Raw genomic sequence first — 40376 nt, forward strand, 5'->3', positions numbered from 1 at the left:
CCCCCCCCCCCCCCCCCCCCCCCCCCCCCCCCCCCCCCCCCCCCCCCCCCCCTTTTTGAGTCTCGTGGGCTCGGAGATGTGTATAAGAGACAGGCTCTGCCTTGGGCGCCGGGGCGGGCGCCGGAGGGGCGGCATGCTGCGGCGCTGCGGCAGCCGGCGCGGCCGCTGGGGCCACCGCCTGATACAGCTGATTCCAGTCCGGCCCGCTGCCCGCGGACGCCGCTGCAGGCTCGGGCGCTGGCGCGGCGGCTGCCGGCGGAGCCTCCGCCACCAGCGGTTCGCCGGCAAGCGCGGCGTCCAGTGCCGCCAAAGTGTGCGGGTCGGCGTCGCCCGGCATCAGGCCCTGTCCCAGGGTGCCGAACATGTCGCGAACAATGCCGGTGGCGTCCAGAATGACGTCCATCACCTCGGGGGTGATGTGCATCTCGCCATTGCGCAGCTTGTCGAACAGGTTTTCCGTGCGATGGCACAGATTGACCATGGGAATGACGTTGAGGAAGCCGGCGCCGCCCTTGATGGTATGGAAACCGCGGAAGATGTCATTCAGCAGAGCCTTGTCTTCCGGGCGCTTTTCCAGTTCGACCAGTTTATTGTCCACATCGGACAGGAGGTCGGTGGACTCCATCAGAAAGTCCTGAAGCAACTCTTCCATGCCGCCAAATTCGCTCATTTTTCCACCCCACGCGTCATCGTGCGTTGTCTTGCTTGCGTATCTTCAGTTAGAAGCCCAGACTTTCCAGTAGATCGTCGACCTGCTGCTGGCTGGTGACCACATCGGTTTTGCCTTCCGGATTGATGACCGGACCGTTGAGCAGGCTGGTGTTCAGCTCGCCCTTCTTCTCGTCCGGGGAGAATTCAATCAGGAAGTTGACCAGTTCGGTTTCCAGGATCTTGACCATGCCCATCATCTTTTTGATGACCTGGCCGGTCAAATCCTGAAAGTCCTGCGCCATCACAATTTCGAGCAACTGGGTATTGGTTGCCTGGGTCTGATTCGGCACATCCTTCAGATAGCGGTGCGTTTCCTCGGCCAGGGCCTTGAACTCTTCCACGCTGAGCAGATTGGCGTACAGTTTTTCCCAGCGCGCGCTGAGCGCCAATGCCTGGCTTTCCAGGTTGTCCTGGAAGGGCTTGGCGATGTCGGTGGCATTCAGCACCCGTTCCGCCGAGTTTTCCGTCAACGTGGCGATGTAAGCCAATCTGTCTTTGGCGTCCGGAATGGTTTCCGCCACTTTTTCCAGCGATTTGTCGTAGCCCAGATCGCGCAAGGCATCGTGCATTTTGCGGGTCATCTGCCCAATGTGTTCGTACATTGTCGAAGGATTGGTTTCACTTGAGAATAGCTTGGGGCTGCTCTCTTGGTTGGCCGGTGCGGCGGCCGGCGCTTCTTCCTGTGCGTGCTGCTGTTGTGCAACGCTGTCAAACAGGGCTTCGAGCTCTGGCGAGTCTCCATTCTCCAAAATATGGTCCGGCACTTTCAATCCTCCTCAATGCAGATGCGGGCAGTCTTGTGCAATGCTCAGGCTGGCTTGTTCATGTTCTGGAAGATCTTGTTCATTTTTTCTTCCATGGTCGCAGCGGTGAAGGGTTTCACAATGTAGCCGCTGGCGCCGGCCATTGCTGCCTCGATGATGTTTTCCCGTTTAGCCTCGGCGGTGATCATCATGAATGGGAGGTGCTTCAGCTGGGGATCCGCCCTGACTGCCTTGAGCAGCTCAATGCCCGTCATATTGGGCATGTTCCAGTCGGAGACGACGAAGTCGAAGCTCTGGGTTTTCAGCTTGTGCAACGCCACCTGGCCGTCTTCAGCCTCGTCGACGTTGGTGAAACCCAACTCTTTCAGCAGGTTGCGAACGATCCTTCGCATGGTGGAGAAGTCGTCCACGACCAGAAATCGCATATTCTTGTCTGACATCGAGGTATATCCTGAATTATCTATGTTCCATCAAGGCGCACATTGTAGCGACTACCTTTGCAGGAATGGAATCAAAGTTTCTGCCAGCACGCCCGGGTCAAACTTGGCAACGTAAGAATCCACGCCGACGCTGGAGCCCATCGCCCGGTTGGCGTTGGACGACAGCGAGGAGTGCATGATCACCGGAATGCCTTTGAAACGCTGGTCGGATTTGATCAGCTTGGTCAACACGTAGCCGTCCATTTCCGGCATTTCGGCATCGACCAGAATGATTTTCAGATAATCGTGCAGGCATTCGCCTTCGGCCCAGTTGCGGCCTGCCAGCACCTGCAGCCGGTCCCAGGCTTCCCGACCGTTGGTGGCTTGCTGGAATTTGATTCCCATTTTCTCCAGCACGCCGGTGATCTCCTTGCGGGCCACCACCGAGTCGTCGACGAAGAAAATGTATTGATCGACTTCCAGCTGCGCGGAAGGGACATCCGGCAAGCGGGGTTCGCCCACGACGCTGGCCAGAATCTGCTCGACGTCAAGAATCGAGACCAGTTTGCCGTTTTCCAGCTCGGTGACCGCCGTGATCAGGTTTTGATTGGTGCCCGCCGCCGCCATGATGTTTTCCGGCGCGCGCACCTTGTCCCAGTCGACGCGGATGATGCGGTCGACCGAGTCCACCAGGAAGGCCTGAGTACTCTTGTTGAACTCGGTGACGATCATGGTGTCGAACTTGCTCTCGGTGTTGTGGCCAATGAATTTGGCCAGTGATATCACCGGAATGATGTTGCCGCGCAAGGACAGCACGCCTTCGACGCCAAACGGCATATTGGGCGTCTTGGTGATGGCAGGCGTCTGCGAGACTTCGCGCACCTTGAACACGTTGATGCCGAATGTTTCCCGCGTTCCCAAAGAGAACAGCAAGATCTCCATCTTGTTGGAGCCGGCCAGTTTGGTCCTGGCGTCCACACTGGCAAGCAAGGAGGCGTCGGTGCTAGGCATGTCTTAATCCCTATCCCTTGAAAATCTTGAAGAAGACCGCGGTCTAGTCCATCGGTTCCAGTTTGAGCATCTGGCGCAACTTGCTCGCCAGTTTTTGCGGCTCGAACTTGGATACGTAGGAATCGACACCGACGGATTCGCCGAGCTTCTGGTTCGATGAACCGGACAGCGACGAGTGCATCAGTACCGGAATGCCAGCAAAGCGCGGGTCGCTTTTGATCATCTTCGTCAGCATATAGCCGTCCATCTCCGGCATCTCCACATCGGTGAGGACGAGATGCAGCTCATCGGACAGCTTGCGGCCGGCCGCTTCGGCCTGTTGGGCCATTTTCTGCAGATCTTCCCAACCGCGCATGCCGTTGATGGCGTAGGTATAGCGGATATTCATCGCTTCCAGCGTGCGTTCGATCTGCTTGCGCGCCACCGCGCTGTCGTCGGCGAAGAAAATCCGGCGGTCTTCCTTGACCGGCTCGATATTGATGAAGCTGTGGCCGTCATCGATCACGCTGGTTTCAGCCAGAACTTTTTCCACATCCATCATCATCACCAGCGCGCCGTTTTCCAGCTCCGTGACAGCGGTCACCAAGCCGGCCATGCGGTTGGTGATCATGTCGGGCGGCACGCGCATGGCGGACCAGTCCAAGCGCAGAATGGTGTCGACCGCCTCGACCAGGAAGCCCTGAGTGTGGCCGTTGTACTCGGTCACGATCATGATCTCGGGGCGGTTGCTGGTGACGATGCCTGCGTACTTGGCCAGATCGATCACCGGAACCAGCGAGCCGCGCAGGCTGACCATGCCTTCCACCGAGGACGGCATTTCCGGCGCGGAGGTGATTTCCGGGGTGCGCATCACTTCGCGCACCTTGAATACATTAATACCGAACACTTCCTTGCGTCCGGTACGCTGATCATGCCCCAAGGAGAAAAGCAGGATTTCCAGCTTGTTGGTGCCTGCCAGTTTGGTTCTGGCGTCGATTTTTTTGAGAAGCTCTGACACAGAAACCTCCGCAGCATCTTTTGGAATGGCGCACTACTTCCCTTTATACGCCCAGATATGAGTTTTTCCCGGTTTTTTTTGCTTGCGGCCGCTTCTGCCGCGAGTTGGCTCACCGTAGACTGGCCATTATCATACCGTTTAAGTGTTTTTTACAAATGACAGTGAGGCGATGCCTACCATGGTTTCAAGCTTGAAGGATCAACAGCAGTTGGAGGCGGCATTTGAGCAGTTCAACGCCGTGTCGGGTCAACTCATTGATGCATATAAACAACTTGAGGCCCAGGTCAATGTTTTGAATGCCCAACTGGACGAGGCCAACAACCAGTTGCGAAAACAACGAGACGAGAATGCCGCGCTGGCGGAACGCTTGGGTTTGCTGTTGAAAGTCTTGCCGGCGGGGGTGGTGGAGTTGTCTCCTGCTGGCGAGGTGATCGCTCAGAATCTGGCGGCGGAGTCCTTGCTAAGCGGTTGTTATATCGGCGAATGCTGGGATACGGTGTTCGAAAAACTGCAGCGCAGCGAATTGGATGATACCTACGCCTTGTCGTCGGATGGCCAGGGCAGCCGTCTGACCTTGCAATATCAGGATTTACCGGCATCGGGTGGCCGAATTGTGCTTATTCACGATGTCTCGCGCCTGCATCAGCTGACCAGCGAACTGGCGCGGCAGCAAAAGTTGGCGTCGATGGGCAGCATGGCGGCTTCTCTGGCCCATCAGCTGCGCACTCCCTTGGCCAGCGCCATGCTGTATACCGCGAACCTGAAGCAGGATTTGCCGAGACCGGAGGATAGGGCGCGTTTCGTGGACAAGAGCCTGGCCAGAATGCGGGCTCTGGAAGGTTTGATACAGAATATGCTGAGCTTTGTAAGGGGACAGGTTTCGTCGCTGGAGCCGTTGGATGTCGCGGCATTGCTGGATGACGTTTGCGCAATCATGCTGCCGCAGTGTCATGACAAAAGTGTGCATTTCGATTGCCATCCGCCTGCGGTTTCTGCCATAACTGTCTTGGTGGATCGCAAGGCCTTGCAGGGCGCATTGATCAACTTGCTGGAAAACGCCTTGCAATACACGCCGGCGGGCGGGCAGGTGGGGCTGCGGGTAGAGGCCGGGGCGTCGGAAGTGGTTTTCCGGGTGGAGGACAGCGGGCCCGGTGTCGATCCCGCCGTGCAGGACAGGATTTTCGAGCCTTTTTTCACGTCGCGCCCTGGCGGTACCGGCCTTGGCTTGGCTATCGTGAAGAAAGTGGCGGAAGAGCTGGGCGGCGATGTCAGGTGTTGCAACAAGGAGGCGCATGGCGCCTGCTTTGAATTGAAATTACCGCGGGCCGGATAAACGGTTTAAGTTTGTCAGCGAATCAATCAGGGATAGAACAGGGGCAGCGATGAGACCGATTGTTAGAGTCGAGGGGAATGTCGGCACGATGATGCTGATTGGTCAGTTTGACTTCAATCTTCACAAGGATTTCCGCCAGGCCAGCCAGGAGCTGCTGGATAACGCCGCGGTGCAGGAAATACGTGTCGACTTTGACCAGGTGCCGTTTCTGGACAGTTCTGCGTTGGGCATGCTGTTGTTGCTCAAGGAGCGCGCCGCATCGCAGAAGAAGACCATGGTGCTGGTGAACTGCCACGAGGCGGTGCTGCAGGTCTTCGAGATCGCCTGTTTCAACAAGATGTTTACGATTCGCCCAGCCGGTTGAGGGCGGCTCCGCCCTGGTTGGCTTTGACTGGGGCGGTCCCGCGCCTGATTGGGTGCCGCCAGCCCTTTGGAGGAGGCGGGTGGGAGACGCTTAGCGTTCCAGATATTGCAGCTTATCCTTCACCTCCGCCCAGTCTGCGTGGTCCGGCAGCGGGTCGATGCGGTTGACGATGCTGGGCCAGTTCTTGGCCAGTTCCGCATTCAGCTGGATGAAGGCCATTTGGTCCTTGGGTAAATCGTCCTCCGCATAGATCGCGCCGACCGGGCATTCCGCCACGCACAGCGAGCAGTCTATGCACTCGTCCGGGTCTATCGCCAGGAAATTGGGGCCCTCGCGGAAGCAGTCAACCGGGCAGACTTCCACGCAGTCGGTGTATTTGCATTTGATACAGGCTTCGGTTACAACGTAGGCCATTCTTGTATCCTTCTTAAGGCTGGCTCGTGATTTAGGGATAATCGTATTTTAGCGAGAAATTCCCCGCCAAGCGCTCCAGCCGTTCGTTTCAGATGTCCATAGCCACTTACCGGGGCCGTTTCGCGCCCAGTCCAACCGGCCTGCTGCATGCGGGCTCGCTCAGCACCGCCGTTGGCAGTTATCTGGAGGCGCGCCGGCGCGGCGGCCAGTGGCTGCTGCGCATGGAGGACTTGGATCCGCCGCGCGAGGTGCCCGGCGCCGCCGCGGATATTTTGCGCACGCTGGAGGCTTTTGGCTTCGAGTGGGATGGCGAGGTGGTCTATCAGAGCCGGCGCCATGATCTATACAGAGATGCCTTGCGGCAATTGATCGCCTCCGGCCATGCCTATGCCTGCTGTTGCACGCGCAAGGAGATCGCAGCCGCGGCGCAGCGCGGGCTGGATGGCTATATCTACCCCGGCACCTGCCGCAATGGCTGTCCGGATGGCCGCGCAGGCCGCGCCTGGCGGCTGCGGGTGGCGCCGGGCGAGAGCGTTGTCTGCGATAGGCTGCAGGGCGAGTACCGGCAGAATCTGGCGCGCGACATCGGCGACTTCGTGCTGCTGCGCGCCGACGGCTTCTGGGCCTATCAACTGGCGGTGGTGGTGGACGATGCCGAGCAGGGCATCAATGATATCGTCCGCGGCGCCGATCTATTGGTGTCCACGCCGCGTCAACTGGCGGTATACGCCGCGCTGGGCTTGCCCGCGCCCACCTACTGCCACTTGCCGGTATTGACCAACGAGGCCGGCGAGAAATTGTCCAAACAGACGCTGGCGCCGGCGATTTCCGGCGTCGATGCCGCGCAGCAGCTGCGTGCCGCATTGACGCTGCTGGGGCATGCGCCACCGGACGAGTGCGGCGATCTGGCGGAGCTGTGGCGCTGGGCCTTGGCCAGTTGGTCGCTGGCTAGCGTGCCGCGCGGCCCCTTGCGCTTGCGTGCCGGCTGACTGGCTCGCATCGGCTTGGCATGACTTGCGCCGCATGCCGGTTTTTGTGAAAAAAATCGGTAATGCGACATGTTTTTGCATCAAATCTGTGTTCTAATGCGCCCTTTTTTTCGGCGCGACGCCACTTCCCCCACCGCCTGAGACGCTGACTTCGTCTATGTTGAAGCCATGACGCGTGGCGGTCGGCCGTGAGTCCGCCTGTTTCACGCATGCACGACGCCCGTTGCGGACCGGCGGCGCGCCATGCTTTCGTTCGCGATGGAGAATCAGGTTTGAGCGAAAACAGTTCTTCCCCCAAAAAAGGCTCGCTCGGAGTCTGGATGTGCACCGCCCTGGTGGTGGGCAATATGATAGGTTCCGGCGTGTTCCTGCTGCCCGCCTCGCTGGCGCCGTTTGGCGGCATTTCCTTGCTTGGCTGGCTGATCACGGCTGCTGGCGCCATCTGTCTGGCGCTGGTGTTCGCCCGCCTGTCGGCCATCCTGCCGCGCGAAGGCGGGCCATATGCTTATATTCATGCCGGCTTTGGCGATTTTGCCGGGTTTTGGATCGCCTGGGGATACTGGATCGCCTTATGGGCAGGCAATGCCGCGCTGGCGGTGGCGGCCACCAGCTATATGCAAGTGTTCTTTCCTGTTCTCGGCCATAACGAACTGCTGGCTGGCGTTTTCGCCATCAGTCTGATCTGGATCGTTACCTGGATCAACAGTCGCGGCGCGCACAGCTCGGGCGTGGTGGCGGTGGTGACGACCCTGCTCAAACTGCTGCCGCTGGCGGCGGTCACCTTCATCGGTTTTTTCCACCTGAATACCGACAATCTGGCGTTCAATCCTCACCATAAGCCCTTGTTGTCCTCGCTGTCCGCGACCATGGCGCTGACGCTTTGGGCTTTCCTCGGCCTGGAGTCGGCCTCAGTGCCGGCCGGCGATGTCGATCAGCCAGAGAAGACCATTCCGCGGGCCACCGTCATCGGCACCTTGCTGGCCACCGTGCTGTACATCCTGTCCACGATATCGCTGATGGGCTTGATGCCTTCCGATGTGCTGGCAGCGTCGCAGGCACCGTTTGCCGATGCGGCCCGGTTGATGTGGGGGGATTGGGGTTATTGGCTGGTCGGTTTCGGCGCGGTCGTGTCCTGCTTCGGCGCCCTCAACGGCTGGAGCTTGATGCAGGCGCATGTGCCGGCAGCTGCGGCCAAGGACAAGCTGTTTCCCAGCCGCTTCAATCAGCGCAATGCGGCGGGCGTGCCGATCTTCGGCCTAGTACTGTCCAGCACCTTGGTCACCATCCTGATGGCGATGAAATACGCCGGCGGCGACAGCGGAGTGAAGATTTTCGAGTTCATCATCCTGCTGGCCACCGCCACCACCTTGTTGCCATACGCGTTCTGCTCGATGGCGCTGATCGCCATCATGTTGATGCGCGGCAAGGCGTTTGCGCCGCGCGATTACGTGGCGCCGGGCTTCTTCGCCGGCATCGGTTTTGTGTATTCCTTGTGGGCGCTTTACGGCTCCGGCGCAGAGATCGTGATGTGGGGCATGCTGTTGTTGATGCTCGGCCTGCCGATTTATGTCTGGCAGTTGAAAGAGCGCCACGCCGATGATTGAGCGGCGGAAGCGGGATGAATGCCAAAGCGCAGCGCGAAAGCCTGCGCTTTTTTCGTTTCCGAATAGTTTTTATTGATAAAAATGTGCGCTTATTTTCTTTGAGAAACATTTATTCAGACTGTTTGACATCGAAATAAACTCGGCTTGCCAAGGCGGGGAGATGCCCACCATAATCGGCGAGTCATACAGGAGAGAGCGGCACCCGCGGCCGCCGCCGAAGGCGCAAGCGCACCCGCTAATCGCTCAGGCAAAAGGACTGTATCATCGAGCCGGCGGCCGCCGGCTTGCGCAATCTGGAGAGCGGCGCCCGCGCGGCGTCCACCGAAGGGGCTAACGGCTTATCCGGCCGGAAAATCTCAGGTGCAGGGACAGAGGGGTGTGGTTGATAGAGGCTATCCACACTTTTCTCGAAGGAACCGCGCCATGACGGCCCCGAAACGTACTCCGCTGTTTGAAGCCCACATTGCCGCCGGCGCCAAGATGGTCGATTTCGCCGGTTGGGAAATGCCCATCCATTACGGTTCCCAGCTGAAAGAGCACGAAATCGTCCGCACCGACGCCGGCATGTTCGACGTCTCCCACATGACGGTGATCGACATCACCGGTTCCGACGCCAAGGCCTGGCTGCAAAAACTGATCGCCAACGATGTGGCCAAGCTCGGCTTCGAGGGCAAGGCCTTGTATTCCGGCATGCTGACGCCTCAGGGCACCGTCGTCGACGATCTGATCGTCTATCTCACTGCCTATGGCTACCGCATGGTGGTCAATGCCGGCACCACCGAGAAAGACCTGGCCTGGATGGAAGCCCAGAAGGCTGGCTTCGACGTGGCGCTCAAGGTGCGCCGCGACCTGGCGATGCTGGCGGTGCAAGGCCCCAAGGCCATTGAAAAAGTCTGTTCCATCAAGCCGGAATTGGCTGATGCCATCCGCGCGCTGAAAGTGTTCCAGGGCCTGCCGCAGGGCGAATGGTTCTACGCCCGCACCGGCTATACCGGTGAAGATGGCCTGGAAATCATGATTCCCGCCGCCGAAGCCGTTTCCTTCTTCGAACAATTGCAAGCCGTCGGCGTCGCGCCCATCGGCCTGGGCGCGCGCGATACGCTGCGCCTGGAAGCCGGCATGAATTTGTACGGCCACGACATGGACGAAACCGTGTCGCCGCTGGAAGCTGGCATGGGGTGGACCATCGCCTGGGAGCCGGCCGAGCGCCAATTCAATGGCCGTGAGGCGCTGGAAGCGCAAAAAGCCGCCGGCGTCAAAATGAAGCAGGTGGGTCTGGTGCTGGAAGGCCGCGGCGTGCTGCGCGAAGGCCAGAAGGTCCTGGTGGAAGGCGTCGGCGAAGGCGTGATCACCAGCGGCACTTTCTCGCCGACGCTGAAGCACTCCATCGCCATCGCCCGCGTGCCGGCCGCCACCGGCGCTGCCGCCCAAGTGGACCTGCGCGGCACGCTGACCGATGTGCGCGTAGTGAAGATGCCCTTCGTGCGTAACGGCAAGAAAGTATTCGAATAATCGGGCAGCGTCCTTGCGACGACTGCCGTCACCATTGATCCGATCTTAAGCTGGAGAACTTCAAGATGAGCAATATCCCCGCCGAACTGAAATACGTCGAGAGCCACGAATGGCTGCGCCTGGAAGCTGATGGCTCCGTGACCGTGGGCATCACCGCCCACGCACAGGAACTGTTGGGCGACATCGTCTTCGTCGAGCTGCCCAAGATCGGCAGCGTACTGGCCAAGGAAGAACAGGCTGGCGCGGTGGAATCGGTTAAGGCGGCTTCCGACGTCTACTGTCCGATCGCCGGCGAAGTGCTGGAAGTGAATGGCGAGCTGGAAGGCGCGCCGGATCTGGCCAATAACGATCCGTACGGCGCGGGCTGGTTCTTCAAGATCAAGCCGGCCAATGCGTCCGACCTGGACGGCCTGATGGATGCCGCCGCCTACGCCAAGGAAATCGGCGCTTGATGTGATACGCCCCTTAGTCGCAAGACACAGGGGCGTTTGTTTTTTAGCCACGAAAACCACGAAAAGACACGAAAGATAACAGAAAGCCTATTCCGGCTTCTCTCAGTGTGAGCGGCTTTTCGGCTTCGCGTCATGCCGTTCGTGTCCTTTCATGGTTTCCGTGGCAAAAGAAAGGTCTTGTATGTCTCTTGCCGAACTCTTCAATCGTCACGAATTCCTCTCCCGCCACATCGGCCCCAATGACGCCGAGCGCGCCGAGATGCTGGCCGCCATCGGCGCGCCGTCCATCGATGCCTTGGTCGACCAGACTCTGCCGGCCGACATCCGCCTGAACCGCCGTCTGGACCTGCCAGCGCCGCAGCCGGAAGCGGAGGCGCTGGCCGCGCTGAAGGCTGTCGCAGCCAAGAACGTGGTCAACAAGTCCTTCATCGGCCTGGGTTACTACCCGGTGCTGACGCCCACCGTCATCCTGCGTAATGTCCTGGAAAATCCGGGCTGGTACACCGCTTACACCCCGTACCAGGCCGAGATCGCCCAGGGCCGGCTGGAGGCGCTGCTGAACTTCCAGCAGATGGTGATCGACCTGACCGGCCTGGAAATGGCCAATGCCTCGCTGCTGGACGAGGCCACCGCTGCCGCCGAGGCGATGGCCATGGCCAAGCGCGTGTCCAAATCCAAGTCCGTCAGTTTCTTTGTCGACAGCCGCGTGCTGCCGCAGACGCTGGACGTGATGAAGACCCGCGCCAAGTACTTCGGCTTCGAGCTGGTGCAGGGCCATCCGGAAGAGGCCGGCAACGGCGACTACTTCGGCGCCTTGTTCCAGTATCCGGGCGAAGCCGGCGATCTGATCGATCTGACCCCGCATATCGCCGCAGTCAAGGCCAAGGGCGGCATCGTCGCCGTCGCCGCCGACGTGATGGCGCTGGTGGCCTTGAAGTCTCCGGGCGAAATGGGCGCTGACATCGCGCTGGGCAATACCCAGCGCTTCGGCGTGCCGATGGGCTTCGGCGGCCCGCACGCGGCTTACTTCGCGTTCAAGGACGAGATGAAGCGCTCGGCGCCGGGGCGCATCATCGGCGTGTCCATAGACGCCAAGGGCAAGACCGCGCTGCGCATGGCGCTGCAGACCCGCGAGCAGCACATCCGCCGCGAGAAGGCCAACTCCAACATCTGCACCAGCCAGGTGCTGCTGGCCAATATCGCCGGCCTGTACGCCGTCTATCACGGCCCGCAAGGCGTCAAGCGCATCGCCGCCCGCATCCATCGCCTGGCCGCCATCTTCGCCCACGCGGTGCAAGCCGCCGGCGGCAAGCTGGTGTTCGACCGCTTCTACGACTCGGTGCAAGTGGACGCTCCTAAAGCCGACGCCATCTACGCCGCCGCGCTGGCCGCCGGCTACAACCTGCGCCGTGTCGGCAAGACTGTGCTCGGCGTGGCTTTCCACGAAGCCGCCACCGAGGCGGACCTCGCTAAGCTGATCGAGCTGTTCACCGGCAAGCCGGCAGACATCGCTGCCCTGGACGCCGTGGCCAAAGAGGCCATCCCGGCCGCGCTGAAGCGCGAGTCGGCCATCCTGACCCACCCGGTGTTCAACACCCACCATAGCGAGCACGAGATGCTGCGCTACATGAAGAAGCTGGAAAACCGCGACCTGGCGATGAATCACTCGATGATCTCGCTGGGCAGCTGCACCATGAAGCTGAACGCCACCAGCGAGATGATCCCGATCACCTGGCCGGAATTCGCCAATATGCATCCGTTCGCGCCGCGCGAGCAGACTGTGGGCTATCTGGAGCTGATCGAGGGCTTGCAGCGGCAGCTGAAGGCGATCACCGGCTTTGACGCCATCTCCATGCAGCCTAACTCCGGCGCCCAGGGCGAATACGCCGGCCTGTTGGCCATCAGCCGTTACCATGAGTCGCGCGGCGAAGGCCATCGCAATATCTGCCTGATTCCGCAATCGGCGCACGGCACCAACCCGGCCACCGCGCAGATGATGAATATGCAGGTGGTGGTGGTGAAGTGCGACGAGGCCGGCAACGTCGACGTGGCCGATCTGAAGGCCAAGGCCGAGCAGCATGCTGCCAACCTGGCCGCGCTGATGATCACCTATCCGTCCACCCACGGCGTGTTCGAGCAAAGCATCAAAGAGATCTGCGAGATCGTCCACGCCCACGGCGGCCAGGTGTATATGGACGGAGCCAACCTGAACGCGCAGGTGGGGCTGACCCGTCCGGCGGACATCGGCGCCGACGTGTCGCACATGAACCTGCACAAGACCTTCTGCATCCCGCATGGCGGCGGCGGGCCGGGCATGGGCCCGATCGGCCTGAAGGCGCACCTGGCGCCGTTCATGGCCAACCACGTGGTGGCTTCGGTGCCGGGCGCGGAAGAGGGGCAGACCGCAGTCTCTGCCGCGCCGTTCGGCTCGGCTTCCATCCTGCCGATCTCGTATATGTACATCGCCATGATGGGCGCGGAAGGCATGAAGCAAGCCACGGAAAACGCCTTGCTGTCCGCCAACTATCTGGCTACTCGCCTGGCCGAGTACTTCCCGGTGCTGTACACCGGTGTCAATGGCCGGGTGGCGCACGAGTGCATCATCGATCTTCGTCCGCTGAAGGCCGCCTCCGGCGTTACCGAAGTGGATGTGGCCAAGCGTCTGATGGACTACGGCTTCCACGCGCCGACCATGAGCTTCCCGGTGCCGGGCACGCTGATGATAGAGCCGACCGAGTCCGAGCCCAAGGCCGAGCTGGACCGCTTCATCGCCGCGATGGCCGCCATCCGCGCCGAGATCGACCAGGTGCAGAACGGCGTATGGCCGGCGGACAACAATCCGCTGGTCAACGCGCCGCACAGCAAGGCCGACATCGCCGGCGAGTGGGACCGTCCTTACAGCCGTGAGCAGGGCCTGTTCCCGCTGCCCTACGTGTTGGAGAACAAGTTCTGGCCGAGCGTGAACCGCATCGACGACGTGTATGGCGATCGCAACGTGCAGTGCAGCTGCCCGAGCATCGACAACTATCAGTAAAACTCGTCTCCTAACTGTAAACGACCCCGTCCGGCGTTGCTTGACGGGGTTTTTCTTTATCTTGCAGGCCATCATTTAGGTGTAAATACTTAGTATGTGTATCTAAGTAGTAACAATTTCCCATAAGAACTATTACTAGTAAGTAGTTTCCACCTGCCGATGATTTGCCTTGTCGGCGCTTGTTTTTGGGAGTGCGTGAGCAGGGGAATAAATATGGGTGCCGCGGATTTCGATGGTTTTTATCGCAGCAATGCGTCGTTCTATGGGGACCGGCCAGCGCTGTCCCTGATTTATTATCTGGATAAGTACAATGTGAAAGGAGAGGGCGTCGGACTGGATCTGGGATGCGGCCAAGGGCGTAATGCCCTGTATCTGGCGCGCCGCGGTTTTTCCATGCGTGGCCTGGATCAGTCTGCGGAGGCGGTGGCTCGTTTGAGCGGGCTGGCCGACGAGTTGCAACTCGATGTCAACGGAGGCGTGGCCGATTTGGCCAATATGGCGGAGGCGGATATCGAGCCGCAGCATTATCAGATCATCGTGGCCTATACCCTGCTGGATCATTTGAACGAAGAGGCGGGTGCCAGATTGGCGCAAGCCATGGTATCGGGCCTTGCGCCAGGCGGCTTTTTGTTCGCCTCGGTCTTCCTAGTGGATGATCCGGGTTGTTGCGGCCGCGGAGGGCGCGCCAGCGAAACCGCCGCTTATATCCGGCATTACTACCGTTCCGGCGAACTGAGAGCGCAGTTTTCTCAACTGGAGGCCTTGGCCTATCAGGAGGAGTATGCGCTCGATCTCAGCCATGGCTGGCCTCATCACCACAGCATGGCCAGATTGTTTGCGCGCAAACCGATCAATTAAAGATATTCGCATCATTCAAGCAGGGCGAGCGCCCTGCTTTTTCATTCTGCAACTGAAACGCCTGTTTGCCGAAATTGCGGCGGTGAAAATGCCGGCTGCGCAAAATAACAGCAGCGTCGGCGATCTCGTTTGCTACAATGGCAAGCCTTGCCGATAGACGGCGAGCCGAATTTTTGATGAATAAATAAAAGGTTAACGGCAATCATGCCGAAGAAGAACGTCATCTCCTGGCAGGGAGACAATTTGCCGATGCTGGAGGCTTTGAGCCTGCCGGTTTGGGTGTTCGATATCGATAACAAACGCGTATTCTGGGCCAATCCGGCCGCTCTGGAAGTGTGGGGCGCCGATAGCCTGCAGGAATTATGCGCGCGCGACATGTCGCGCGATATGTCGGTATCCGTGGCGCAGCGGCTCAGCCAGTATCAACAGGATTTCGAACGCGACAATGCCGTGTTCACCGAGAGCTGGACGCTTTACCCCAAAGGCATGCCGCGGCAGTTGAAAGTCGTATTTCGCGGCATTCAGGTGGAAGGCCGGATGATGATGTTCTGCGAGGCGCAGAATACGCTGTCCACCGATCCCGCCACGTTGCGCAGCGCCGAGGCGCTGATGCATACCTCCATGCTGGTCACGCTGTACGACTCCGCCGGCATGGTGTTGTACCGCAATCCATCGGCCCGCGCCAAGGTGGCCTATACCAGCGAAACCTGGCGCCAGCATTTCATTCATGATGGCGACTGGCAAACCCTGCAGCAGGGGGTGGCGGCCGCCGGCGAGGCCAGGCAGCTGGCCCAGGTGCATACCCGGCAGGGTATGCGCTGGCATGAAATCGCCGTGCGCGCGTGCCGCGACGGGGTATCGGGGCAGGACGCGCTGCTGGTCACGGAAGTGGACATCACTGATCTGAAGCACGCCGAGGCGCGCGCCAGCTTCCTCGCCAATCACGACGTATTGACCGGCCTGCCCAACCGCAACGGCATTCGCAGCGAGTTGCTGCCGTATTTGCAACAGGCCCTGCGCGACGGCCGCCAGGTGGCCTTGATGTTCATCGACCTGGACCGCTTCAAGAACGTCAACGACTCCCTGGGCCACGCCAGCGGCGACGAAATGCTGATCCGCATGAGCGGGCGCCTGTCGCAATTGTTGGGGCACGATGAGAAAGTGGCCCGCCTGGGCGGCGACGAATTCCTGGTGATGCTGGCGGCGCCGGATGTGGCGCAGCGGGCGGAGGCCTTGGGGCTTCGAATTTTACAAAGCCTGGCGATGCCGATGCGGCTGGGCGGCATGGACATCAGCGTTTCGGCCTCCATCGGCATCAGCGTGTGCGGCGAGGGGCGGCTGGACATTGAACAGATGATGCGCCACGCCGACTTGGCCATGTACGCCGCCAAGGACGCCGGCCGCAACAATCTGATGTTCTTCGCGCCGGCGCTGGAAGAGCGCAGCCAGGCGCAGCTGGCGATGGAGCGCGATATTCGGCGCGGCCTGGACGGCGGCGAATTCGTCGCCTACTTCCAGCCGCGCGTCGATGTGGCCAGCGGCCGCATCGTCGGCGCCGAGGCCTTGGCGCGCTGGCAACACCCGATGCGCGGCATGCTGATGCCGGATGCCTTCATCCCCTTGTGCGAAGACTGTGGCATGGTGCGAGAACTGGGCCGGCAGATCCTGTCCCAGGCGGCCCGCCAGCAGCGCCAATGGCGCGAGCGCGGCCTGGATCTGATGGTGTCGGTCAATCTCTCGCCCAGCCAGTTCGTCGATCCAGCGCTGGCCGAGATGGTGGCGCAGGCCTTGCGCGACAGCGGCTGCCAGCCGGAAAAGCTGGAACTGGAAATCACCGAATCGGTGCTGCTGGGCGATGACGAGCAAACCATGCGCACGCTGCAGTCGCTGCGCGCGCTGGGCGTGCGCATCGCGGTGGACGACTTCGGCACCGGCTACTCCAATCTGGCCTATCTGCAGCGCTACCCGTTGACCTCGCTGAAGATAGACCGTTCTTTTGTCGCCGATCTGGAACGGCGGCCGGCCATTGCCGAGATGATCACCACGCTATGCCGCATGATGGGACTGAACATGGTGGCGGAAGGCGTGGAGACGTCGCAGCAACTGCGCTGGTTGGCGGAGCGTGGCTGTCAGGAGTACCAGGGCTTCTTGTGCAGCCCGGCCTTGCCGGCCAATCTGTTCGCGCAATTGGTGATGTAGACGAGCCGGCGAATCGAACATGGGCTTATTTTCTTAGCCTGATTAATTCGTTGGTTTTCATGCCGGATTGGCTTAACCTATTGCGAATCATGCGCCCGGCATGTTGACGGGCGCCGCAAGGAGAATGCCATGAAGGTTCTGTCCGCCGCCCTGCTGGCGGCCTGGTTGCCGCTAGGCGCCATGGCCGCCAAGCCGCTCACCATTTGTACCGACGCCAACCCCGAAGGCTTCGATGTGGTGCAATACAACTCCCTGGTCACCACCAATGCCTCCGCCGATGTGCTGATGAGCCGGCTGGTGGAATACGATGCCGCCGCAGGCAAGCTGCGCCCCGGCTTGGCGCGCAGCTGGGAGGCCAGTCCGGATGGCCTGTCCTACACTTTTCATCTGCGTACCGACGCGGCCTTCCATAGCACCGACTACTTCAAGCCCACGCGCAAGCTGAACGCGGACGATGTAGCGTTCACCTTCGACCGCATGCTGAATCCGGACAATCCCTGGTACAAGACCGCGCCGGCCGGTTATCCGCACGCCCAGGCCATGCAGTTTCCCAAGCTGATCAAGGCCGTGCGCAAGCTGGATGCACAAACCGTGCGCTTCGAGCTGAACTACCCCGAAGCGACTTTCCTCTCCAGTCTGACCATGGGCTTCGCCTCCATCTATTCTGCCGAATACGCGGCGCAGCTGCTGGCGGCAGGCAAGACCGCCGAACTGAACAGCAAGCCCATCGGCACCGGGCCGTTCATCCTCAAGAGCTTCGTCAAGGACGCGCTGGTGCGCTATCAGCCCAACCCGGCGTATTTTGGTGGCAAGCCCAAGGTATCGGCGCTGATCTACGCCATCACGCCGGATTCCAGCGTGCGCTTGCAGAAGCTGCGCGCAGGCGAATGCCAGATCGCGCTGTCGCCGAAGCCGCAGGACGTGCAGTCGGCGCAGACCGACGCCCGCTTGCGGGTGTGGCAGACGCCGGCCTTCATGACGGCCTTCATTGCCTTCAACAGCCAGAAGAAGCCGCTGGACAATCCGCAGGTGCGGCAGGCGATCAATCTGGCCTTCGATAAAGCCAGCTATCTGAAAGCGGTGTTCGGCAATGGCGCGATTGCCGCCAATCTGGTGTATCCGCCCAATACCTGGAGCTACGACAAAGCCATCAAGCCTTATCCGTACGATCCGGCGCGGGCCAAGAAGCTGCTGGCGCAAGCCGGCTATCCGGACGGCTTCGATGTCGATGTCTGGGTCCGGCCCAGCGGCAGCACGCTGAACCCCAGCCCCAAGGCCGGCGCGGAAATGCTGCAGGCGGATCTGGCCAAGGTCGGCATCCGCCTGCGGATACAGGTGCTGGAGTGGGGCGAACTGATCAAGCGCGGCAAGGCCGGCGAGCACCAGATGCTGTTCATGGGCTGGGCCGGCGACAACGGCGATCCAGACAACTTCCTGACCCCGCAGTTTTCCTGCTCGGCCGTGCAGTCCGGCACCAATTTCGCCCGCTATTGCGATGCGCGTTTGGACAAGCTGATCAGCGACGGCAAGAAGACAGCTGACTTCAAGGCGCGCGGCAAGCTGTATCAGTCGGCGCAGCGCCTCATCCACGATCAGGCGCTATGGCTGCCGCTGGCGCATCCCACGGCCTATGTCTTGGCGCGCAAGGAGGTCAGCGGCTTTGCGGTCAATCCGTACGGCCGGGTCGACTTCTCCGCGGCGGCGGTAAAATAGTTTTCGCGGCATTGGTCGGAAAGCGATTTTTTGAAATAGAGCAGTCGCTTTTTTGATGACTCCTTGCCGGCGCGCAAGGCGGGCAGGCCGAAGCGGGCGCATCCTCTGCGCCACGGCCGTCCGATCTTGCGCGCCGCTCGCCTGATCTCCCCTGCTGGCAGCGCATTGCGCTGCAAAATCCGCTTGCATGCAGCGCCATTGATTTTGGTAGTATTGTGTTGGCGGCTGCCGCTTTCAGCGGCAGCCGGGGGAGAGAGGAGCGCCGGGCTATTGGCGTGTCTAGCTTGTTCTTAGAATGTGCCCGCCCTCGCTTGGGCGCGCGGTTTCGCGTATCATGCGGCGGACATGGGACGATAAATGATAAAACAATAGATGCAAACCAGACGAACACAGCAAAGCCGCAGGGAGTCCACCATCGGAAAACTGGTGGAGGCGGCGATAGAATGCCTGATGGAGTGCGGCTATCACGGCACCAGCGTACAACTGATCTGCAACCGCGCCGGCGTGTCTCAAGGCGCGCTGTTCCGTCATTTCGCCACCAAGAACGAGCTGATGTTGCCGGTGGGGCGCAAGGTGGTGGACGATATCTTCGACGCCGCGCTGACGCTGGCTAGCCAGCAGCCGCCGGGCATGGCGGAGGAGGAGCGCATCGTCGGGCTGATGCGGGCGCTGGTGATGTCGCCGCGCCACATCGTGCTGCTGGAATTGCTGATGGCGGCCCGGACGACGCCGGACTTGCGCGATATTTTCCTCGGCAGCGCCAGCACCTATTTCCGCGACCGCTTCGTCGCCTTGATGGCCTCGCTGTTCCCGCGCTACGCCATTTCCACCGGCTTTTTCGCTACCTTGCTGACCATGATGACCACCATGCATGGCATGGCGCTGTACCGCACGCTGGCCGAGCATCCGGAAGGCGACAAGATGCGCGAGCAGTGGCTGCAGGCCGCGCTGCGCATGGAACTGGAGCGGATACGGGAAGAGGGCGCGGATACGCGAAACCCGGTGTACCAGCTGCCGTTCTGATGCCGGTTTGATTGCAAAAAAACCGCTGCCTCGCGCAGCGGTTTTTCTTTGGCCGGAGAATCTTGTTTCCGTTTGGCCATAGAAAAAGACCCGCCAAGGCGGGTCTTTTCTGCTTCTGCGTTCGCAGGTTCTTGCGTCGAACCGTTGAATTAGAAGTTGTGAACCATATTCAGGCCGAAGGTCTTCAGGTTCTGGTTAGTAGCTTGGGTAGCCGGATTGGTGCCACCAACTTTGATTTCGCCGTATTGAGCGCCGACGGTGGTGCGCTTGGACAGGGCGTAGTCAGCACCCAGTACGTATTGGTCGTACTTGGTGTTGTGCATGGTGTTGCCACCAACCTTAACGTCATCGCCGTGTGCGTAAGTGAACTTCGGAGTGATGGCACCGAAAGTGTAGGCAACGGTCAGAGCGTATTCGGTGGTCTTGAACTTGTCATTCAGGCCGAATACGGCATTCTTGTCGTAATAAGCGCCATTATCGACCAGCGAGCCCCAGGCGCTGCCAACGATGGAGGCATCACCCTTGGCTTGTTGATAGCCCAGGCCTACGAACAGGTTGTTGGCGTTGTAGCCCACTTCCAAGCGGTGCTTGTCGTTGGCTTGATTCAGCGTGTACAGATTGCCCAACTTGTCAGTCGCAGTGCCGGTAACAACCGGGCTTTGGTGCGTGTAGTTGTACTTGCCGAAGAAGCCGCTGTTTTCGTAACCCAGGCCCAGAGCGTAGGTTTCACGATCTTGCTTGCTCAGATCTGCCGGCAGATTGGTGGTGGAAACGCCCTTAGAGCCTTCCTTGGTGCCGTACTGCATGGAAGCGGTCAGGCCCGGAACGATAGCCGGCAGGTCGTAACGCACGGAGTTCTTCAGGCGGGTGGCGTCGCGGGTGAAGATTCCCAGGCCAGCAGCTGCGCTGTTGTACGTCCAAGCGTCAACCAGGCCCATGTCGCTGTCCAGGAAGTTGGACACGTTACCGAAGCGCAGGGTACCCAGGTTGCTTTGCAGACCGATAAAAGAGTTACGGTTTGCCAGGGTGCCGGTGCTGCCGCCGGTGTAAGCCTTGCCAGCGTTGGTGCCGTCGCTGTTGCCGTCGATAGCAAAACCGCTTTCAACTTGCCAGATAGCCTTCAGGCCGTTGCCCAGATCTTCAGAACCCTTGAAGCCGATACGGGAACCCAGGTCGTCGATGTTGGTTTGCTTGGCAGTGTTGCCGCCTTGGTCGTAGGTTTCTACACCGGCCTTGATGGCGCCGTAGATGGTTACGTCAGCAAAAGCGGCAGCCGGCATGGAGGCTACCAGCAGGGCGATCAGACTTTTTTTCATGGTCAAGTCATCCTTAGTTGGTTTAGGAATGTGAGCAAATGCTATTGGCTGGGTTGTGAAAATGCAACTATGAGGGCTGGAGAGTGTTGCTGATGAGCAACTTGTGTTGGGTTTCTGCAAACTGAAAATTCGTTTTTGATGCTGGTAAGTTATTGAATAGTATTGGTTTGCAATGTTGGGTTTGTGGCTACTTCTTTCTGTTGCAAAAATACATCAAAGCGCTGGGCATCCCGTTTTACCATGATTTACATGGTGGTGTGGCTGTAATTGCATAAAAAAAAGCCCGCGGTTGAGGGCGGGCTTGAAAAATCAACGTGACTTGAAGTGAATCCAGGCGGTGCGGATTGCATCTACTTGAATTCGCTAGCGAACATAGTAAAAGAAAGTGAAAGCTATGTAAATGGAGCAATTGTTCCAATGATGTTTCATTTTCATGAAGATGTTTGTGTTAAGTTTATGTTTTTAAATGTAAATAACTGATAAGTTGTCAGTAGTGTTTTGGCGTGAAACTGTTGCATTCCGGCCATTCTTGCCGGGGTGGGTATGTCTGGCGGATGGAAATCTATATATATGGTTGCACTGAGTGTGATTGGCGCGGGCCGGGTGGGGCGCAGCCTGGCGCGGCTGGCGCATCTGTCTGGCGCTTGCCGGGTGGCGGATGTGGCGGGGCGTCATGCGGCCTCCTTGGCTGAGGCGCGCGACTTCATCGGCGCGGGGCGGGTGGTGGCGGATTGGCGCGCGCTGGCGCCGGCTGATTTTTATTTGCTAGCGGTGCCGGACGCGGTCATTGCCGACTGCGCGCTTGATTTGGCGAAGACGGGCGCGGTGCCTGCCGGCAGCGTGGTGTTTCATGCCAGCGGCGCCTGCGAGGCCACGCTGCTGGCGCCGCTGGCGGAGCAGGGGGTGTGGCTGGCCAGCCTGCATCCGGCATTCTCTTTTGCCGATCCTGAGCGTGCGGTGGCGGGTTTTGCCGGGACGCTGTGCGCCCTGGAAGGCGATGAACGTGCCTGCGGGCGTTTGGAAGAGCTGGCGCGGCTGCTGGGTGGCCGGCCGTTCCGGCTGGCGCCGGGCGGCAAGGCGGCTTATCACGCCGGTTTGTCGGTGGCCTCCAATTACCTGGTGGCGTTGACGGCGATGGCGGAGGGCTTGGAGCGGCAGGCCGGGGTGCCGGCCGAGCTGTTGGGCGATCTGCTAGGCGGCTTGATGCGGCAGACGTTGGACAATGCGCTGGCCTTGGGGCCATACCAGGCGCTGACCGGGCCGATCCTGCGCGGCGATGCCGAAACGGTGGCCAGCCATCTGGCGGTGTTGCCCGACGCCGCCGCGCGGGCGGCGTATCGGGCCATGGGTTTGCAGACGCTGGCGCTGGCCGGCGACCGGCTGGCCGAGCCGGCGCGCCAGCGTTTGCGCGCCTTGCTGTCTAGCGCGGAGCGGGAATCTTGAAGACCTGGCGCAGGTAGGCGAGAAAGGTTTCGTCGCTGCACATGATCTTGCCGGGGCTGTCGGACAGCTTGGCCACGGGCTGGCCGTTGCAGCTGACCAGCTTCAGCACGATCTGCAGCGGCTCCAGTCCCATATCGTTGGTGAAGTGGGTGCCGATGCCGAAGCTGACCTGGATCTGCGGGCTGAAATGGCGGTGCAGTTGCAGCGCGCTGTCCACGGTCAGGCCGTCGCTGAAGGTCAGCATCTTGGTGGCCGGGTCGATGCGCAGCTTGCGGTAGTGGGCGATGGCCTTGTCGCCCCATATATAAGGATCGCCGCTGTCGTGGCGCAGGCCGTCGAACAGTTTGGCGAAGTACAGATCGAAGTCCGCCAGGAAAGCGTCCATGCCGACGACGTCGGTCAGCGCGATGCCGAGGTCGCCGCGGTATTCCTGCACCCAGGATTCCAGCGCCGCTTTCTGAAAGTCGCGCAGCCGCACGCCCAGCGCCTGGAAGGCCTGGAAGAATTCATGCGCCATGGTGCCGATGGGCGTGATGCCCAGCTTGCGCGCCAGATGCACATTGCTGGTGCCGCGGAAGATTTGCGGCTGCGCACGGTTCAGCCGCTCCACCACATGGGCTTGCCAATCGCGGCTGAAGCGGCGGCGAGTGCCGAAGTCGGCGATCAGCAGCGGGAAGCGCTGGCTGGCGGCTTCTTCGCGCTGGAAGCGTTCCAGGGTGGCGATCTTGGCCTCCAGGCGGCGGCGGCCTTCCTCAAGTACGGCTTCGCTGCCTAGTGGGCGGAAATACAGCTCGTTGACGATGGCCAGCACGAAGATCTCGAAGAACATCGCTTGCACCATCGGCCCCTTGATCAGGATGGCCAGCTGCTCGCCTTCCTCCGTCACGCTGATGAAGCGGCGTTGCAGGTGGAACAATTCAAGGTAATCGACGAAATCGCTCTTGATGAAGCGCAGGCCGCGCAGGTAAGCCAGCTCCTCCTGCTGGAAGCGCAGCTGGCACAGCAGGTCCAGTTGTTCTTCCAGTTGGGCTTTCAGTTGCGACAGCGGCGTGTCCGGATGATTGCGGCAGCGGAATTCGTATTCGCCATGCGCGGCCGGGAATTGGTGCAGCACCACCTGCAGCATGGTGAACTTGTACAGGTCGGTATCCAGCAGCGACTGGATGATGGGCTTGGTCTTGGGCATGGCGTCGCTTCTTCAGGCGGCGTGGATCACGAAAATGGCTGGGCGCTTGTGCAGGTCCGGCGCGTCCTTGGGCCAATCCTGCACGCGATGGCTGACGATGGTCTGCGTGGGCAGCGTCAGGTCGCAGGCTACCGCAAGCCGGGTGCTGGGCGCCAGCGTCTCGCGCAGTTGCGCCAGCAGCGCGTTATTGCGATAGGGGGTCTCGATGAAGAGCTGGGTCTCGTTGTGCTGGCGCGAACGGTGCTCCAGCTCCTTCACCCGCTTGGCCTTTTCCGCCGCGTCCACCGGCAGGTAGCCGTGGAAGGCGAAGCATTGGCCGTTGGCGCCGCTGGCCATCAGCGCCAGCAGGATGGACGACGGGCCGATCAGCGGTTCGACGCGGATGCCGTGGCGGTGCGCCAGCGCCACCAGTTGCGCGCCGGGGTCGGCCACCGCCGGGCAGCCGGCTTCGGAGATCAGACCGACATCGTGGCCGGCCTTCAGCGGGGCGAGCAGGGCGGCGACGTCGGCTTCCTTGGTATGCTCGTTCAGCGTGCTCATGGCCAGCTCGCGGATCGGCGTGGCGACGCCGAGCGCTTTCAAATGTTTGCGCGCGGTTTTTTCCGCCTCCACCACGAAGTGGGTGATGTGCACGACCTTGGCGCGCTCGCCTTCCGGCAGCCAGGCGACGGTTTCATCGCCCAGCGGGGCGGGAATCAGGAATAGCGTGCCGCTCATTTCAGCACCTCCACGCCCTCATTGGCCAGCATGGTGATCAATTGGAACAGCGGCACGCCGATCAGCGCGTTGGGATCGTCGGATTCCACCTTTTCCAGCAGCGCGCCGCCCAGTCCTTCGCTCTTGGCGCTGCCCGCGCAATGCAGGGCGTCAGGCTCGCGGGTCAGGTAATTGCGGATCTGCGCTTCGCTCAGTTGGCGCAGCGTCACGCGGGTGAGGCCGACGCATTCCTGCAGCCGGCCGCTGTGGCTGTTGTACAACGCCAGCGCCGAGTGGAACACCACGGTGCGGCCGCTCATCCACTTCAGCATTTCCACGCCGTTTTCGAAGCTGCCGGGCTTGCCGATCTGCTGGCCGTCCAGCAAGGCCACCTGGTCGGAGCCGATGATCAGCGCGTCCGGGTGCTTGCCCGCCAGCGATTGCGCTTTGGTGCGGGCCAGGCGCACCGCGGTTTGCAGCGCGGTTTCGCCGGGCAGGGGCGTCTCGTCGCAGATAGGCGGTTCGGCTTGGAAAGGCAGGCCCAGGCGGGCGATGATTTCTTGGCGATAGCGGGAAGTGGAAGCCAGTACGATGTGCATGTTTCGAGCCTGGTGGCGGCAGGGCGCGGCGCCGTTGCCGCGGCGCGGACGACGACGGTTTGCGCCTGCCTTGTTTCTTTTGACAAATCAGGGGAATGGATTGTACCATGCGGAGTTTATGTCTAAACCGATTTTGATTGATCCGCTCAAGTTCGCCCGGGAGGGCCGCTCGCTGTCCGGCGCATTGCCGGTTGGCGGGCTGGAGGAGCGCGTTCATGGCGACCTGTCGGACACCTCTGGCGAGGTGTCCTACCAGCTCGACGGCTTTCGCGACGAATTGCAGCGCCTCGCTCTGCGCATCCGCCTGACGGCTGCGCTGCAAGTCACCTGCCAGCGTTGCCTGGATGGCATGCCGTTCAGCCTGGACACCGATTCGGTGCTCACGCTGTTCGCCAGCCAGGAAAAACTGGATGGAGCCTGCGAGCAGGACGAGGAACTGGACGCCATTCTCGCCGAACCCGAACTGGACGTGATTGCGCTGATCGAAGACGAAATCATCATGGGCTTGCCGCATTCGCCGAAACACGACGAATGCAGCAGGGATACTCTCTCGCTCGCCAAGGCTGACAAGCCCAACCCGTTTGCGGTGCTGGCGGCGCTTAAGAGACCCAAGTCCGAGTAACCCTGATTCGCATTAGAATCTACTTGAATTTCTTAGGAGTCGACCATGGCTGTTCAACAGAACAAAAAGTCCCCGTCCAAGCGCGGCATGCATCGTGCACACGATTTTCTGACCGCTCCGGCCCTGGCAGTTGAAGCCAGCACCGGCGAAGCCCACCTGCGTCACCACATCAGCCCGAACGGCTTCTACCGTGGCCGCAAGGTTGTGAAGACCAAGGGCGAGTAATCTCCCCGTCCTCACTTCCTTTCCTTTTTTGGTAGGCACTTTATACCGCACTCGTTGATGACTATCACCGTCGCGGTTGATGCTATGGGCGGTGACGTTGGCCTCAAGGTTACCGTCCCAGCATCGATCCAATTCCTGCAAGACCACCCCGACACCCATCTGATTCTCGTAGGCGACCAGCCAGCCCTTGAGGCGGAACTGTCCCTGCATGCGGGCGCCGTGCGTGAGCGCATCCTCATCCAGCATGCCACCCAAGTGGTGGGCATGGACGAGGCGCCTCAGCTCGCCCTGAAGAATAAGAAGGATTCGTCAATGCGGGTGGCGATCAATCTGGTCAAGGAAGGCAAGGCGCAGGCCGCCGTCTCCGCCGGCAATACCGGCGCGCTGATGGCCACCGCGCGTTTCGTCCTCAAGACCATTCCGGGCATCGACCGTCCCGCCATCGCCAAGCTGCTGCCCAATGTCAAGGGCACTTCCTGCGTGCTGGATCTGGGCGCCAACGTCGATTGCACCCCAGAACAACTGTTGCAGTTCGGCATCATGGGTTCCGAACTGATGGCTTGTCTGCAAGGCAAGACCAACCCCAGCGTCGGCCTGCTGAATATCGGCAGCGAGGACATCAAGGGCAACGACAACATCAAGAAGACTGCCGAACTGCTGCGCCAGTCGGAGCTGAATTTCTACGGCAACGTGGAAGGCGACGACATCTGCAAGGGCACGGTGGATGTGGTAGTCTGCGACGGTTTCACTGGCAATGTGGCGCTCAAGACAGCTGAGGGGCTGGCGCACATGTTCGCCGTATTCCTGAAGGAAGAGTTCGGCCGCAGCTGGTGGACGCGCCTGTGCGCGCTGGCCGCGCTGCCGGTGCTGGCGCTCTTCAAGAAGCGCATCGATCCGCGCCGCTACAACGGGGCCAGCTTGCTGGGCCTGCGCGGCATCGTGGTGAAAAGCCACGGCGGCGCCGATGTCACAGGATTCCGTTACGCGTTGGCGCAGGCATGCGAGGAGGCCGGCTCCGACGTGATTGGTCACATCGCCGAACGGGTTGCTAAACAACTAGACAACCTCAAGCAATCCGAGGCAGAAGCGAACTGACATACATGGGCTATTCCCGCATTCTCGGCACCGGCAGCTATCTGCCGTCCCAGGTGCTCACCAATGCGCAATTGGCCGAACGCGTGGAGACCAGCGACGAGTGGATCGTCACTCGCACTGGCATCCGCGCGCGCCATATTGCTGACGAGCAGCACAAGACCAGCGACCTCGCCTTGAGGGCGGCCGAAGCCGCCATCGCCAGCGCTGGCATAGACAAGGACGAGATCGACCTGATCATCGTCGCCACCACCACCCCGGACATGATCTTTCCCAGCACCGCCTGCATTCTGCAGGAAAAGCTGGGTCTGCCCGGCGTGCCTGCGTTTGACGTGCAGGCCGTCTGCGCCGGCTTCATCTATGCGCTGAACACCGCCAACGCCTATATCAAGAGCGGCATGGCGAAGAAGGCGCTGGTGGTGGGGGCGGAGATCATGTCGCGCGTGCTGGATTGGGATGACCGCCGCACCTGCGTGTTGTTCGGCGACGGCGCCGGCGCAGTCGTGCTGGGCGCATCCGACGAGCCGGGCATCCTGCATGCCAAGCTGGCGGCCGATGGCCGTTACCAGGGCCTGCTGAATACGCCGGCGCAGATTTCCGGCGGCAAGATCCAGGGCATGCCGTATCTGCACATGGACGGTCCGGCGGTATTCAAATTCGCCGTCAAGTCCTTGTCGGAGATCGCCATGTCCACGCTGGCCGAGGCCCGCGTGGAGAAATCCGCCGTCGATTGGCTGGTGCCGCACCAGGCCAATCTGCGCATCATCGAATCCACCGCCAAACACCTGAGTTTGTCCATGGACAAGGTCATCGTCACCTTGCCGGAGCAGGGCAATACCTCGGCGGCCTCCATCCCGCTGGCGCTGGACGTCGCCGTGCGCGATGGCCGCATCCAGCGCGGACAGACTGTGCTGCTGGAGGGGATAGGCGGCGGTTTCGCCTGGGGCGCCGCGCTGCTGATCTTTTGATAAGCGGATGACGCGAAAAACGCATTTCGCTGCCGATTCGCCGATTATCAGCGGTTTTTTTGATCGGCGGGCTTGGCAGCGAGGGGCGTCTTGCGTCATCCTTTGCGTCGAATTCAGTGGAGTCGACAATGACTTTTGCATTTCTGTTTCCCGGTCAAGGCTCGCAGAGCCTGAAAATGATGGATGGCTTCGCCGATCTGCCGGTCGTGCAGCATACCTTCGAAGAGGCTTCCAGTGCGCTGTCGGTCGATCTGTGGGCCATGTTGCAGGCGGATAGCGCCGATGCCATCAACGCCACCGTCAACACCCAGCCCATCATGCTGGCCGCCGGTTACGCCACGTATCTGGCGTGGCAGGAGCTGAACGGCAAGCAGCCGGCGGTAGTCGCCGGCCACAGCCTGGGCGAGTACACCGCCCTGGTGGCCTCTGGCGCGCTGCCGTTCGCCGAAGCCATCAAGCTGGTGCGCCTGCGCGCGGAAGCGATGCAGGCCGCCGTGCCGGCGGGCACTGGCGCCATGGCCGCCATCCTGAACCTCTCCGACGACGACATCCGCGCCGCTTGCGCGGAGGCTGCGCAGGGCGAGGTGGTGGAGCCGGTCAACTTCAACTCGCCGGGCCAGGTGGTGATCGCCGGCCACAAGGCCGCGGTGGAGCGGGCGATGGAAGCTTGCAAGGCCAAGGGCGCCAAGCGCGCGCTGCCGCTGCCGGTTTCCGTGCCGTCGCACTGCTCGCTGATGCGCCCGGCCGCCGAACGCCTGGCCGAGGCGCTGCGTGAGGTGAACCTGAACGTGCCGGCCATTCCGGTACTGCACAATGCCGATGTGGCCAGCTACAGCGACCCGGCGCAAATCCGCGACGCGCTGACTCGTCAGCTGTACATGCCGGTGCGTTGGACCGAAACCATCCAGAAGCTGGCCGGCGACGGCATCCTGCTGATGGCGGAATGCGGTCCCGGCAAGGTGCTGGCGGGCTTGGCCAAGCGCATCGACGGCAACGTCAAGTGCCTGACCTTGACCGATCGCGCCTCGCTGGAGGCCGCCAGCGCCGAGCTGGCCTGAGCACCCATTGACAGCGGGTTGGCCTGAGGCCGGCCCGCGGCGATTTGCCCTGCATGGGGCGGACGCCGACCATAAGGAGACATATTGATGAGTCTGCAGGGCAAAGTAGCGCTGGTGACCGGCGCGTCCCGCGGCATTGGCGCGGCCATCGCCGACGCCTTGGTCGCCGAAGGCGCGATTGTCATCGGCACCGCTACGTCGGAATCCGGCGCGGCTGCGATCCATGAGCGTCTGTCCGGCAAGGGCGGCGCCGGTCGCGTGCTGAACGTGACCGAGGCGGGCGCAGTCGAGGCGCTGGTGGACACGGTGGAGAAGGAATTCGGCGCCATCGCCGTGCTGGTCAACAATGCCGGCATCACCCGCGACAACCTGTTGATGCGGATGAAAGAAGATGATTGGGACGCCATCATGGACACCAATCTGAAGTCGGTGTTCAAGACGTCCAAGGCCGTGATGCGCGGCATGATGAAGGCCCGCAGCGGCCGCATCATCAACATCGCTTCCGTAGTGGGTGCGATGGGCAACGCCGGCCAAGCCAACTACGCCGCCGCCAAGGCGGGCATCATGGGCTTCACCAAGTCCATGGCGCGCGAGGTCGGCAGCCGCAACATCACCGTCAACTGCGTCGCGCCGGGCTTCATCGACACCGACATGACCCGCGCGCTGCCGGAAGCGCAGCGCGAGGCGCTGGTGGGGCAGATCGCCCTTGGCCGTCTGGGCGATGCCAAAGATATTGCCGATGCCGTTGTATTTTTGGCGTCGGATCGGGCCGCGTACATCACGGGTCAGACATTGCATGTAAATGGTGGCATGCTGATGCCATAAACTGGTCCGGCAAATGTCCGGATGAGATTTAGGTAGGCTGCTCTAATTTTTTTTTGTAGAATACCGGGGTTTTGTGATCCCGAATCAGAAAGGTCAAGGGTTTAAACAAATGGAAAACATCGAAGCGCGCGTTAAGAAGATCGTCGCCGAACAACTGGGCGTGAACGAAGCCGAAGTGAAGACCGAGTCCTCCTTCGTGGACGATCTGGGCGCCGACTCGCTCGACACCGTTGAGCTGGTAATGGCTCTGGAAGAAGAGTTCGAGTGCGAAATTCCGGACGAAGAGGCCGAGAAGATCACGACCGTTCAGCAAGCCATCGACTACGTCACCGCTCATCTGAACAAATAATCCCTTTCTTCGGGACCAGGACCTCTGCCCGGTGCTGCTTCGGCTCGCCCGCAGAGGTTCTTTTGTTATGAGGATTCCAAACGTGCGTTTGAATTGCGCGCTTGCGCAATCGACTCGCTTGGTTTCAACGGGAGACTGCCCTCCCATCTCTCACGGAGATTCTTCGTGTCCAAACGCAGAGTAGTAGTCACCGGCCTGGGCCATGTGTCCCCGGTCGGCAATGATGTCGCCACCGGTTGGGCCAATTTGCTGGCCGGCAAGAGCGGCATAGCCAAGATCACCCGTTTCGACGCCAGCGACATGGCGTGCCAGATCGCGGGCGAAGTCAAGGATTTCGACATCGCCCAATACATCTCGCCGAAGGAGGCGCGTCGCAACGACCTGTTCATCCACTACGGCATCGCCGCGGCCCTCCAGGCCATCGCCGATGCCGGCCTGGATGACATCCCGGGGCTGGACAAGACCCGCGTCGGCGTCAATATCGGTTCCGGCATCGGCGGCTTGCCGCTGATCGAGGACACCGGTGTGGCGCTGATGGAAGGCGGCCCGCGCAAGATCGGTCCGTTCTTCATTCCGGGTTCGCTGATCAACCTGATCGCCGGCCAGGTGTCCATCCTGAAAGGCTTCCAGGGGCCGTCCTATGGCATCGTGTCCGCCTGCACCACCGGCGCGCACTGCATAGGCGACGCCGCGCGCCTGATCCAGTACGGCGACGCCGACATCATGGTGGCCGGCGGCGCCGAGGGAGCGATCTCGCGCCTGGGCATCGGCGGCTTCGCCGCGATGAAGGCGCTGTCCACCCGCAACGACGATCCGGCAGGCGCGTCCCGTCCTTGGGACAAGGGCCGCGACGGCTTCGTGATGGGCGAGGGCGCCGGCGTGCTGGTGCTGGAAGAGTATGAGCATGCGGTGAAGCGCGGCGCGACGATTTACGCCGAGCTGATCGGCTTCGGCATGAGCTCGGACGCGTATCACATCACCGCGCCGAATGCCGAGGGCCCGGCCCGCGGCGTGGCCAACGCGCTGCGCGACGCCGGCATCAACGCCGACCAGGTGCAGTACGTCAACGCGCACGGCACGTCCACGCCGCTGGGCGACGCCAACGAGACCAACGCCATCAAGATGGCGTTCGGCGACCACGCCGGCAAGCTGGTGGTCAATTCCACCAAGTCCATGACCGGCCACTTGCTGGGCGGCGCCGGCGGCGTGGAGGCGATCTACACCATTCTGGCCATCCACAACCAGATCTCGCCGCCGACCATCAATCTCGTCGAGCAGGATCTGGAAGCGGGTTGCGATCTCGATTACGTGGCCAACACCGCGCGTGAAATGAAGATCGACGTGGGTATCTCCAATTCCTTCGGTTTTGGCGGCACCAACGGCACGCTGGTGTTCAAGCGCGTGTAAAACCGTCGCGCAAGCGATTGACAGGCCGAACCGCTGCGCTACACTCGCAGCGGTTTTTCTTTTTTCCGCCGCCGTGCGCAAGGTTGGCCGGCGGAGGTCGTAAATCAGTGCCGGGCCTTGCCGGCCCAGGACTCCCGATGTTCACGCAGAAACTCGATTTCATTCCCGACTTGTTGGCGCTGCACGTTTCCGATCGCGAGAATTTCCCGTATTTGATGCAGTCGTCCGGCGATAGCGGCTGGGATCTGCTGCTGATGCAGCGCGAGCGGCGCGTGTTCCGCAGCGGCGAGGGCCAGGCGTTTCTCGAGCAGATGCGCGCCTTCCAGCCGCGGCCGGTGGCCAATCCGCATGCCCTGCCGTTTGTCGGCGGCTGGTTCGTCTATCTCGCCTACGATCTGTTGTCCGAGTTCGAGCCGCGGGTGCCGGCCGCCTTGCCCGATAGTTTTCCGTTGGCGGTATGGGCGCGCACGCCGGCGGCGGTGCTGGTGGACCGCGTCCACAACGAAGCCTGGCTGGTCGGCGAGACCGCCGAGGACTGGCATCGGCTGGAGCGCCTGGTCAGCGCGCGTCCGGCTTTTGAACCGGCGGCGGTCGCGCTGAACGCGCTGGAAGAAGACCCGCCCGAGTGGTACACCGACGCGGTGGTCCGCCTCAAGCGCTACATCTACGAAGGCGACGTGTTTCAAGTCAACATCTCGCGCGGCTGGCGCGCCGAGCTGGCCGACGGCATCGCCGCGCCGGATCTGTACGCCGCGCTGCGCCGGGCCAACCCGGCGCCGTTCTCGGCCTTGGCGGACTTTGGCGAGGCGCAGATCGTCAGTTCGTCGCCGGAGCGCCTGGTGCGCGTGCAGCAGGGCTGGGCCGAAACGCGGCCGATCGCCGGCACCCATCCGCGCTCGCCGGACCCGGCGGAAGACGCCGCGCTGAAGCAGCGGCTGATCAGCAGCATCAAGGAGCGCGCCGAGCACGTGATGCTGATCGATCTGGAGCGCAACGATCTAGGCCGCATCTGCCGGCCGGGCACGGTGGAAGTCAACGAGCTGATGGCGGTGGCCAGCTACGCCTATGTCCACCATATCGAATCGAATGTGCGCGGCCGGCTGCGCGACGATGTCGCGCCGGCGGACGTGCTGCGCGCGCTGTTCCCCGGCGGCACCATCACCGGCTGTCCCAAGGTGCGCACCATGCAGATCATCCGCGAGCTGGAAAACGGCGCCCGCCGCGCCTATACCGGCAGCCTGGGTTATCTGAACCGCGACGGCAGCATGGATTTCAACATCCTGATCCGCACCTTCATGCAGGAGGGCAGCCAGCTGCGCTTCCGCGCCGGCGGCGGCATCGTGGCCGACTCCGATCCCGAGCGCGAGCTGATGGAAACCCGCCACAAGGCGCGCGGCCTGCTCAGAGCGCTGGGCGTGGAGCAGGCTTGATGGCCATGCTGATCAACGGCCTGCCGGGCGAAATGGTCTCCGCCTTGGATCGCGGCTTCAATTACGGCGACGGCGTGTTCCGCACCCTGCAGCTGCGCCGCGGCCGGCCGTGGATATGGCGCTGGCAGTACGCGCGGCTGGCCCACGACGCGGCGCGGCTGCGGCTGGAAGCGCCGGACGAGCAGTTGCTGCTCGACGAGCTGATGGCGCTGGGGCGCCAGCACGAGTTGGCGGTGGCCAAGATCGTGCTGACGCGCGGCGCGGGCGCGCGCGGCTATGCGATGCCGGCTGCTGCGGCGTCCACGCGCATCGTGTCGGTTTCGCCATGGCAGGGCTACCCGCAAGAATATGGCGAGCAGGGCGTGACAGCGCGCTGGTGCGAGCTGCGCCTATCCATCCAGCCCGCTCTGGCCGGCATCAAGCACCTGAACCGTCTGGAGAGCGTGCTGGCCCGCTCCGAATGGGACGACCCGGCCATTCAGGAAGGGCTGTTGCTGGATCAGGACGGCTGGCTGGTCGAAGGCACCATGAGCAATGTCTACCTGCTGCGCGGGCGGCAGCTGCTGACGCCCCGGCTGGATCGCAACGGCGTGAACGGCGCGGTGCGAGATTGGTTGACCGACAATGTTGCTGATTTCGGACTTGAATTTATAGAAAAGCGACTTTCCGTCGCCGATTTGATTGACGCTGACGCGGCCTTTCTCTCCAATAGCCTGATGGGCATCTGGCCGCTGGCCCGCTTGGGCGAGCGCGTCTGGACGCCTTCCCCTTTGCTGCAAGCATTGCGGCAAGCCTTGTTACAACAAGCCTGAAGCCTGGCGCCGGAGGGACAAACCGGCGCCGCGTTCCGCCTGCCGTCTCGGCGGGTCTCCCCTCATCGCATGCCATCCGGCCGAGCCGGAGCGGGGATGCTTTGCCTGCGCGCGGCGGATATGGGCTGATACAACGGACAAAGAGGTCGTGTTTTGAAATTGATTCTGAAATTGCTGGCCGGCATGGCGCTGGGCATATTGCTCGGTCTGTACGCGCCGGACCCGGCGCAATCCTTGCTGCTGACCTTCAAGGGCCTGTTCGGCCAATTCATCGGTTTCATGATTCCGCTGATCATCGTGTTCTACATCATGCACGGCATCGCGTCGCTGGAGAGCGGCTCCGGCCGCATGCTGGGCTGGACCGTCGGCCTGGCCTATGGCTCCACCGTGCTGTCCGGCGCGCTGGCCTTCGGCGCCGCGTCGACAGTGTTGCCGCAGTGGGTGGGCGAGGCGGCCCAGGCGCCGGTTGCGGCCAGCGCCATCGCGCCGCTATTCAAGCTGGAGATCAAGCCCTTGTTCGATGTGATGACGGCGCTGACCCTGGCCTTTGTCTTCGGGCTGGGCATTTCCGCCACCGGCGCGACGCGCCTGCATGAGCTGGCGGAGCAGGGCAAGGACATCGTCGAGAAGGTGTTGGCCCGCGTGCTGGTGCCGCTGCTGCCGGCTTATATCGCCTGCGTATTCGCGGACATGGCTGCCGCCGGCACGGCTTTCGCCACCTTGCAGACCTTTGCCGTAGTGCTGCTGTTGGCCATCGGCCTGCACGCGCTGTGGCTGACGCTGCTGTACGGCGTCAGCGGCCTGTTGCTGGGGCGCAATCCGCTCTCGCTGCTGCGCGCCATGCTGCCGGCCTACTTCACCGCGCTGGGCACCATGTCGTCCGCCGCCACCATTCCGGTGGCGCTGCGCTCGGCCGGCAATATGAAGGTGGCCTCGCCGGTAGTGAACTTCGTGATGCCCTTGTGCGCCACCATCCACCTGTGCGGCTCCACCATCACTCTGGTCAGCTGCGCCACGGCGGTGATGCTGATGACGCCGGGCCTGGCGTTGCCGGGTTGGGACGTCATGCTGCCATTCATCTTGCTGTTGGGCGTGACCATGGTGGCGGCGCCGGGCGCGCCCGGCGGCGGCGTGATGGCGGCGCTGGGCATCCTGTCCAGCGTGCTGGGTTTTCCCGAGGCCGCGCTGGCGCTGATGATCGCGTTGTATCTGGCGCAGGATAGCTTCGGCACTGCCTGCAATGTGGCGGGCGACGGCGTGATCGCGCTGTGGGTGGAGCGGCTGACGCTGCGGGCTGAACCTGCCATGCAAAACGGTTAACGGTGATTTGCAAAGCAGAACAAGTGATTTGGTGGAGGCGGCCGCGTTCGGTATATTGTTTGCCATGACCGAGTCGCCATGGCGCAAGCCGGGCATTGAGTTTCGGTTTCTCTCGTAAATCGTGTTTCTTTCGGCCGGGCGTTTGCCCGGCCTTTTTCTTGCCTACAGCGGCCGGAACCATTCCTCATGTGCCGGCATGACCAAGTTGTGACGCTGGCGCGCGGCCTGCCAGACGCCGCGGAAGGCATCCCGGTCATCGATGCCGGCATACACCTCCATCCAGGTCGTTTCGTCGTCGCAGCGCCGCAGCAGTTCGCCCGTCCAGCCGGCGGCGGCCAGTTCGCCCTGCAGCGCGCGCAGCCTTTGCAGCTGGGCCTCGGCATCGGTTTCGACTTTGAAATAGCAATACAGCGTGACGGTCATGTCGGTCTCCAGACTGGCCTGATCGGGAAAATCGCTTATGATAGACCTTCGCGCCGCGCGGGTGGCGGCAGAACAAGGGGGATGCAGGTGCAGCAGCAGATAGACACGCTGGTGGTGGCGGGCGTCGGCCTGATCGGCGGCTCGTTCGCGCTGGCGCTCAAGCGCGCCGGCCGGGTGCGCCGGGTCATCGGCGTGGGCCGCACGCTGGCCAATCTGGAGAATGCGCTGGCGCTTGGCGTGGCCGACGAGGTGACGCAGGACATCGCCAGCGTGGCCCATCGCGCCGACATGGTGCTGTTGGCCGCGCCGGTGGGGCAGATGGGCGCGCTGATGCGGGCGCTGGCGCCGGGGCTGCGGCCGGGCGCCATCGTCACAGACGGCGGCAGCACCAAGAGCGACGTGGTCGCGCTGTACCGCGAACATCTGCCGCAGCATCTGTCCTGGTGCGTGCCGGCGCACCCGATCGCCGGGTCGGACCTGTCCGGCGCCGCCGCCGCGCAGTATGGCTTGTACGAGAACCGCCGCGTGGTGCTGACGCCGCTGGACGAGACGCGGCCTGAGGCGGCCGAGACCGTGGCCGAGCTGTGGCGCGCCTGCGGCGCGGAAATCCACGCCATGAGCGCCGCCGAACACGACGCGGTGTTCGCCAGCGTCAGCCACCTGCCGCATTTGCTGGCCTTCGCCTATGTCGATCAGGTGGCGGCCAAAGCCGACGCCGAACGCTGCTTCGACTTTGCCGCCACCGGTTTCCGCGATTTCACCCGCATCGCCGGCAGCCATCCGGAAATGTGGACCGACATCAGCCTGGCCAACCGCGACGCCTTGTTGGCCGAGCTGGCGAACTACCGCGCCAGCCTGGAGCGCTTGTCAGCCTTGCTGGAGCAGGGCGACGCGGCCAGTCTGAATCAATTGTTCAGCGAAGCGCGCGCCGCGCGCACGCGCTGGCATCAGCAGTTTTTGCGCAGGGGTTAGTTTTCAGTCTCCACTCCGGCCAAAAAATTGGCCACCAGCGGCGAATCCTCATTGCGCCGCGTGGCGATGCCCATCGCCAGATAGGCGTCGTGGTCGGACAGCGGCACGTAGCGCACCGCGGGAAGCTGCACGCACTCCAGCGGGGAGGGCAGGATGGCGATGCCGACGCCTGCCGCCACCAGCCCGATCTGGGTGATCGCCTCGCCCGCCTCTTGCACCACGTTCAATTCCAAACCATTTTGCCGCGCCAGTTGCAGGATCACGTCGCGCAGGCCGGCGCCGGATTCCTGCGGATAGCCGATCAATGGCTCGCGCGCCAGTTCGGCCAGCGCCACGCTGCCGGCTTGCGCCAGCGGGTGCGCGCGCGGCAGCACGGCCAGCAGGCGGTCGCGGTGCAACTCCCTGACTTGAATCCGCGCGCTGGGCGCGGGGCCGTTGAAGCGGACGAAGCCCAGGTCCAGCTGGCCGCGCTCCAGCGCGTCGAACTGGCCGGCGGTGAACATTTCGCGCAGCGTCAGCCTGACGTTTGGGTATGCGGCGCGGTAGTGCTGCAGGCTGTGGTGCAATATGGGGGTGAGCGGCAGCGAGGAGGTGAAGCCGATGCGCAGCTCGCCGATTTCGCCATCGGCCGCGCGACGGGCGGCGGCCATGGCGGCGGTGCTGTCGGCCAGAATCTGCCGCGCGCGGGGGAGAAACTGGCGGCCGGCGGCGGTCAGCTCCACTTTGCGCTGGTGGCGGCGGAACAAGGCCACGCCGAGCTCCGCTTCCAGCGCCTGGATTTGCTGGCTCAAGGGCGGCTGGCCGATGTGCAGGCGTTCGGCGGCGCGCGTGAAGTGCAGCTCCTCGGCTACCGCCAGGAAATAGCGCAGATGTCGCAGTTCCATAATTGATATTTTATAAGTATCAATGATTGGTTAAATATATATTGGACTGCTGTAATGGCCAAGCCTAAGCTGACGGTGTCGTCAGTTTCATGAGATTGTCGCTGTGTCCACCCCCCTTTCCGCTACTGTCTTGCCCCCATCGCTTACCGCCGCTGCCGCATCGCCTGTCGGCAAGCTGCATGCTGGCAGCCCGGCGTTTCGCGCCACGTCCCGCGCCATGTTTGTCGGCGGCTTCTGCACTTTCGCCATGTTGTACTGCACCCAGCCCCTGATGCCGGTGTTTGCTCACGACTTTGGCCTGACGCCCGCCGCCGCCAGCGGCGTGGTGTCGATGTCCACCGGCACGCTGGCGTTGAGCCTGATCCCGGCCAGCCTGCTGTCGGACCGTTTCGGCCGCCGCGCCTTGATGAATGGCGCGCTGGCGCTGGGCGCGCTATTGATGCTGCTGTCGGTCTTTGTCGGCAGTTTCGGGCAGTTCATCTGGCTGCGCGCCTTGTTTGGCATTGCCTTGGCCGGCTTGCCGGCGGTGGCGATGGCGTATCTGAGCGAGGAGGTCGATGGCAAGTCGCTGGGCCACTCCATGGGGCTGTATATCGCCGGCAACGCGCTGGGCGGCATGTGCGGCCGGTTTCTGGCATCGGTGCTGGCCGATCATTTCGGCTGGCGCGGCGCGGTGCTGGCTTTGGCCTTGTTAGGCGGAGTGGGCGCCTGGCTGTTCTGGCGCTGGTTGCCTCCGTCGCGCCATTTCCAGCCGCGCGAGCATGATTTCACCCGCATGCGGCTGGAGGGAAAGGCGATTCTGCGAGATGGGGGGCTGCCCTGGCTGTTCCTGACGGCTTTCCTGCTCATGGGGTGTTTTGTCAGCCTCTACAACTACCTTGGCTTCCGCCTGCTTGCCGCGCCGTTTCACCTGAGCCAGAGCATGCTGGCGCTGGTGTTCTCGTTGTATGTGGTGGGCATCTGGTCGTCGGCCTGGGTGGGCCGGCTGGCCGACAGGCTGGGTCGCCGCAATGTGTTGTGGCTGATGGTGGCGATGATGCTGGCTGGCCTGGCGCTGACCTTGGCCGATACCTTATGGCTGATGGTGCCCGGTATCGCCTTGTTCACTTTCGGCTTCTTCGCCGGCCATTCTGTGGCCAGCAGCTGGATAGGGCTGCGGGCAAGGGAGGCCAAGGGATTGGCTGCGGCGCTGTATCTGAGTTGCTATTACCTCGGGTCCAGCGTGTATGGCTCGCTGTCCGGCCTGATGTGGGGGCGCGGCGGCTGGCATGGCGTGGCCGCAGTGCTGGCTGGCGGTTTGTTGCTGCTGTTGGCGGTGGCTTTGTGGCTGCGGCGTTTGCAGCCGCTGCCGCAGCATTGAGTGCGGCTTGATGCAAATGCCCCGCGGTCAAACGCGGGGCTTTGTTTTGCGTGTTTGCCATCAGTCGATGACGGACAGCGGGCGCTGTGCGGCCAATCCGATAATCCAACGCGCTGCGACGCGCATCAGTCCCCTTCTCAGGCCTGGGGCAATATGAGCTTGGCGACAGTTCCGATGCTGACCTTACGGGCAGGTTTGTTCTGACAGACCACTTTAATACCATGCATCAAGCGACTGAATTGTCGATATTTTTCAAAATAAATCAATGAGATGTATGTTTTTCCACGGATTGGGACGCGCAATTTCTGCTGCTATGACTATCGGTATGCTCATGGTATTTCATGGGCGGGTGTTGAACTGCAAACGCGTTCCAACTCTGGGGAGTCGAAATATGCAGTCGAAATCCGTGATCATGGCGGCCTGGCTGGGCCTGGCCGTTCTCGCCGGCGGCATCGCGCCGACCCATGCGGCGTCCTTATCCGCCGCGCAACTGGCCGAGCAGCAAACCGGCGCCGCGGCGGCGGCCAGGCAAGGCCTGGCCGCTTTCGTCAGGCAGAACGGGCAGGCGTTCGGCAATCGTCTGCCGGAGGGCTTTCCGCTGGATGTGGCGGATGGCCGCGCGCTGGCGTCTTTGCGCGTCGGTGCCGGTTTTCCGGTATACAGCGTGACGCCGCAACAACTGTTGGCGAACGATGCCGATCTCAGCCGCCAAATGGCGCCCACCGGCGCCTGGCGCTTCACCGTGTATCAGCAACAGCGGCCGGTTGGCCTGGTGACGGTGGAGAAGGTGGCGGGCCGTTGGCAAGCGGTGTCCTATGGCGCGGCCGGGCTGGCTAAGGATCTGGAGTCGTTGCGCGCGGCTTATGGCGATGGCGGCCAGGCTGCCACCCGTTTCCTGCGGGTATACCAGGCGCAATCGGACTTTCTGGAGGTGACGCCGGCCGGCGGCAAGCCGCGCTTCGCCGCGCTGACTTCAGCCAATGCGTCGCTGCAACTGCAACGCCAGGCCGATGGCGGCGCTGTCCTGCTGGACGGCGCGCAGTTGCTCGAACCGCTGCGCGCCGCGGTGCGCAGCAATCTTTCCAGCTGGCGCTGAGGGGAGGCCATCATGATGAACATGCATCTGGGCAAGACCATTCTGGCGGCGGCCATGCTGGCCGGCGCCGTTGCCGCGCAGGCAGACAGCAAGGTGCTGGGCGTGCCGTTGACGGTGCAGGAGCATAGCCAATGGTGCTGGGCCGGCTCCAGCAAGGCGGTGCTGGCCTGGTACAAGCAGACGCCGAGCCAGTGCGCCATCGTCAACTGGGCATTCGGCATCAACTACGCTTGCGGCAACAGCAACTTCAACTGGAACAGCGACGCCAACAGCCCCAATAATATGTTCGGCGGCGGAGGCAGCCTGCAGGACATCCTGACCAACTGGGGCGTGTCCAACTACACGGTCTACGATTATCTGTCCTGGACGCATGTGCAGCAGGACATCCAGGCCAGCCGGCCCTTTGTGATCCGTTATGGCTGGACCAGCGGCGGCGGCCATTTCATCGTAGGCCGCGGCTACCAGAGCGGCAGCAGCGGCAATTACGTCTACATGATGAATCCGTGGCCGGGGGAGGGGATGACTTACGCTTTGTACGACAATGTGGTATCGGCCAGCGATCATGACTGGACCCATACCCTGCGCATGAGCGTCAGCCCCAGATAGACTTGATCGACGATCAAAGACGGCAGCTTGGTGCTGCCGTCTTTCATTCAGAAATCCCCGTTGTAACGCAAAGCGTCCGCTGCGGGGCGACCGGCCAGGAAGTCTGCCACGGCGGTGGACAGCAGATCGGCCAAACCCTCCTGCTGCGCGTCCACCGGAATCACCTCCAGGCTGCGCGTCCAGGTCAGCTGGCGTTTGGCCAGCTGGCGGGTGGCGGCGATGCCGCGTTCGATGAAGTCGTCGTAGCCATATAAGCCATCCTGATGCTCCCAGGCCTGGCGATAGCCGAC

The 40376-nt window shown here is 62.1% G+C and carries 39 protein-coding genes, 1 pseudogene and 2 riboswitches; of the genes and pseudogenes, 27 read left to right on the forward strand and 13 right to left on the reverse strand.

The features are described 5' to 3' along the window. From JHD59_RS14895 to JHD59_RS14915, 5 genes are all read right to left on the reverse strand, one after another. A partial coding sequence (locus JHD59_RS14895; protein WP_199154811.1) for an Hpt domain-containing protein occupies positions 1 to 670 on the reverse strand: 670 nt, incomplete at its 3' end. Between the two features lie 49 nt (positions 671 to 719). Beyond that, complete coding sequence (gene cheZ, locus JHD59_RS14900; RefSeq protein WP_103319249.1) at positions 720 to 1475, reverse strand: protein phosphatase CheZ; 756 nt, start codon at positions 1473 to 1475, stop codon at positions 720 to 722. A gap of 44 nt (positions 1476 to 1519) precedes the next feature. Continuing rightward, complete coding sequence (gene cheY / locus JHD59_RS14905; RefSeq protein ID WP_011136995.1) at positions 1520 to 1915, reverse strand: chemotaxis response regulator CheY; 396 nt, start codon at positions 1913 to 1915, stop codon at positions 1520 to 1522. A gap of 51 nt (positions 1916 to 1966) precedes the next feature. Continuing rightward, positions 1967 to 2905, reverse strand: coding sequence for a chemotaxis protein (locus tag JHD59_RS14910; RefSeq protein WP_043620931.1), 939 nt, complete (start codon positions 2903 to 2905; stop codon positions 1967 to 1969). Positions 2906 to 2948: 43 nt separating this feature from the next. Beyond that, positions 2949 to 3902 (reverse strand): chemotaxis protein, encoded by a 954-nt coding sequence (locus JHD59_RS14915; RefSeq protein ID WP_043620928.1) that lies wholly within the window; start codon positions 3900 to 3902, stop codon positions 2949 to 2951. A gap of 178 nt (positions 3903 to 4080) precedes the next feature. On the opposite strand from JHD59_RS14915, the gene JHD59_RS14920 reads away from it, so the two are divergent. Together JHD59_RS14920 and JHD59_RS14925 are read left to right on the forward strand one after the other, a co-directional pair. Next, positions 4081 to 5235 carry a PAS domain-containing sensor histidine kinase gene (locus JHD59_RS14920; protein ID WP_233164225.1) on the forward strand — a complete coding sequence of 385 codons (1155 nt, stop codon included), beginning with the start codon at positions 4081 to 4083 and terminating at the stop codon, positions 5233 to 5235. Between the two features lie 49 nt (positions 5236 to 5284). Continuing rightward, entirely contained in the window at positions 5285 to 5599 is a 315-nt protein-coding gene (locus JHD59_RS14925) for an STAS domain-containing protein (RefSeq protein ID WP_103319193.1), read from the forward strand. A 90-nt stretch (positions 5600 to 5689) separates the two neighbouring features. Here the strand turns inward: JHD59_RS14925 and fdxA are convergent, their stop codons facing one another. After that, the gene (gene fdxA, locus JHD59_RS14930) at positions 5690 to 6013 is read right to left on the reverse strand and encodes a ferredoxin FdxA (RefSeq protein WP_103319196.1); all 324 of its coding nucleotides are present in this window, start codon (positions 6011 to 6013) and stop codon (positions 5690 to 5692) included. A gap of 92 nt (positions 6014 to 6105) precedes the next feature. Between fdxA and gluQRS the strand changes: the two genes are divergently transcribed. The 9 genes from gluQRS (at position 6106) to JHD59_RS14975 (ending at position 19397) form a co-directional block, all read left to right on the forward strand. After that, positions 6106 to 7002 carry a tRNA glutamyl-Q(34) synthetase GluQRS gene (gene gluQRS, locus JHD59_RS14935; RefSeq protein WP_199154812.1) on the forward strand — a complete coding sequence of 299 codons (897 nt, stop codon included), beginning with the start codon at positions 6106 to 6108 and terminating at the stop codon, positions 7000 to 7002. 320 nt (positions 7003 to 7322) lie between these two features. Beyond that, on the forward strand, positions 7323 to 8606 hold the full coding sequence (locus tag JHD59_RS14940; RefSeq protein WP_233164227.1) for an amino acid permease: 1284 nt from the start codon (positions 7323 to 7325) through the stop codon (positions 8604 to 8606). 176 nt (positions 8607 to 8782) lie between these two features. Beyond that, positions 8783 to 8875: riboswitch (glycine riboswitch) on the forward strand. Positions 8876 to 8889: 14 nt separating this feature from the next. Next, positions 8890 to 8988, forward strand: a riboswitch (glycine riboswitch). A gap of 41 nt (positions 8989 to 9029) precedes the next feature. After that, the gene (gene gcvT / locus JHD59_RS14945) at positions 9030 to 10118 is read left to right on the forward strand and encodes a glycine cleavage system aminomethyltransferase GcvT (RefSeq protein ID WP_199154814.1); all 1089 of its coding nucleotides are present in this window, start codon (positions 9030 to 9032) and stop codon (positions 10116 to 10118) included. 65 nt (positions 10119 to 10183) lie between these two features. Then, complete coding sequence (gene gcvH, locus JHD59_RS14950; RefSeq protein WP_103319203.1) at positions 10184 to 10570, forward strand: glycine cleavage system protein GcvH; 387 nt, start codon at positions 10184 to 10186, stop codon at positions 10568 to 10570. 181 nt (positions 10571 to 10751) lie between these two features. Then, positions 10752 to 13604: an aminomethyl-transferring glycine dehydrogenase gene (gene gcvP, locus JHD59_RS14955; protein ID WP_199154815.1), complete on the forward strand. Its 2853-nt coding sequence runs from the start codon at positions 10752 to 10754 to the stop codon at positions 13602 to 13604. A gap of 213 nt (positions 13605 to 13817) precedes the next feature. Continuing rightward, positions 13818 to 14462, forward strand: coding sequence for a bifunctional 2-polyprenyl-6-hydroxyphenol methylase/3-demethylubiquinol 3-O-methyltransferase UbiG (locus JHD59_RS14960; protein ID WP_199154816.1), 645 nt, complete (start codon positions 13818 to 13820; stop codon positions 14460 to 14462). 204 nt (positions 14463 to 14666) lie between these two features. Further along, a complete protein-coding gene (locus tag JHD59_RS14965) occupies positions 14667 to 16661 on the forward strand; it encodes a bifunctional diguanylate cyclase/phosphodiesterase (RefSeq protein WP_199154817.1) in 1995 nt (664 codons plus the stop codon). A gap of 129 nt (positions 16662 to 16790) precedes the next feature. Next, a complete protein-coding gene (locus JHD59_RS14970; RefSeq protein WP_199154818.1) occupies positions 16791 to 18374 on the forward strand; it encodes an ABC transporter substrate-binding protein in 1584 nt (527 codons plus the stop codon). A gap of 372 nt (positions 18375 to 18746) precedes the next feature. Next, positions 18747 to 19397, forward strand: a complete 651-nt coding sequence (locus tag JHD59_RS14975) for a TetR/AcrR family transcriptional regulator (protein ID WP_199154819.1) — start codon at positions 18747 to 18749, stop codon at positions 19395 to 19397. Positions 19398 to 19546: 149 nt separating this feature from the next. On the opposite strand, the gene JHD59_RS14980 is transcribed toward JHD59_RS14975, so the two are convergent. Next, complete coding sequence (locus JHD59_RS14980; protein WP_199154820.1) at positions 19547 to 20713, reverse strand: porin; 1167 nt, start codon at positions 20711 to 20713, stop codon at positions 19547 to 19549. Positions 20714 to 21283: 570 nt separating this feature from the next. Here JHD59_RS14980 and JHD59_RS14985 point away from each other — a divergent pair. Then, positions 21284 to 22156, forward strand: a complete 873-nt coding sequence (locus JHD59_RS14985) for a Rossmann-like and DUF2520 domain-containing protein (RefSeq protein WP_199154821.1) — start codon at positions 21284 to 21286, stop codon at positions 22154 to 22156. Here the strand turns inward: JHD59_RS14985 and pncB are convergent. From pncB to JHD59_RS15000, 3 genes are read right to left on the reverse strand one after another with little or no spacing between them, the layout of a single operon-like run. Next, the gene (gene pncB, locus JHD59_RS14990; protein WP_199154822.1) at positions 22134 to 23342 is read right to left on the reverse strand and encodes a nicotinate phosphoribosyltransferase; all 1209 of its coding nucleotides are present in this window, start codon (positions 23340 to 23342) and stop codon (positions 22134 to 22136) included. The genes JHD59_RS14985 and pncB overlap by 23 nt on opposite strands. Before the next feature lie 12 nt (positions 23343 to 23354). Next, on the reverse strand, positions 23355 to 24059 hold the full coding sequence (locus JHD59_RS14995) for an SAM-dependent methyltransferase (RefSeq protein WP_199154823.1): 705 nt from the start codon (positions 24057 to 24059) through the stop codon (positions 23355 to 23357). Continuing rightward, on the reverse strand, positions 24056 to 24637 hold the full coding sequence (locus JHD59_RS15000; RefSeq protein WP_199154824.1) for a nucleoside triphosphate pyrophosphatase: 582 nt from the start codon (positions 24635 to 24637) through the stop codon (positions 24056 to 24058). The genes JHD59_RS14995 and JHD59_RS15000 overlap by 4 nt, the downstream gene beginning before the upstream one ends. A 118-nt stretch (positions 24638 to 24755) precedes the next feature. On the opposite strand from JHD59_RS15000, the gene JHD59_RS15005 reads away from it, so the two are divergent. From JHD59_RS15005 to JHD59_RS15055, 11 genes are all read left to right on the forward strand, one after another. Then, positions 24756 to 25259 carry a DUF177 domain-containing protein gene (locus JHD59_RS15005; protein ID WP_199154825.1) on the forward strand — a complete coding sequence of 168 codons (504 nt, stop codon included), beginning with the start codon at positions 24756 to 24758 and terminating at the stop codon, positions 25257 to 25259. 45 nt (positions 25260 to 25304) lie between these two features. Continuing rightward, a complete protein-coding gene (gene rpmF, locus JHD59_RS15010; RefSeq protein WP_011136965.1) occupies positions 25305 to 25484 on the forward strand; it encodes a 50S ribosomal protein L32 in 180 nt (59 codons plus the stop codon). Positions 25485 to 25541: 57 nt separating this feature from the next. Continuing rightward, positions 25542 to 26579, forward strand: coding sequence for a phosphate acyltransferase PlsX (gene plsX, locus JHD59_RS15015; RefSeq protein ID WP_043620885.1), 1038 nt, complete (start codon positions 25542 to 25544; stop codon positions 26577 to 26579). Positions 26580 to 26584: 5 nt separating this feature from the next. Then, the gene (locus tag JHD59_RS15020; RefSeq protein WP_199154826.1) at positions 26585 to 27544 is read left to right on the forward strand and encodes a beta-ketoacyl-ACP synthase III; all 960 of its coding nucleotides are present in this window, start codon (positions 26585 to 26587) and stop codon (positions 27542 to 27544) included. 128 nt (positions 27545 to 27672) lie between these two features. Continuing rightward, on the forward strand, positions 27673 to 28602 hold the full coding sequence (gene fabD, locus JHD59_RS15025) for an ACP S-malonyltransferase (protein WP_199154827.1): 930 nt from the start codon (positions 27673 to 27675) through the stop codon (positions 28600 to 28602). 87 nt (positions 28603 to 28689) lie between these two features. Then, positions 28690 to 29427 (forward strand): 3-oxoacyl-ACP reductase FabG, encoded by a 738-nt coding sequence (gene fabG / locus JHD59_RS15030; RefSeq protein ID WP_103319233.1) that lies wholly within the window; start codon positions 28690 to 28692, stop codon positions 29425 to 29427. 109 nt (positions 29428 to 29536) lie between these two features. Next, positions 29537 to 29776, forward strand: coding sequence for an acyl carrier protein (gene acpP, locus JHD59_RS15035; protein WP_103319235.1), 240 nt, complete (start codon positions 29537 to 29539; stop codon positions 29774 to 29776). Between the two features lie 165 nt (positions 29777 to 29941). Then, a complete protein-coding gene (gene fabF, locus JHD59_RS15040; protein ID WP_199154828.1) occupies positions 29942 to 31183 on the forward strand; it encodes a beta-ketoacyl-ACP synthase II in 1242 nt (413 codons plus the stop codon). Positions 31184 to 31320: 137 nt separating this feature from the next. Then, positions 31321 to 32613, forward strand: a complete 1293-nt coding sequence (locus tag JHD59_RS15045; RefSeq protein ID WP_199154829.1) for an aminodeoxychorismate synthase component I — start codon at positions 31321 to 31323, stop codon at positions 32611 to 32613. After that, a complete protein-coding gene (gene pabC, locus JHD59_RS15050; protein ID WP_199154830.1) occupies positions 32613 to 33425 on the forward strand; it encodes an aminodeoxychorismate lyase in 813 nt (270 codons plus the stop codon). The genes JHD59_RS15045 and pabC overlap by 1 nt, the downstream gene beginning before the upstream one ends. Before the next feature lie 153 nt (positions 33426 to 33578). Further along, positions 33579 to 34745: a dicarboxylate/amino acid:cation symporter gene (locus JHD59_RS15055; RefSeq protein WP_199154831.1), complete on the forward strand. Its 1167-nt coding sequence runs from the start codon at positions 33579 to 33581 to the stop codon at positions 34743 to 34745. Positions 34746 to 34907: 162 nt separating this feature from the next. On the opposite strand, the gene JHD59_RS15060 is transcribed toward JHD59_RS15055, so the two are convergent. After that, a complete protein-coding gene (locus tag JHD59_RS15060) occupies positions 34908 to 35168 on the reverse strand; it encodes a DUF4936 family protein (protein ID WP_103320190.1) in 261 nt (86 codons plus the stop codon). 81 nt (positions 35169 to 35249) lie between these two features. Between JHD59_RS15060 and JHD59_RS15065 the strand changes: the two genes are divergently transcribed. Then, the gene (locus tag JHD59_RS15065; protein WP_199154832.1) at positions 35250 to 36140 is read left to right on the forward strand and encodes a prephenate dehydrogenase/arogenate dehydrogenase family protein; all 891 of its coding nucleotides are present in this window, start codon (positions 35250 to 35252) and stop codon (positions 36138 to 36140) included. Here JHD59_RS15065 and JHD59_RS15070 read toward each other — a convergent pair. After that, a complete protein-coding gene (locus JHD59_RS15070) occupies positions 36137 to 37024 on the reverse strand; it encodes a LysR family transcriptional regulator (protein WP_199154833.1) in 888 nt (295 codons plus the stop codon). The two genes, JHD59_RS15065 and JHD59_RS15070, sit on opposite strands and share 4 nt — an antisense overlap. 103 nt (positions 37025 to 37127) lie before the next feature. On the opposite strand from JHD59_RS15070, the gene JHD59_RS15075 reads away from it, so the two are divergent. The 3 genes from JHD59_RS15075 (at position 37128) to JHD59_RS15085 (ending at position 40086) form a co-directional block, all read left to right on the forward strand. After that, positions 37128 to 38384 carry an MFS transporter gene (locus JHD59_RS15075; protein WP_368671595.1) on the forward strand — a complete coding sequence of 419 codons (1257 nt, stop codon included), beginning with the start codon at positions 37128 to 37130 and terminating at the stop codon, positions 38382 to 38384. A 391-nt stretch (positions 38385 to 38775) separates the two neighbouring features. Continuing rightward, positions 38776 to 39480 carry a hypothetical protein gene (locus JHD59_RS15080; protein WP_199154834.1) on the forward strand — a complete coding sequence of 235 codons (705 nt, stop codon included), beginning with the start codon at positions 38776 to 38778 and terminating at the stop codon, positions 39478 to 39480. Between the two features lie 12 nt (positions 39481 to 39492). Further along, positions 39493 to 40086, forward strand: coding sequence for a C39 family peptidase (locus JHD59_RS15085; RefSeq protein ID WP_233164229.1), 594 nt, complete (start codon positions 39493 to 39495; stop codon positions 40084 to 40086). 47 nt (positions 40087 to 40133) lie between these two features. Here JHD59_RS15085 and JHD59_RS15090 read toward each other — a convergent pair. Continuing rightward, positions 40134 to 40376 (reverse strand): annotated as a pseudogene (locus JHD59_RS15090) (tRNA (adenosine(37)-N6)-dimethylallyltransferase MiaA); the annotation flags it as partial.

The sequence above is a fragment of the Chromobacterium sp. ASV23 genome, assembly GCF_016428945.1.
GTDB classification, from domain to species: domain Bacteria; phylum Pseudomonadota; class Gammaproteobacteria; order Burkholderiales; family Chromobacteriaceae; genus Chromobacterium; species Chromobacterium sinusclupearum.

Coding starts and splice junctions, on each gene's coding strand:
- cheY (WP_011136995.1), bottom strand. CDS start 1,915: ATGTCAGACAAGAATATGCGATTTCTGGTCGTGGACGACTTCTCCACC.
- JHD59_RS14910 (WP_043620931.1), bottom strand. CDS start 2,905: ATGCCTAGCACCGACGCCTCCTTGCTTGCCAGTGTGGACGCCAGGACC.
- JHD59_RS14920 (WP_233164225.1), top strand. CDS start 4,081: ATGGTTTCAAGCTTGAAGGATCAACAGCAGTTGGAGGCGGCATTTGAG.
- JHD59_RS14925 (WP_103319193.1), top strand. CDS start 5,285: ATGAGACCGATTGTTAGAGTCGAGGGGAATGTCGGCACGATGATGCTG.
- fdxA (WP_103319196.1), bottom strand. CDS start 6,013: ATGGCCTACGTTGTAACCGAAGCCTGTATCAAATGCAAATACACCGAC.
- gluQRS (WP_199154812.1), top strand. CDS start 6,106: ATGTCCATAGCCACTTACCGGGGCCGTTTCGCGCCCAGTCCAACCGGC.
- JHD59_RS14940 (WP_233164227.1), top strand. CDS start 7,323: ATGTGCACCGCCCTGGTGGTGGGCAATATGATAGGTTCCGGCGTGTTC.
- gcvT (WP_199154814.1), top strand. CDS start 9,030: ATGACGGCCCCGAAACGTACTCCGCTGTTTGAAGCCCACATTGCCGCC.
- gcvH (WP_103319203.1), top strand. CDS start 10,184: ATGAGCAATATCCCCGCCGAACTGAAATACGTCGAGAGCCACGAATGG.
- gcvP (WP_199154815.1), top strand. CDS start 10,752: ATGTCTCTTGCCGAACTCTTCAATCGTCACGAATTCCTCTCCCGCCAC.
- JHD59_RS14960 (WP_199154816.1), top strand. CDS start 13,818: ATGGGTGCCGCGGATTTCGATGGTTTTTATCGCAGCAATGCGTCGTTC.
- JHD59_RS14965 (WP_199154817.1), top strand. CDS start 14,667: ATGCCGAAGAAGAACGTCATCTCCTGGCAGGGAGACAATTTGCCGATG.
- JHD59_RS14970 (WP_199154818.1), top strand. CDS start 16,791: ATGAAGGTTCTGTCCGCCGCCCTGCTGGCGGCCTGGTTGCCGCTAGGC.
- JHD59_RS14975 (WP_199154819.1), top strand. CDS start 18,747: ATGCAAACCAGACGAACACAGCAAAGCCGCAGGGAGTCCACCATCGGA.
- JHD59_RS14980 (WP_199154820.1), bottom strand. CDS start 20,713: ATGAAAAAAAGTCTGATCGCCCTGCTGGTAGCCTCCATGCCGGCTGCC.
- JHD59_RS14985 (WP_199154821.1), top strand. CDS start 21,284: ATGGTTGCACTGAGTGTGATTGGCGCGGGCCGGGTGGGGCGCAGCCTG.
- pncB (WP_199154822.1), bottom strand. CDS start 23,342: ATGCCCAAGACCAAGCCCATCATCCAGTCGCTGCTGGATACCGACCTG.
- JHD59_RS14995 (WP_199154823.1), bottom strand. CDS start 24,059: ATGAGCGGCACGCTATTCCTGATTCCCGCCCCGCTGGGCGATGAAACC.
- JHD59_RS15000 (WP_199154824.1), bottom strand. CDS start 24,637: ATGCACATCGTACTGGCTTCCACTTCCCGCTATCGCCAAGAAATCATC.
- JHD59_RS15005 (WP_199154825.1), top strand. CDS start 24,756: ATGTCTAAACCGATTTTGATTGATCCGCTCAAGTTCGCCCGGGAGGGC.
- rpmF (WP_011136965.1), top strand. CDS start 25,305: ATGGCTGTTCAACAGAACAAAAAGTCCCCGTCCAAGCGCGGCATGCAT.
- plsX (WP_043620885.1), top strand. CDS start 25,542: ATGACTATCACCGTCGCGGTTGATGCTATGGGCGGTGACGTTGGCCTC.
- JHD59_RS15020 (WP_199154826.1), top strand. CDS start 26,585: ATGGGCTATTCCCGCATTCTCGGCACCGGCAGCTATCTGCCGTCCCAG.
- fabD (WP_199154827.1), top strand. CDS start 27,673: ATGACTTTTGCATTTCTGTTTCCCGGTCAAGGCTCGCAGAGCCTGAAA.
- fabG (WP_103319233.1), top strand. CDS start 28,690: ATGAGTCTGCAGGGCAAAGTAGCGCTGGTGACCGGCGCGTCCCGCGGC.
- acpP (WP_103319235.1), top strand. CDS start 29,537: ATGGAAAACATCGAAGCGCGCGTTAAGAAGATCGTCGCCGAACAACTG.
- JHD59_RS15045 (WP_199154829.1), top strand. CDS start 31,321: ATGTTCACGCAGAAACTCGATTTCATTCCCGACTTGTTGGCGCTGCAC.
- pabC (WP_199154830.1), top strand. CDS start 32,613: ATGGCCATGCTGATCAACGGCCTGCCGGGCGAAATGGTCTCCGCCTTG.
- JHD59_RS15060 (WP_103320190.1), bottom strand. CDS start 35,168: ATGACCGTCACGCTGTATTGCTATTTCAAAGTCGAAACCGATGCCGAG.
- JHD59_RS15065 (WP_199154832.1), top strand. CDS start 35,250: ATGCAGGTGCAGCAGCAGATAGACACGCTGGTGGTGGCGGGCGTCGGC.
- JHD59_RS15070 (WP_199154833.1), bottom strand. CDS start 37,024: ATGGAACTGCGACATCTGCGCTATTTCCTGGCGGTAGCCGAGGAGCTG.
- JHD59_RS15080 (WP_199154834.1), top strand. CDS start 38,776: ATGCAGTCGAAATCCGTGATCATGGCGGCCTGGCTGGGCCTGGCCGTT.
- JHD59_RS15085 (WP_233164229.1), top strand. CDS start 39,493: ATGATGAACATGCATCTGGGCAAGACCATTCTGGCGGCGGCCATGCTG.